The sequence below is a fragment of the Pseudomonas sp. HS6-2 genome (assembly GCF_049325675.2).
Lineage (GTDB): Bacteria > Pseudomonadota > Gammaproteobacteria > Pseudomonadales > Pseudomonadaceae > Aquipseudomonas > Aquipseudomonas putida_N.
This window is the reverse complement of the sequence record NZ_CM143906.1, coordinates 4,398,789-4,455,452: the sequence shown is the minus strand read 5'-3', so window position 1 is coordinate 4,455,452 and position 56,664 is coordinate 4,398,789. Positions and strand designations below refer to the sequence as shown.

Sequence of the window (56,664 nt, the reverse complement as noted above, 5' to 3'; positions counted from 1 at the left end):
TGCTGGCTCGAACAGACCGAGGCCCTGGAGCAGCTGCGTGCGCTGTGGCATGGCGTGCGTATTCACGTCGAGGACGCCATCGAGGCGCCAGCCGTGGGTGTCGATACCCCTGAAGACCTGGAGCGCGTACGGCGCTTGCTGGAGGCCTGATGCGCGTCCTGTTCGTCTGCCTTGGCAACATCTGCCGCTCGCCCACCGCCGAAGGCGTGCTGCGCCATCAGTTGCAGGTGGCCGGGCTGGCTGAGCAGGTGCATGTGGCGTCTGCCGGTACTGGCGACTGGCATGTCGGCAAGGCCCCTGACAGCCGCACCTGCAAGGCCGCGCTGGCGCGTGGATATGACTTGTCGCAGCAACGTGCCCAGCAGGTCAAACCGGCGCATTTCGCTGAGTACGACCTGATCCTGGCCATGGATGAGAGCAACCTTGGCCACCTGCGCGCCATGCGCCCGCACAACGCCGCTGGCGAACTCGACTTGTTCCTGCGCCGTTACGGTGCGGCTCTGGACGAGGTGCCGGACCCTTACTATGGCGGTACCGAGGGCTTCGAGCAGGTGCTCGACCTGATCGAGGCTGCATGCCGCGAGCTGGTCGTGGAAATCAAGGGGCGGCTATGACAGCGGTTTGGCAGGAGCAGGTTTCGCTCAAACCCTACAACACCTTCGGCATCGATGTGAAAGCCCGCTATTTCACCCAGGCGCACGGTGATGACGACGTGCGCGAGACGTTGGCCCAGGCGCGTCAGCATGGGTTGGTGGTGCAGGTGATCGGTGGTGGCAGCAACCTGCTGCTGACCCGCGACATCGATGCTGTGGTGCTGCACATGGCCAGCTGTGGTCGACGCGTGCTGAGTGATGATGGCGAGCAGGTGGTGGTCGAGGCAGAAGCCGGCGAGCCCTGGCACCCGTTCGTGCAATGGTCGTTGGCGCAAGGCTATTGTGGCCTGGAGAACCTCAGCCTGATCCCAGGCACCGTGGGTGCTGCGCCGATGCAGAACGTCGGCGCCTACGGTGTCGAGATCAAGGATGTATTCGCCGGGTTGACCGCGCTGGACCGGGAGACTGGCGAGCTGCGTGATTTTGACCTGGAGGCATGCGCCTTCGGTTACCGCGACAGCGTGTTCAAGCGCAACCCCGGGCGCTGGTTGATCCTGCGTGTGCGTTTTGCCTTGAGCCGTTCGTTGCATGCCCATCTGGATTACGGGCCAGTACGCCAGCGTCTGCTGGAGCAGGGGGTCGAGCAACCGACCGCACAGGCGATCAGTGACGCCATTTGCAGCATTCGTCGCGAGAAACTGCCGGATCCAGCCGAGCTGGGCAATGCCGGTAGCTTCTTCAAGAACCCGGTGGTGTCGGCTGAGCAGGTGGAGCGCATCCGTGCCCAGTATCCGGGAGTGGTCGCTTATCCCCAGGCTGACGGCCAGGTGAAGCTGGCTGCGGGCTGGTTGATCGAGCAGGCGGGCTGGAAAGGCTACCGTGAAGGCGATGCCGGTGTGCATCGGCTGCAGTCGCTGGTACTGGTCAATTATGGCCTGGCGAGCGGGGCGCAGGTGCATGCGCTGGCACAGCGAATCCAGGCGAATATCCTGGAGCGGTTCGGGGTGGAGTTGGAAATGGAGCCCAACCTTTACTGATTGCAGTGCCTGGGCGGGCCCTTTCGCGGGACAAGCCCGCTCCTACAAGAAATGCGATACCTGTAGGAGCGGGCTTGCCCCGCGAAGAGGCCGGTCCTGCTGAAACAGATAGCCAAGAAAAAGCCCCGCCAGTTCGCACTGGCGGGGCTTTTTCATTCAGCGTCGGCTATCAATGAGGCTTGTGCTCATCGGCGGCTTCCAGTACTGGCTCGGCGGCTTCCTGCGCAGCCTTGGCAGCGGCCTCGGCTTCACGCTTGCGGCGACGCACTTCGCGTGGGTCGTTCGGCGCGCGGCCGTTTGGCAGCATCACGGTGGCGGCTTCGGCGACTGCCTGTACTTCTTCGACAGGGGCCGGCTCGATGGCTACCGGGGCGGCTTCAACGACGGCAGGCGCGGGCTCTGCAATCACTTCCGGCTGGGCTTCGACGACCGCAACGGGCTGCTTGGCAACCGCTGCTTCATCAACTACAACCTGAGCCTTCTCAGCTTCACCGCCCTCGACCACTGGTGCTTCGATCACCTTGGCTTCGACCGCAGGGGCCTCGACCGGCGCTTCAGCAACCACTTGCGGCTCGGCGGCAGGGGCTTCTTCAACCACTGGCTGCGGTGCGACTTCGACCACTGGCTCAGCGCTGGCTTCGACCACGGCGACCGGCTCGCTGACGGGCTGTTCGACCACCGGGGCGATGACAGCTTCCTCGGCTTGAGCGGCCACTTCCACCTGCTCGGTCGGCTGGGCGACTTCGCTGTTTTCGGTCGCTACGGCTTCGGTGCTGGCGCGTTCGGCCTGCTGGTTGGCTTCAGCTTCGGCGCTGGCGCTGATGTGGCTGCTGGCGACAGCTGCGGTGACGGCCAGGCCGGCAGCCAGTTCGGCGCCAAGCTCGGTGGCCTGGTGCTGTTGCGGCTGCTCGTCGCTGCCTTCCTCGTCGCTGCCTTCGATCAGCTCGCCATTGGCATTGCGCTGGCGCTCACGACGGTTGCTGCGGCGGCGCTGGCCACGGGAGCGACGACGCGGACGCTCGTCATCGGTGCCTTCCTGCTCGTCCTGCAGCAGCTCTTCGTTCGGCAGTTGCTCCTCGGCGAGCTCGGCAGCCTGCTCGGCGGCTTGTTCGGCCGGGCGTGGCTGGCGCTCTTCGCGCGGTGGGCGAGGCTGGCGTTCTTCGCGAGGTGCACGCTCCTCACGCGGGGCGCGCTCTTCGCGTGGAGCACGTTCTTCGCGAGATGCGCGCTCTTCGCGTGGGGCACGTTCTTCGCGAGGTGCGCGCTCTTCGCGTGGAGCACGCTCTTCACGTGGGGCGCGTTCGTCACGTGTAGCACGCTCTTCACGGGCTACACGTTCTTCACGCGGCTGACGCTCTTCGCGTTCTGCCGGTGTAGCGTCCAGCGGCTCGCGCAGCTCACGTACGCGTTCTTCACCGCGGTTGCCACGGCGATCTTCGCGTGGTTGACGTGGTGCACGCTCTTCACGTGGAGCACGCTCTTCGCGAGGTGCACGTTCTTCACGTGGGGCACGTTCCTCACGCGGTGCGCGTTCTTCACGCGGTGCGCGTTCTTCACGCGGTGCGCGTTCTTCACGCGGTGCGCGTTCTTCACGCGGTGCGCGCTCGGCACGCTCTTCGCGCGGCTTGCGCTCTTCATCGCGACGGCCGTTGCGGTTGCGGCTCTGCTGGCGGCCGTTGCGGCGCTCTTCGTTGCGCTGGCTGCGCTCGGCAGCGGGCTTCTCGGCGGCAGCAACGACCGGTGCGGCGGCAGGTTCTTCCTTGCCGGCGAACAGGCTGACCAACGACTTCACCAGGCCCTTGAACAGGCTTGGCTCAGGTGCGCTCGGCGCAGGGGCTACCGGTGCAGCAGGCTGAGGCTGCTCTTCGGCGGCGCTCGGTGCCGGGGCGTTGGTGCGGGCCGGGGCGGTCTTCACCGCAGCTTCCTGGCGAACCAGGGTGCGGGTGGCGGTCGGTTGCGGCGCTTCTTCGGCTTCGGAGGCGGCGATTTCGTAGCTGGACTGGTTGTTCAGCACTTCTGGGTTGTCGTCGCGCAGGCGCTGGACTTCGAAGTGCGGGGTTTCCAGGTGGTCGTTCGGCAGGATGATGATGCGTGCGCGAGTACGCAGTTCGATCTTGGTGATCGAGTTGCGCTTCTCGTTGAGCAGGAACGCGGCCACCGGGATCGGCACCTGGGCGCGTACTTCGGCGGTGCGGTCCTTCAGGGCTTCTTCTTCGATCAGGCGCAGGATGGCCAGCGACAGCGATTCGACGTCACGGATGATGCCGGTGCCGGAGCAGCGTGGGCAGACGATGCCGCTGCTTTCGCCGAGCGATGGGCGCAGGCGCTGACGAGACATCTCCAGCAGGCCGAAGCGCGAAATGCGGCCGACCTGGACGCGAGCGCGGTCGGCTTCCAGGCATTCACGCACGCGCTCTTCTACAGCGCGCTGGTTTTTTGCCGGGGTCATGTCGATGAAGTCGATGACGATCAGGCCGCCGATGTCACGCAGGCGCAGCTGGCGGGCGATTTCCTCGGCCGCTTCCAGGTTGGTCTGCAGGGCGGTTTCCTCGATGTCGCTGCCCTTGGTGGCGCGCGCCGAGTTGATGTCGATGGACACCAGGGCTTCGGTCGGGTCGATCACGATCGAGCCACCGGACGGCAGGTCGACGACGCGCTGGAAGGCAGTCTCGATCTGGCTTTCGATCTGGAAGCGGTTGAACAGCGGTACGCTGTCTTCGTAGAGCTTGACCTTGCTGGCGTACTGCGGCATCACCTGGCGGATGAAGGTCAGGGCTTCTTCCTGGGCATCGATGCTGTCGATCAGCACTTCACCGATGTCCTGGCGCAGGTAGTCGCGGATGGCGCGGATGATGACGTTGCTTTCCTGGTAGATCAGGAATGGTGCGGCGCGGTCCTGGGACGCTTCCTTGATGGCGGTCCACAGCTGCAGCAGGTAGTCGAGGTCCCACTGCATTTCTTCGCTGCTGCGGCCAAGGCCGGCAGTGCGCACGATCAGGCCCATGTCGCCCGGCACGGTCAGGCCGTTAAGGGCTTCACGCAGTTCGTTGCGCTCTTCGCCTTCGATGCGGCGGGAAATGCCACCGGCACGTGGGTTGTTGGGCATCAGCACCAGGTAGCGGCCAGCCAGGCTGATGAAGGTGGTCAGGGCGGCGCCTTTGTTGCCGCGCTCTTCCTTCTCGACCTGGACGATGACTTCCTGGCCTTCGCTCAGGACGTCCTTGATGTTGACCCGGCCTTCAGGGGACTTCTTGAAGTATTCGCGGGAGATTTCCTTCAGCGGCAGGAAGCCGTGACGTTCGGAACCGAAGTCGACGAAGGCGGCTTCGAGGCTGGGCTCGATCCGGGTGATCTTGCCTTTGTAGATGTTGGCCTTTTTCTGCTCGCGCGCGCCGGACTCGATGTCCAGGTCGTAGAGACGTTGGCCGTCCACCAGGGCTACACGCAACTCTTCGGGTTGAGTTGCGTTAATCAGCATTCTTTTCATGTTGTACCGTCGGTTTCCGGGCTGCCGGAAACGGCGTTCGGCACACACGACTTCTCATGGTCGGTGCCAAGGTGCGCAAAGGGTGGCCGGGCCACCCCCGTGTCGAGCAACGTTCGGCACCAGCCGGTTGCCCAGCCTGCCGTTGTCGCGACGACGCGTCCTGTTTGCTGCGGTGCCTACCAGGCCCCGGTGGCTTCGAATGGGTATCCGAATCAACCAAGCGGGCCTCGTGCACTCAGTCAGGAGGAGGAATCAACCGTCAGCCGTGGACGCCCGAGGGCATCTGTTCAGGACCTTATCCGCTCGCCGGCCATTCAGTGGGCCGGTGGCCGGACGCGGTGCTACACGGTCCGAGGGCTGTGCATCTCCACCCTGCACGTATCCCTGATAATTCGGGTGCTGCCGCGCGCTGAATCCGCAACGGGTTGCATTTTTCGCCAGCTTCGATTGGGAAGCTGACGCCATTACATATCCAAGGCAGGTATTTCCGAAGTATTCGCCTGGCGTTGCGTGGAAGCGACGGGGGCGGGCAGAGGTGCAGCGAAAAGAATCGGGAAGCAGGTGAAAAACCACACTTGTCGTTTTTTTTCGGTCTTCTCTACACAGCGCTGGTGGCGATTCCAGGCAATTCGGTAAACTGGCGAAAACCCCGTAGGACGGCCTCGCGTCCTGGAGAACTGCGTAGGTCAGGAACCGGCCCAGGGCCTGGTTTCACTGGCCTGCCGCTTTTGGCGGCGTTCGCGACTATAGCATTGATGATTAAGTGCTTCAATTCCATAAATAATTGTTATTATTCCCGCCATGACGACCAATACCCCTCCGACTTCCGGCGTTCAGCTGATCGAAGTCGCGCCGGAACTTGCCGGCCAACGCATCGACAATTTCCTTATCACGGCGCTCAAGGGCGTGCCCAAGACCCTGGTCTACCGCATCCTGCGCAAGGGTGAGGTGCGGGTCAACAAGGGGCGGGTCAAGCCTGAGTACAAGATCCAGGCCGGCGATATCGTGCGCGTGCCGCCTGTCCGGTTGCCTGAGCGTGACGAGCCGGCACCAGTGGCCCAGGGGCTGCTGCAGCGCCTGGAAGCTGCCATCGTCTACGAAGACAAGGCGCTGATCGTGATGAACAAGCCGGCCGGCATCGCCGTGCACGGCGGCAGCGGCCTGAGCTTCGGCGTGATCGAGGCGCTGCGCCAGCTGCGCCCGGACGCCAAGGAGCTGGAGCTGGTGCATCGCCTGGACCGCGACACCTCGGGCCTGCTGATGATTGCCAAGAAGCGCAGCATGCTGCGTCACCTGCACGCTGCCCTGCGTGGTGATGGCGTGGACAAGCGCTACATGGCGCTGGTACGTGGCCACTGGCCGACCTCGAAGAAGCAGGTCAACGCGCCACTGCTCAAGAGCAACCTGCGCTCTGGCGAGCGCATGGTCGAAGTCAACGACGAAGGCAAGGAGGCGCTGACCTTGTTCCGCGTACTGCGCCGCTTCGGCGAGTTCGCCACCATTGTCGAGGCGCGCCCGATCACCGGTCGTACCCACCAGATTCGCGTGCATACCCTGCATGCCGGGCACATGATCGCCGGTGACAGCAAGTATGGCGACGAAGACTTCAGCCGCGAGATCCGCGAGCTGGGTGGCAAGCGCCTGTTCCTGCATGCCTACGCCTTGACCGTGCCGCTGCCGGATGGTGGCGAGCTGAAGCTCGAAGCGCCCGTGGACGAAGTCTGGGCGAAGACCGTGGAGCGTTTGAGTGCGTCGTGATCTGTCGAGCAAACCTTACGAGTTGCTGATCTTCGACTGGGACGGCACCCTGGCCGATTCCATCGGTCGTATCGTCGAGGCGATGAATGCTGCTGCCGAGCGTGCCGGAGAGGCATCAAGCCCCGAGAGCGCCGTCAAGGGCATCATCGGCCTGGCGCTGGGGGAGGCCATCTCGACGCTGTATCCGCACCTTGATCCGCTGCAGGTCGATACCTTCCGTCAGCATTACGCCGACATCTATATGGCTCTGGATCAGCAGCCTTCGCCGCTGTTCGAGGGTGTGGTCGAATCGCTGGATGCCTTTCGTGCCGAAGGTTATCGCCTGGCGGTAGCGACCGGCAAGGCGCGCCGCGGGCTGGATCGCGTGCTCAAGGCCAATGGCTGGGAGCAGTTCTTCGACATTACCCGTGCCGCCGACGAAACCCGTGGCAAGCCCCACCCGCTGATGCTTGAGGAAATCCTCGGGCATTGCGGCGTCGGGCCCGGCCAGGCGCTGATGGTTGGTGATTCGGCATTCGACCTGCAGATGGCCAGCAATGCTGGTATGCATTCGGTGGCGGTGGGCTATGGTGCCATGTCGCTGCAGGCGCTGGCCGAGTTTGGGCCGCAGGTGTGCATCGATCATTTTTCCCAGCTGCGCGAGTGGCTGGCAGGTTCCAGGCAAGTTCAATTCCAAGGTAGGTGAGCATGGCTGACGAGTGGAAAGCGCCGGTTAACGAAACCGAAGAGGAGCGCCTCGCTCGCGAAGCGCGTGAAGCGCAGAACGAAGAGGATCGTGTCGAGCAGAAGAGCTGGAAGTTGCTGGAAAAGACCCTGCTGGCCGGGGTTCAGGAGCAGCGTCGGTCCCGGCGCTGGGGGATCTTCTTCAAGCTGCTGACCTTCGTCTACCTGTTCGGCATCCTGGCCTTGTTCCTGCCGTTCATGGATGTGGACAAGGCTGCGTCGCGCAGTGGCAGTCACACGGCCCTGGTTGAGGTGCGGGGAGTGATTGCCGATCAGGAGGCTGCCAGCGCCGACAATATCGTCAAGAGCCTGCGCGATGCGTTCAAGGACCCCAAGACCAAGGCGGTGGTCCTGCGCATCAACAGTCCGGGCGGCAGCCCGGTGCAGGCGGGCTACGTGTATGACGAGATCCGTCGTCTGCGTGGCGAGCACCCGGATACCAAGCTGTATGCGGTAATCACGGACCTGGGAGCTTCCGGAGCCTACTACATCGCCAGTGCGGCGGATGAGATCTATGCCGACAAGGCCAGCCTGGTCGGTTCCATTGGTGTGACGGCGGCTGGCTACGGCTTTGTCGGTTCAATGGAAAAGCTGGGTGTCGAGCGGCGTACGTACACCGCTGGCGAGCATAAGGCATTCCTTGATCCGTTCTCGCCTGAAAAGCCTGATGAGCGAGCGTTCTGGCAGGGGGTGCTGGATACCACGCACCAGCAGTTCATCGCCATGGTCAAGCAGGGGCGGGGCGACCGCCTGAAGGACAAGGAGCATCCGGAGCTGTTCAGCGGCCTGGTCTGGTCGGGTGAGCAGGCCAAGGCGCTGGGGCTGGTGGATGGGCTGGGCAGTGCCAGTTATGTGGCGCGTGAGATCGTGGGTGAGAAGGACCTGGTTGATTACACTGTGCAGGAATCACCGTTTGATCGCTTCTCCAAGCGCATTGGTGCCAGCGTGGCCGAGCATCTGGCCATGTGGATGGGGTTCCAGGGGCCTCAGTTGCGCTGATTGGAGATTGGCGGGGCGCAAAGCGCCCCAAAAATCTCAAGGTATGACCACGCCTTCCCTGGTCAGCATATCCACTAGCCGAATCAGCGGCAGCCCGATCAGGCTGGTCGCATCGCACCCGTGTGTGCTTTGAAACAAACTGACTCCCAAACCCTCCGCCTTGAAGCTCCCGGCGCAATCCAGCGGCTGCTCCGCTGCCACATAGCGCTCCACCCGCTCCCGATCCAGTTCGCGCATCGTCACCGTAAACGGCACGCAGTCGACCTGGCAGCGCCCTGTCGCGGTATTGAGCAGCGCCAGTCCGGTCAGGAAGGTCACCTGCTGGCCGCTGGTTTCGAGCAATTGCTCGCAGGCACGATCAAAGGTGTGCGGCTTGCCGAGGATCTGCTCGCCCAGCACCGCGACCTGGTCGGAGCCTATGATCAGGTGCCCTGGATGGCTGGCGGCGAGCGCTTCGGCTTTTTGCCTGGCCAGGCGCCGTACCAGCTCCACGGCGGGCTCGTCAGCCAGGCGCCGCTCGTCTAGGTCGGGGCTTGCCCAGGTGAAGGGCAGGCGCAGGCGCGCGAGCAGTTCGCGCCGATAGGAAGAGCTGGAAGCCAGCAACAGAGGCAGCATGATAGACTCCTGGTCAGTTGAACCTGATTCTAACATGCGAGATGTCGCCGAATTTCCTTTGACAGGGGCGGGGGGCATCCCTAGAATGCTGCGCCTATGTTGAATGACCCGATTCCACCTCACGTTGACCCGCGCAAATTAGCCGACCGAGGCGTATCCATCACTGGTACGCTGCAACTCGCTGATTTGGAAAGACTCTGCGACCCGCTTTCCGACGATGTCGGTACGGTGCAGGCGAAGTTCGATTTTGAACGAGATGAACAGCACGTGGTGGTTATCCACAGCGAGCTGGACGTCGAAGTCAAAATGGTTTGCCAGCGTTGTCTTGAGCTGGTCACCCTGCCGATCCACAGCGAATGTACATACGCCGTGGTGAAGGAGGGTGCGAATACCCAGTCGTTGCCGAAAGGCTATGACGTGCTGGAACTGGGCGAAGATCCATTGGATCTGCAGGCCTTGGTCGAGGAGGAGCTGCTGCTCGCCTTGCCTATCGTGCCTGCTCATCATCCGGAAGAATGCCAGCAGCCGGCGGGCGCAGACGAGCCCGAATCGAGCAAGGACGAGGTATCGCGGTCCAACCCGTTCAGTGTTTTGGCGCAGTTAAAGCGTGACCCAAACGTTTAGGAGTTAATCAATTATGGCTGTTCAGCAGAACAAAAAATCCCGCTCTGCCCGTGACATGCGCCGTTCGCACGACGCCCTGTCGGAAAACGCGCTGTCGGTAGAGAAAACCACCGGTGAAGTACACCTGCGCCACCACGTTTCGCCAGAAGGCGTATACCGTGGTCGCAAAGTGGTCGACAAGGGCGCTGACGAGTAATCCTTGTCCGCTCAGATCATCGCGATCGACGCAATGGGCGGGGACTTCGGTCCCCGCAGCATTGTCCAGGCTAGCATTGCCTGCCTTTCGGCTACCCCCTCGCTGCACCTGACCCTCGTCGGTCAACCCTCCCTCCTTGAAGATCTTGTCAGCGGCCTGGCAGCTGCGGATCGCGCGCGCCTGCAAATTGTCGCCGCCAGTGAGGTGATCGGTATGGACGAGCGGCCATCCCAGGCGTTGCGTGGCAAGCCAGACTCGTCGATGCGCATCGCCCTCGAACTGGTGCGTGACGGCAAGGCCCAGGCCTGCGTGAGTGCCGGCAATACCGGGGCGCTGATGGCGTTGTCGCGTTTCGTGCTCAAGACCTTGCCGGGTATCGATCGGCCAGCCATGGTTGCGGCAATCCCGACCCAGGCAGGTTACTGCCAGCTGCTCGACCTTGGTGCCAACGTCGACTGCAGTGCCGAGAACCTCTACCAGTTTGCCGTCATGGGCTCCGTGGCTGCCCAGGCCTTGGGCATTCACCGGCCGCGCGTGGCGCTGCTGAACATCGGTACCGAGGACATCAAGGGCAACCAGCAGGTCAAGCTGGCGGCCACGTTGCTGCAGAACGCCCGCGGCCTCAACTATGTCGGCTTCGTCGAAGGTGACGGCCTGTACCGCGGTGAGGCGGACGTGGTGGTGTGCGACGGCTTTGTCGGCAACATCCTGCTCAAGTCCAGCGAAGGCCTGGCGACCATGATTGGCGAGCGTATCGAAAAGCTGTTCAAGGGCGGTGCGTTGTCGCGGGTCGCTGGGGCGGTGGCGATGCCGCTGCTCAAGCGTCTGCAGGCCGACCTGGCACCGGCGCGGCACAATGGCGCGAGCTTCCTCGGCCTGCAGGGCATCGTCATCAAGAGTCATGGCTCGGCGGGCGTAGAGGGCTTCCAGAGCGCGATCCAGCGGGCGCTGATCGAGATCCAGGAAAACCTCCCGCAGCGGCTGCATGGCCGCCTCGAAGATTTGTTGCCTTAGGCATTTCGCCGATGAAGTGCTTAAATGTGACCGCTTGGTCTGCGTTTCCATCCAAGTTTTCAGATTCCGCGCCTGGCCAAAGGCCTGGTGCACCCTATCCGACGACAAGATCATAAGGGCTTGTTCAATGTCTGCATCCCTCGCATTCGTCTTCCCCGGTCAAGGTTCCCAGTCGCTGGGCATGCTCGCCGAACTCGGCGCTGAAAAGCCTGTGATCATCGAGACCTTCAAGGAGGCTTCCGAGGCTCTGGGCTATGACCTGTGGAAGCTGGTCCAGGAAGGTCCGGAAGAACAACTCAACCAGACCGACAAGACCCAGCCGGCGATCCTCACCGCCTCCATCGCCCTGTGGCGCCTGTGGCTGGAAGAGGGCGGCGCGCAGCCGGCCTTCGTTTCTGGTCACAGCCTGGGTGAATACAGCGCCCTGGTTGCAGCCGGCGCACTGTCGCTGAAAGATGCCGTGCGCCTGGTCGAGCGCCGTGGCCAGCTGATGCAGGAAGCCGTGCCTGCCGGTCATGGCGCCATGGCGGCGATCCTCGGCCTGGATGACGCCGTCGTGGTGGAAATCTGCGCCGAAGCGGCCGAAGACGAAGTGGTCAGCGCCGTGAACTTCAACTCGCCAGGCCAGGTGGTCATCGCCGGTAACAAGGCTGCGGTCGACCGCGCCATGGAGCTGTGCAAGGCCAAGGGCGCCAAGCGCGCCCTGCCGCTGGCGGTCAGCGTGCCATCGCACTGCGCCCTGATGAAGCCGGCTGCCGAGCGCTTTGCCGAATTCGTCAACGCCATCGAATGGAAGGCCCCGCAGATTCCGGTGGTGCAGAACGTCACTGCCGCCGTCGCCGCCGACCTCGATGCCCTGAAGCAGGACCTGCTGGCGCAGCTGTACCAGCCGGTACGCTGGGTTGAATGCGTGCAGACCCTGGCCGCCAACGGTGCGGTCAACCTGGTCGAGTGCGGCCCGGGCAAGGTCCTGGCTGGCCTGAACAAGCGTTGCGCCGACGGCGTGACCACCTACAACCTCAATACCCCTGACGCTGTCGCCGCCACCCGCGCGGCGCTGGCCTGATTTGGAGAAGCTTGCATGAGCCTGCAAGGTAAAGTTGCACTGGTCACCGGCGCCAGCCGTGGTATTGGCCAGGCCATCGCCCTCGAGCTGGGCCGCCAGGGCGCGACCGTGATCGGTACCGCCACTTCGGCTTCCGGTGCCGAGCGCATCGCCGCCACCTTGAAAGAGCACGGCATCACTGGCACCGGCATGGAACTGAATGTCACCAGCGCCGAGTCCGTGGAAGCAGTACTGGGCGCCATCGGCGAGCAGTTCGGCGCCCCCGCCATTCTGGTCAACAACGCCGGTATCACCCGCGACAACCTCATGCTGCGCATGAAGGACGACGAGTGGTTCGACGTGATCGACACCAACCTGAACAGCCTCTACCGTCTGTCCAAGGGCGTGCTGCGTGGCATGACCAAGGCGCGCTGGGGTCGTATCATCAGCATCGGTTCGGTCGTCGGTGCCATGGGCAACGCCGGCCAGGCCAACTACGCGGCGGCCAAGGCCGGCCTCGAAGGCTTCAGCCGCGCCCTGGCGCGTGAAGTGGGCTCGCGTGGCATCACCGTCAACTCGGTGACCCCGGGCTTCATCGACACCGACATGACCCGCGAGCTGCCTGAAGCGCAGCGCGAAGCCCTGCAGACCCAGATTCCGCTGGGCCGCCTGGGCCAGGCTGACGAAATCGCCAAGGTGGTTTCGTTCTTGGCGTCGGACGGCGCTGGCTACGTTACCGGCGCAACCGTGCCGGTCAACGGCGGGATGTACATGTAAAAACTGCAACGCAATGTGACGGATTGCTTCAAAAAAGAGTCATACTGCGAGCCTAAAATCCGTTATAAAGCTGCAACCAGATTCCAGGCAGCGGGTGCGGTGGCTCAAGGGAAGGTGCGTTCCGCTTGAAAAGCGAACGTCTTTCTATAAACTTGGTCACCGGCCAGCTGCCTGACATATGTCCATTAGGAGTGAAAACTAGGTATGAGCACCATCGAAGAACGCGTCAAGAAAATCGTCGCCGAGCAACTGGGCGTCAAGGAAGAGGAAGTGACTGTCGAGAAGTCCTTCGTCGATGACCTGGGTGCCGATTCGCTTGACACCGTTGAGCTGGTGATGGCTCTGGAAGAGGAATTCGAGACCGAAATCCCTGACGAAGAAGCCGAGAAGATCACTACCGTTCAAGCTGCAATCGACTACGTCAAAAACCACCAGGCTTAAGACGTTGTAGTCGACGCTTCTTGTCGAGAAGAACCGCACTGCCTTTGCCGGCGTGCGGTTTTTTCTTTGCAAGCCTTCCGCGTCGCTTCACTTGCGCCGAGAGCTTGTTGCCATTTCATTCCATTGCTTGAATGCAATGGCAAGAAACTCTGTGATTAGAAAAGGAGAGTACTGTGTCGCGTAGACGCGTCGTGGTCACCGGTATGGGTATGCTGTCGCCACTGGGTACCGATGTACCGAGCACCTGGCAGGGCATTCTGGCTGGCCGCAGTGGCATTGGTCCGATCGAACACACGGACCTGTCTGCCTACTCCACCCGTTTTGGCGGCTCGGTGAAAGGCTTCGAAGTTGAGCAGTACCTGTCGGCCAAAGAGGCCCGCAAGCTCGACCTGTTCATTCAGTACGGCCTGGCGGCCGGGTTCCAGGCGGTGCGTAATGCTGGCCTGGAAGTCACCGACGCCAACCGTGAGCGCATTGGCGTGGCCATGGGCTCGGGTATCGGCGGCCTGACCAACATCGAAGAAACCAGCCGCACCTTGCACGAGCAAGGCCCGCGCCGGATCTCGCCGTTCTTCGTGCCGGGTTCGATCATCAACATGATCTCCGGTTTCCTGTCGATCCACCTGGGTCTGCAGGGGCCGAACTACGCCATCGCCACCGCCTGCACCACCGGCACCCACTGCATTGGCATGGCCGCGCGCAACATCGCCTACGGCGAAGCTGACGTGATGATCGCCGGTGGCGCCGAGATGGCCGCTTGCGGCCTGGGCATGGGCGGCTTCGGTGCGTCCCGTGCACTGTCGACCCGTAACGATGAGCCAGCCCGTGCCAGCCGTCCGTGGGACAAGGGCCGTGATGGCTTCGTGCTATCCGACGGTGCCGGTGCGCTGGTGCTCGAAGAGCTCGAACACGCCAAGGCCCGCGGTGCGACCATTTATGCCGAGCTGGTCGGTTTCGGCATGAGCGGTGATGCCTACCACATGACCTCGCCGCCCGACAGCGGCGAAGGTGCTGCCCGTTGCATGGCCAATGCCCTGCGCGATGCTGGCATCCAGCCTGAAGCGGTCAGCTACATCAACGCCCACGGCACCTCGACCCCGGCTGGCGACATCGCCGAAGTTGCAGCGATCAAGCGCGTGTTCGGCGAGCATGCCTACAAGCTCGCGGTCAGCTCGACCAAGTCGATGACCGGCCACCTGCTAGGCGCTGCCGGCGCGGTAGAGGCGATCTTCAGCGTGCTGGCGATCAATAGCCAGATGGCACCGCCGACCATCAACCTCGACGAACCGGACGAAGGCTGCGACCTCGACTTCGTACCGCACGAAGCGCGCAGCATGCCGATCGACGTGGTACTGTCCAACTCGTTCGGCTTTGGCGGCACCAACGGTTCGCTGGTGTTCCGCCGGTTCATCGGTTGATGCACAGCTGGATCGACGGCCAGCCCGCGACTGCAATCAATTTGCAGAACCGCGGCCTGGCCTACGGCGACGGTCTGTTCGAGACCATCGCCGTGCGGGGTGGCCGGCCCAGTCTGCTGGACGGCCATCTGGCTCGCTTGGGTCTGGGTTGCCAGCGGCTGATGATCGACGCCGACCTGGCGCTGGTGCGTGATGAAATCCTGCGCTTCGCCAGTCAGCTCGGCGACGGTGTCGCCAAGCTGGTCCTCACTCGTGGCGACAGCCAGCGTGGCTACGCGCCGGTTGCCGGCGCTGCGCCGCGCCGAATCCTCCAGGGCGGCCCGCTGCCCAGCTATCCTGTCGAACATGCCGAGCACGGCGTGCGGCTGTTCCCCTGCCAGACCCGGCTTGGGGAGCAACCGTTACTGGCCGGCCTCAAACACCTCAATCGCCTGGAGCAGGTGCTGGCCCGTGCCGAATGGCAGGACAGCGAACATGCCGAGGGCCTGATGCGTGACGGGCAGGGCAGGGTGATCGAAAGCGTATACAGCAATCTGTTCCTGGTGCGCGATGGCGTGCTGCTCACGGCTGACCTCAGCCGTTGCGGCGTAGCCGGCGTGATGCGCGGTGCCCTGCTGGAGCAGGCACAACGGCTGGGCATCGCGGTACAGGTGCGTGATATCGCATTCGACGAACTGCAGCAGGCGAATGAAGTGTTCGTCTGCAACAGTGTCTACGGTGTCTGGCCCGTGCGTGGAATTGCCGCGCTGAACTGGTCGCCGGGCCCGCTCACCCGTAAACTGCAGGCCGTTGCCCGTACGTTACTGGATACCTGAATTCGTGAGACGCAAATTCCTGCTGCTGCTGGAAATGGGCTTGATCCTCGCCGGCCTGGCCCTGGGCTGGTCGGCCTGGAAGATCAACTCGGTGCTGGAGCAGCCTCTGCATGTTGCCGAAGAGCGCCTGCTCGACGTGCCCAGCGGCACCAACCCCAACCGCATGTTCTATCGCATGCAGGCCGACGGCTTGCTCGACGATGCCGTCTGGCTGCGCCTGTACTGGCGCTTCAACATGGCCGGCACCCAGTTGCATACCGGCGAGTATCGCCTCACCCCTGGCATGACCGTGGAAGACCTGTTCGACGTCTGGCGCCGTGGCGATGTGGTGCAGTACAACCTGACCCTGGTCGAAGGCTGGACCTTCCGCCAGGTGCGTTCGGCGGTGGCCAAGCATGAAAAGCTCAAACACACCCTGGATGGCCTTTCCGACTCCGAGGTGATGGACAAGCTCGGCCACACCGGTGTGTTCCCTGAAGGCCGCTTCTTCCCTGATACCTACCGCTTCGTGCGCGGCATGAGTGACGTCGAGCTGCTGCAGCAGGCGTACATGCGCCTGGACGAAGTGCTGGCCAAGGAATGGGCCGAGCGCACCACTGACCTGCCTTACCGTGATCCCTACCAGGCCTTGATCATGGCCTCGCTGGTAGAGAAGGAAACCGGTATCCCTCAGGAGCGTGGGCAGATCGCTGGCGTCTTCGTCCGCCGCCTGCGCCTGGGCATGATGCTGCAGACCGACCCGACGGTGATCTACGGCATGGGTGAGCGCTACAACGGCAGGATTTCCCGCGCCGACCTGCGCGAACCGACGCCCTACAACACTTACACCATGGCCGGCCTGCCACCGACACCCATCGCCATGGTCGGGCGCGAGGCGATCCATGCCGCGCTCAACCCGTCCGATGGCACCAGCCTGTACTTCGTCGCCCGTGGCGATGGCAGCCACGTGTTCTCCGATGACCTGGACGATCACAACTCGGCGGTGCGCGAGTTTCAGCTCAAGCGTCGCGCGGATTACCGGTCCAGCCCGGCGCCGCAAAGTGCACCGGCGGACGCAGCCGAGCCCGCTGAGCAGGACCCTGCCAGCGAAACTGCGCCGGCCGACGCACCAACGCCTGACGAACAACATTAAGGACTGCCTGTGAGCGGCTTGTTTATTACCCTTGAAGGCCCCGAAGGCGCGGGCAAGAGCACCAACCGTGATTACCTGGCTGCGCGCTTGCGCGAGCAGGGCCTGGATGTGGTGCTGACTCGCGAGCCTGGCGGCACGCCGCTGGCTGAAAAAGTCCGCGAGCTGTTGCTGGCGCCGAGCGAGGAAGTGATGGCCGCAGACACCGAGCTGCTGCTGGTATTCGCTGCCCGTGCCCAGCACCTGGCCGAAGTGATTCGCCCAGCGCTGGCCCGTGGTGCGGTGGTGCTTTGCGATCGCTTCACCGATGCCACCTACGCCTACCAGGGCGGTGGTCGCGGCCTGTCGGTGGAGCGTATCGCTGCGCTGGAGCAATTCGTCCAGGGGGATCTGCGCCCGGACCTGACCCTGGTCTTCGACTTGCCCGTGGAAGTCGGCCTGGCCCGTGCCGCCGCGCGCGGTCGCCTGGACCGTTTCGAGCAGGAAGGCCAGGCCTTCTTCGAAGCCGTGCGCCAAGCCTATCTGCAACGCGCCCATGGCGCACCGCAGCGCTACAGCCTGCTCGATGCCGCCCAGCCACTAGAGGCCGTACAGCGTGCCATCGATGCGCTGCTGCCTGCCATCGTGGGGCGTTGCCGTGGCTGAGGCCTACCCCTGGCAGCAGGCGCTGTGGCAGCAATTGGCAGGGCGTGCCCGGCACGCCCATGCCTACCTGCTGCATGGGCCGCAGGGCATCGGCAAGCGCGCCTTGGCCGAGCGGCTGATGGCGCGTCTGCTGTGCCAGCAGCCGCAGGGGTTGGATGCCTGCGGGCAGTGCAAGTCGTGCCTGCTGCTCAAGGCCGGTAGCCACCCGGACAACTTCGTGCTGGAGCCAGAAGAGGCCGACAAGCCAATCAAGGTCGACCAGGTGCGCGAGCTGGTGTCGTTCGTGGTGCAGACGGCGCAGCTGGGCGGGCGTAAAGTGGTATTGATCGAGCCGGTCGAGGCGATGAACGTCAATGCCTCCAACGCCTTGCTCAAGAGCCTGGAAGAGCCTTCGGGCGATACCGTGCTGCTGCTGGTCAGTCACCAGCCCAGCCGCCTGTTGCCGACGATCAAGAGCCGCTGCCAGCAAGTTGTCTGCCCGCAGCCGAGCATGGCGCAGAGCCAGGCGTGGCTGGCCACGGCCTTGCCCGACAGCGACGAGGCCGAGCGCGAGGAGCTGCTGACGCTGGCTGCCGGTTCGCCGCTGATGGCGGTCAGCCTGCAAGCGCAAGGTGTGCGTGAGCAGCGGGCCTTGGTGACCGACGGGGTGAAGAAGCTGCTCAAGCAGCAGCAATCGCCCAGCCAGCTGGCCGAGGCCTGGAGCAGTGTGCCGTTGTTGCTGCTGTTCGACTGGTTCTGCGACTGGTCGCACCTGATCCTGCGTTACCAGTTGACCCAGGATGAAGAGGGGTTGGGCTTGGCCGACATGCGCAAGGTGGTGCAGTACCTGGCGCAGAAGGCCCGTCAGGGCAAGGTGCTGGAGGTCCAGGCGTGGATCCTCGAGCAGCGCCAGAAGGTGCTCGGTAAAGCCAACCTCAATCGTGTATTGCTGCTGGAAGCGCTGCTGGCCCATTGGGTACAGCTGCCGGGTTCCCGCTGATTTTCCATCTTTTCATGTGTGCCGCCTGCCATGCTCGTAGATTCCCATTGCCATCTCGACCGTCTTGACCTGAGCGCCCACCAGGGTTCCCTCGATGCTGCCCTGCAGGCGGCGCGTGAGCGCGGGGTCGGGCATTTCCTGTGCATTGGCGTCAGTGCCGAAAATGCCGGGGCGGTGAAGGTGCTGAGCGAGCAGTACGCCGATGTCGACTGTTCGGTGGGGGTGCACCCGCTGGACCTGGCGCCAGGCGAGACGCCGGCGCTGGAGTGGCTGCTGCGTGAGCTGGCGCACCCGCATGTGGTGGCGATTGGCGAAACCGGGCTGGACTACCACTACGAACCGGAGGCTGCCGAGTTGCAGCAGGCATCGTTCCGCCTGCACCTGGAGGCGTCGCGTCAGACTGGCAAGCCGGTGATTGTGCACACCCGTGCGGCGCGGGCCGATACCTTGGCGCTGCTGCGTGAAGCGAATCTGCCTCAGGCGGGCGTGCTGCATTGTTTCACCGAAGACTGGGACATGGCCAAGGCGGCGCTGGACCTGGGCTATTACATCTCGTTGTCCGGCATTGTCACTTTCCGCAATGCCGATGCCCTGCGCGAGGTGGCGCGGCAGGTGCCGGTCGACCGCCTGCTGGTGGAAACCGATTCACCTTACCTGGCACCGATCCCGCATCGTGGCAAGCCGAACCTGCCGCAGTATGTGCGGGAGGTGGCGGAGTATGTGGCATCGTTGCGTGGGGTCAGCTACGAGCAGCTGGCAGAGCAAACCACGTCCAACTTCAAGCGCCTGTTCCCGCTGGCGCGAGTGGCCTGAATCCAGACCAATCGCTTTTGCTCTGCTTTTGCTCTGCTTTTGCTTTTGCTTCTAAGCGCGCGATAGTTCAGGCGACGGTGAGTGCGACTTCAGGAGGCCGAACGCAGGCGTCTGGAGGGCCAGGGTGCGCAGCACCCCTTCGGCGTAGCCGAAGGCGCGAGATGTAGACTTGCGCAGCAAGTCGTAGGCCGCGCGGGCCCGGAAGGCGCCGGAGTGAGGGGACCCCGCAGCGCAGCGCAGGGGCCGGATGATGGGAGCCGGGGTTTTTGGTTACTTTTTGCCCAGTCAAAAAGTGACCCGCCGTAAGGGCGGAAAGGTGACTCAGCGCCACCCTGGCGAATGAATGTAGACCTGATTTGAAAGCCCACTCCCAAAAGCCAAAAGCCAAAAGCCAAAAGCTCGACTGTGGTGGTTTTGACTCAGTCGAGTACATTCATTTGCTATGGCGACGCACAGTCACCTTTCCGCCCTTACGGCGGGTCACTTTTTGTCAAACGCGACAAAAAGTAACCAAAAAACGCTGGCTCCCATCATCCGGCCCCTGCGCTGCGCTCCGGGGTCCCCTCGCTCCGGCGCCTTCCGGGCCCGCGCGGCCTACGACTTGCTGCGCAAGTCTACATCTCGCGCCTTCGGCTACGCCGAAGGGGTGCTGCGCACCCTGGCCCTCCAGACGCCTGCGCTCGGCCTCCTGAAGTCGCATTTCGCGTTGCCTGAACTATCGCGCGCTTAGAAGCAAAATCAAAAGCCAGAGCCAGAGCCAGAGCCAGAGCCAGAGCCAGAGCCTGGCGGCTGGTCCTGGGCAAAAAAAACCCGGGTTCTGGGGGGGGAATCCGGGTTAAGACCATTAGGAGTAAAACAAAGGTACGCGGTCCCTGAGCACCTTTATCGGCGCGCCACTTGGGGGGGATGCGCCGCGCCAACACTTCAAGTATTGGTCAGGTTTGGCACAGTGCCAGTGCTTCTCTGTTCGTTTTTTAAACAGATTTGGAATACGGCCGCCGTCCCTTCCTCCCTCAGCGCATGGCCAGACGCCGTACTTGCTGGACAGTTTCGTCGATCAGCTGATCACTGGTGTAGAAATGTGGCGAAAATCGTATACCTGGCCCTCTTAGTGCACATATTGTCTGCTCCGCCAGCAGGCATCGATAGACAGCCGCACTGTCCTGCCCCAGAAGGCTGAAGGTAACGATACCCGCCCGTTTTTCCGGGGTTGCGGGACTATGCAGGTATACCCCAGGAATACCGGCCAGGCCCTGAAGCAGTTGCTCGACCCGCAGCTGCAATTGCCGGCCGACCTCGTCCATGCCGATTTCCTCCAGCAATGACAGGCTGGCCTCCAGGGCATACGCGCCCAACATGTTCGGGCTGCCACTTTCAAAACGCCTGGCGCTTCCTGCCGGCTGCCACTCGCGGCGATCAAAGTCGCCCAGATGCTCGAGCATATGCCAGCCATAGGCATGCAGCCTAAGCTGTGGGCGCAAAGCAGCGCGGCAATAGAACAAGCCCAGGCCCTCGGGCCCGAGCATCCATTTGTGGCCGTCGGCCATGGCGAAATCGCACTGGTAGCGCTGCACGTCGAAGGGCAGGGCGCCAATCTGCTGGATGGCATCGACGCAGAACAGCACATGGCGGGCCTGGCAGCCCTCACCGAGGCGAGGCAGGTCCAGGCGCAGGCCGCTGGCGAACTGCACGGCACTCACGGCCAGCAGGCGCGTAAGCGGGCCGCAGGCCGCGAGCAGCGCTGCTTCCGGGTCTGGCCCGGCAAGGCTCACCTCGGACACCACCACGCCGCGCTCGCGCAATGCTTCCCACACGATACGGTTGGAGGGAAACTCCTCGTCGCTGATCACCACCTGGTCGCCGGCTTGCCAGTCGAGGCCGAACGCAACCAGTGAAAGCGCCTCGGAGGTGTTCTTCACCAGCGCGATGTCAGCCCAGGTGGGGGCGTTGACCAGGCGCGCGAGCCTTTCCCGCAGCCTGCGTTCGGTGGCCAACCATGTCGGGTATCCGCTCGCGCCCTGACGCACGTTGTCCCGTGCAAAGCGCGCCACGGCCTCGCTGGCCCGACGCGGCCAGGGAGCGATGGCCGCATGGTTCAGGTATCGCAGCCCCGGTGCCTGTTCGAACTCATCGTGAAACATAGACATGGTTGGATGATCCGTGCAATTTGCTGCAAGTTAGGCATAATAAACCGCTTCAATGTCATCCAGTCCTTCCTATGCAGAAAGAACCTCGTAAGGTCCGTGAGTTTCGCCGTCGCGAACAGGAAATCCTCGATACAGCGCTAAAGCTGTTCCTCGAACAGGGTGAAGACAGCGTCACCGTCGAGATGATCGCCGACGCCGTGGGTATCGGAAAAGGCACGATCTACAAGCACTTCAAGTCCAAGGCGGAAATCTACCTGCGCCTGATGCTCGATTATGAGCGTGACTTGAACGAGCTGTTGCACTCGGCCGATGTCGACCGCGACAAGGAGGCACTGTCGCGCGCCTACTTCGAGTTCCGTATGCGTGACCCGCAGCGCTACCGGCTGTTCGATCGCCTGGAAGAGAAGGTGGTCAAGGGCAACCAGGTGCCGGAAATGGTCGAGCAGTTGCACAGCATCCGCGCTTCCAACTTCGACCGCCTGACCCAGTTGATCAAGGGACGCATCAGCGAAGGCAAGCTCGAAGACGTGCCACCGTACTTCCACTACTGCGCCGCCTGGGCGTTGGTGCACGGCGCCGTGGCGCTGTACCACTCGCCGTTCTGGAGCAACGTGCTGGAGGATCAGGAAGGCTTCTTCCAGTTCCTCATGGATATCGGCGTGCGCATGGGCAACAAGCGCAAGCGTGATCCGGAAGCCGCCAACTGAAGGCATTCGTCGTCACCGGGTGAGCCTGGCGTGAAATGGGGACTTGCAAAAACTTGAACCATGAGTTAAGTTTTGCCAGCCCCGATTCATCCATGCCGGAGTCATTCATGATCGTCGATCGTCAAGGCAGGCGTTTTCGCAATCTGCGCGTCAGCCTGACGGCTGCCTGCAACTACGCCTGCAGCTACTGCGTGCCAGATGGCAAGCGCCTGGTCGCAGCCCAGGATGAGCTGTCGGCGGAAACCTTGGCGCGTGGGGTGGCCTACCTCATTGAAGTTGCCGGCATCGAGCGTTTGCGCATCACCGGTGGCGAGCCATTGGTCAGCCCTCGGCTGGATGCCTTTCTGGCGGCGGTGGCGAAGCTCGACCTTGATGACATCACGCTGACCACCAACGGGCAATTGCTCGCTCGCAAGCTGCCGCAGCTGCAGGCGGCTGGCATTCGTCGCCTGAACGTCTCCCTCGATACCCTCGATCCCCAAGCATTCCGCCGCATCGCCCGTGGCGGTGATCTGGCCAGCGTGTTGGCAGGCATGGACCAGGCCAGTGCCATGGGCATGCGGATCAAGGTCAACATGGTGCCGATGCGTGGGCAAAACCTCGATCAAGTGCTACCGATGCTCGACTACTGCATGGCGCGTGGTTTCGAGCTGCGCTTTATCGAACTGATGCGCATGGGGCACCTGGCACGGGACAACAATGCGTTCCTGCAACAGTTTGTCGGGCTCGATGCATTGCTTGATGTGATCGGCGGCCGCCATGGCTACCAGCAGGTCGACGCACCGCTGGATGCCACGGCGCTGCGCTACCAGATCCCGGGTCAGGGCTATTTCGGCGTCATCGCCAATGAAAGCGTGCCGTTCTGCCGAACCTGCTCGCGCCTGCGCCTGTCCTCTACCGGCTGGCTGCACGGCTGCCTGTCTTCCGGCAATCGCCACTTTGTCGGCGACCTGCTGGAAAAACCTCGTCATCAGGCGCTGCCTGGTTTGCAGCGGCTGCTGGTAAAAGCCTTGGCAGACAAGCAGGAACTTGCGTTTTCCGGGGGGGTGACGGTGATGAAGGTCATTGGCGGCTGAAGCTGGCGCAAAAGCTGCATCCGCCGGCTATTCGCCGGTTTTTCGTCACCGGCCATTGGAGGAAAGATGCGTAGCCTGGTCTTGCTGCTGACGCTGATGGCGTTGGGCGGTTGCATGAATGTCAGCGATATGGGCGAGGGCGTCCGTTACCACATGAGCGATGCCGGCTTGCTGGACCACAGCGATACCCGTCGTACCTTGTCGATTCGCCTACAGCCGGATTCGTTCATCTTCATCGGCCAGGGCGCGTTCATGCCGCCAGGCAAAGGCCCGGTGCCGAAGCAGAATGCCGTGGCCGATGAGGCCTTCAAGAGTTTCGTCGAGTACTTCCCGCTGGTGCGTCGCGCCCAAGGGCCGCTGGGCCTTGAAGAAGCGATTGCCCAGGCCCGGTCGGTGGGCGCCGACTATGTGCTGTATACGCGCTTCGCCCGCACGGATGACCGTATCGGTAATGGCGACGAATGGTATGACGAGCAGGCCGTCGACCGCTTGGGTTGGGATACCGGCGTGGTGCAGATGATGCTGATCGAGACCAACACTCGTTACCTGATCGACACCGCGCGGATAAAGAGCCGCGGCGGTTTGTTGACGTTCCACGACCAGTCGCCCCAGGATTTGCTTGGCGCACCGATGCGCGAGTACGCTCGTAGCCTTCTGGGCATGAGCGAGTGAGGGTAGGGATATGACGGATTCCGGCAAGGCCAACGATCTATTGGCGCAGATTCCCAAGCACAAGGGGCTGCCGCCGGTGCATCTGTGGAACCCGGATTTCTGCGGCGATATCGACATGCGTATTGCCCGCGATGGTACTTGGTACTACCTGGGTACGCCCATCGGGCGCAAACCGATGGTTCGCCTTTTCTCCACCATCATTCGCCGCGATGGCGATGATTATTTCCTGATCACCCCGGTGGAGAAGGTCGGTATCCGCGTCGATGATGCGCCATTCGTGGCCGTCACGCTTGAGGTGCTGGGCAGTGGTGAGGCGCAGGTGCTGCGCTTTACCAGCAATGTCGAGGATCAGGCCGAAGCGGGGCCGCAGAACCCGTTGCGGGTCGAGATCGATCCGGAGACCCAGGAGCCGGCGCCTTATGTGCTGATGCGTAGCAATCTTGAGGCATTGATCCATCGCAATGTGTTCTACCAGCTGGTCGACCTGGCGGTGCCGCGGGTGATCGATGGCGAGGAATGGCTCGGGGTATGGAGCCATGGTGTGTTTTACCCGATCGGGCGCAATTGTTGAGCGCGCGTTCCCGACTGGCCCCCTGCTTTTTCTCTTGATTGGCCGTTTGTGTCCTGTGCCACTGGGCCTAACCTGCAGGCACTTGCCAATCAGGAGTACGCCCGTGAAATCTGCCAAATTTTCTTTTGCCTTGCTCATTGCCGCTGGCCTGTTCGGTCTTCAGTCCCCTGTCTGGGCGCACGGCGACGCCGCTGACCAGGTGAAAATCCTGCAGCAACAACAGCCCTCGAATGCCCCGGGCAAGAGCGCTGTCATGCTCACGGTCAGCTATGCCCCCGGGCAGGCTTCGCCCGCCCACCAGCACCCGGGGGCGGTCATGGCCTATGTACTGGAAGGTGCGGTGGTATCGAAACTCAACGACGAGCAGGAAAAGACCTACAAGGCCGGTGAGTACTGGTACGAAGCACCCGGCACCGTGCACAGCGTATCGCGCAATGCCAGCAAGTCCCGGCCTGCCAAGTTGCTGGTATGGAGCCTGGTGGATGAAGGCAAGCCAGTCACTTTGCCCTACTCCGGGGCGAAATCAGCGCGCTGAGCGTGACACAGCTTGCTGCATACAGCTCGCACCAGTGCTTTGTCCCATACCTGGCTTGGCGCGAGCTGTACGTTGTGGGTGTAGAAAGGCGGCAGGTTCTGTGCGAGTCGAGCGACCTCTTTGCCCGTCCGGCCCGCTGGCAGCAACACGTACTGCAGGCTGGAAGGGAAGGACGGTGCGGTGTTGCGCTCCACGGTGGATCCATAGGCGCCAAGGGTCATGACCGCTTCGCTGCCAGTCGGGTCTGGAAAGACAAGCATGACGAATGTGCAGTGACGCGGATGTGTCAGGTGCTCCGCCGCTTCGTTGCGGACCAGTGGGTCGACATGGTTCATCAAGGTCCAGCGCAGGGCCGCATAGCTGCGGGTCGTTTCCATGAATGCGCTGCGAATGGGCGAGCGCTTCTCGCTGCCGCCCAGGCATGACAGCAGGTTGCCGAATGGATCGAGCAACGCGACTGCATTGAAGGTGTCCGCCTGGCTGGCCGTCTCTAGCAGGGGTTGGGCCAGCTCTGGTCCGGCAAGGCGGGGATTGTCACTTTTGCTACGTAGGCTCCAAGGGCTGAGGTTGGCCAAGGCTTGGCGCACCTTGCTATGCGGCGGGAGATTGCTCGGGTCCTTTAGTTCAGACGGAGGCAGGCCGGCAGAGCTGCTTTCATCGTGGACCGTATTCACACTGGTTTCGAATAGAGAGCTGGTCAGGCTGGCGGTCGCGGCTTCGATGTGTTCGCCTGCGTAGATCGGGCCTGCGAGGGGGCCCGCATATTCCCGCTCCAAAGGCGCTTCAATCGCGTAGTAGCCCCAGGTGGCTTGCGCGACTTTTGGCAGTGCCGCAGGTAGGCCGGGAAAGTTGAAGCAGGCGTTGTGGTTGATGCCGGCGAAGGTGTCCAGAGCGCTGACCGCGACATTGAAACCGGCTGTTAGCAAGGCCCCCGCGCACATGGCGCAGGGGTCGAGCGTGGTTACCAAGGTCAGCGCGTGAGGGGAGGGCAGGGCCAGGCGCTGCTGATTTTCGTAATACCAGTCGATCAGGCGCCGTTCGCCATGGGCGGTTGGGTCATGGAGCCTGAAGGCAGGCTGCGCCTCGCTGTTCGGGAAAGGCTTGAGCACGCTGTTGTGCAGGGCGACCAAAACCTTGCCGGTGGCGTTTTCGATGATGCATCCACCCACTGCGAATGTTGCTTGTCGGCTTGCCAGTAGCGCCTGCTTGGCGGCAATCGCAACCGCTTGCTGGGCGTTGTGAGTAATATCGTTCACGCTGATCGAGGCTCTGCGGTCGTCGAGTGAACGTGGACGATACAGCAGCGTTGTGCCGACAGGGGTAAAAAGAAGTGCAACAAAAAACCTCCAGTGCTTGCGCAACTGGAGGTTTTTCAGTGTTTGGCTCCGCGACCTGGACTCGAACCAGGGACCCAATGATTAACAGTCATTTGCTCTACCGACTGAGCTATCGCGGAATCTGTGCGTATCTTACCGATTGCCAGGAGGAAGTCAAGCGACCTCCTGACAAATCAATCAGTTACAGCACTTCAACGATGGCCTTGGTGACCACGTGGATGTTGCTCTGGTTCAGCGCGGCGACGGCGATGCGACCGGTGTCCAGGGCGTAGATGCCGAAATCGTTCTTCAGGCGGGCAACCTGCTCAACGGTCAGGCCCGAGTAGGAGAACATGCCCACCTGGCGGCCGACAAAGCTGAAGTCGCGGTTGGCGCCGTATTCGGCCAGCAGCGATACCATCTGCTTGCGCATGCCGTGGATGCGCTCGCGCATCTCGCCCAGCTCGGCCTCCCACATCTGGCGCAGTTCGGCGCTGTTGAGCACGGTGGCGACGATGGTCGCGCCGTGGGTCGGCGGGTTGGAGTAGGTGGTGCGGATCACGCGCTTGACCTGCGACAGCACGCGGGTGCTCTCGTCCTTCGAGGCAGTGACGATCGACAGTGCGCCGACGCGCTCGCCGTACAGCGAGAACGACTTGGAGAACGAGCTGGAAACGAAGAACTCCATGCCTGACTCGGCGAACAGGCGCACGGCGAAGGCGTCTTCGCCGATGCCGTCACCGAAGCCCTGGTAGGCCATGTCGAGGAATGGCACGTGGCCCTTGGCCTTGACCACTTCCAGAACGTTTTTCCAGTCGTCCAGGGTCAGGTCGACGCCGGTCGGGTTGTGGCAGCAGGCGTGCAGTACCACGATCGAGCCGGACGGCAGGGCGTTGAGGTCTTCGAGCATGCCGGCACGGTTGACGTCGTTGCTCGGGGCATCGTAGTAGCGGTAGTTCTGTACCGGGAAGCCGGCGCTTTCGAACAGCGCGCGGTGGTTCTCCCAGCTTGGGTCGCTGATGGCCACCACGGCATTCGGCGAAATGCGCTTGAGGAAGTCGGCACCGATCTTCAGAGCGCCAGTGCCGCCAACGGCCTGCACGGTGACCACGCGGCCAGCGGCCAGCAGTGGCGATTCGGCACCGAACAGCAGTTTCTGCACGGCCTGGTCGTAGGTGGCGATACCATCGATCGGCAGGTAGCCGCGCGAGGCGTGCTGGGCAGCACGCTGGGTCTCGGCTTCGATCACGGCGCGCAGCAGCGGAATGCGGCCTTCCTCATTGCAGTAGACGCCTACGCCCAGGTTGACCTTGTCGGTACGTGGGTCGGCGTTGAATGCTTCGTTGAGGCCCAGGATAGGGTCGCGGGGTGCCAGCTCGACAGCGGAAAACAGGCTCATTGTTACTTCGGCTCTGATTGGAGAGTGATAGGGCGTACACGCTCCAGCCGAATGCACTGAAGCGGTGCACAAACGGGGAGTCAGTATAGTGATACCGACCGGTCACTGCGACAGCTTGGCGCAGGTTTTCCGGTTATTTGCGCAAATATTTTTCGACCATTGGTCGAATTGCCGGGTCCACCGTAATGCGCGCTCACAGCTTGGCCTAGATTGCGGTCCCTGGCGGGCGCAATTGGGTATAGACTACTGGCTAAATTTACAGTTACTGCGTTACCGCGAGGTCCGTCATGTCCGAGTTCCAGCTCGTCACCCGTTTCCAGCCGGCCGGCGACCAGCCCGAAGCCATTCGCCAGATGGTCGAGGGCATTGAGGCAGGCCTGTCGCACCAGACCCTGCTTGGGGTGACCGGTTCGGGCAAGACCTTCAGCATCGCCAACGTCATTCAGCAGGTGCAGCGGCCGACTCTGGTGCTGGCGCCGAACAAGACCCTGGCGGCGCAGCTGTATGGCGAGTTCAAGGCGTTCTTCCCGAGCAACGCGGTGGAATATTTCGTTTCCTACTACGACTACTACCAGCCAGAGGCCTACGTGCCGTCGTCGGACACCTTCATCGAGAAAGACGCCTCGATCAACGACCACATCGAACAGATGCGCCTGTCGGCGACCAAGGCGCTGCTGGAACGGCGCGATGCGATCATCGTCACCACCGTGTCCTGCATCTATGGCCTGGGCAGCCCAGAGACCTACCTGAAGATGGTCCTGCATGTCGACCGCGGCGACAAACTCGACCAGCGCGCCTTGTTGCGCCGTCTGGCCGACCTGCAGTACACCCGCAACGAGATGGACTTCGCCCGCGCCACGTTCCGTGTGCGTGGCGACGTGATTGACATCTTTCCAGCGGAATCCGACCTGGAGGCCATCCGCATCGAGCTGTTCGACGACGAGGTCGAGAATATCGCCGCCTTCGACCCGCTGACCGGCGAGGTCTTCCGCAAGCTGCCACGCTTCACCTTCTACCCCAAGAGCCACTACGTGACCCCGCGGGAAACCCTGCTGGAGGCGGTAGAGGGCATCAAGGAAGAGCTGAAGGACCGGCTCGAATATCTGCACAAGGCCAACAAGCTGGTCGAAGCCCAGCGTCTGGAGCAACGCACCCGTTTCGACCTGGAGATGATTCTCGAACTGGGTTACTGCAACGGCATCGAAAACTACTCGCGTTACCTGTCCGGGCGCCCGGCCGGGGCGCCGCCGCCCACGCTCTATGACTACCTGCCGCCCGATGCGCTGCTGGTAATCGATGAGTCCCACGTCAGCGTTCCGCAGGTCGGCGCCATGTACAAGGGCGACCGCTCGCGCAAGGAAACCCTGGTCGAATACGGCTTCCGCCTCCCGTCGGCGCTGGACAACCGGCCGATGCGCTTCGACGAGTGGGAGGATGTCAGCCCGCAGACCATCTTCGTCTCGGCCACCCCGGGCCCCTACGAAGCAGAGCACGCAGGTCGCGTGGTCGAGCAGGTGGTGCGCCCGACTGGCCTGGTCGATCCTCAGGTGGAAGTGCGCCCGGCGCTGACCCAGGTCGACGACCTGCTGTCGGAGATCCGCAAGCGCGTCGCTCAGGGCGATCGGGTACTGGCCACCACGCTTACCAAGCGCATGGCCGAAGACCTCACCGACTACCTGGCCGACCACGACGTGCGGGTACGCTACCTGCACTCGGACATCGACACGGTGGAGCGCGTCGAGATCATCCGCGACCTGCGCCTGGGCACCTTCGATGTGCTGGTGGGTATCAACCTGCTGCGCGAGGGCCTGGACATGCCAGAGGTATCGCTGGTGGCGATTCTCGATGCCGACAAGGAGGGCTTCCTGCGTTCCGAGCGCTCGCTGATCCAGACCATCGGCCGTGCCGCGCGTAACCTCAATGGTCGGGCGATCCTATATGCCGACAACATCACCGGTTCCATGCAGCGCGCCATCGACGAGACCGAACGGCGCCGCGAGAAGCAGATCGCCTTCAACCAGGCCAACGGCATCGTGCCTAAGGGTGTGGTCAAGGACATCACCGACATCATGGAGGGCGCCACCGTGCCCGGCGCGCGCAGCAAGAAGCGCAAGGGCATGGCCAAGGCAGCGGAGGAGAGCGCTCGTTACGAGGCCGAGCTGCGTACGCCGGGCGAGATCACCAAGCGCATCAAGCAGTTGGAAGAGAAAATGATGCAGTTTGCCCGCGACCTGGAGTTCGAAGCCGCCGCCCAGCTGCGTGACGAGATTACCCAGCTGCGCGAGCGCCTGATCACCAGCTGATTACTTGACTGTCTGTACTGGCCCCTTCGCGGGGCAAGCCCGCTCCTACAGGTAGCGCACCGTTCTTGAGGTAGGTGAAGTCCTGTAGGAGCGGGCTTGTCCCGCGAAGAGGCCGGTACGGGCAATACAAAACTCAGTGGGCTTCACCAGCCTTCAACCCCTCCGGCAGCTTGCGGGTCAACAGCACCGCCACCATGCTCACCGCCAGCCCGATCCCGACAAAGTGAAATGCATCGTTGTAGGCCATGATCAGCGCCTGCTGGTGGGCAATCTCGCTCAACTTGCCCAGCGCCGCATTGTCATTGCCCAGCCGCTCCGCCAGCTGCGCCAACCGTTCGGCCACCTGGGGGTTGCTCGGCACCACCGACTCCCGCAGGTAATCGAAATACACCTTGGTCCGCGCATCCAGCAGGGTCGCCAGCAAGGCAATACCGATCGCACCGCCCAGGTTACGCAGGATGTTGAACAGGCTCGAAGCCGACCCGGCATCCTGAGGCTGGATATACGCCGTGGCGATCAGCGAAATGGTCACCATGATCATCGGCTGGCCTAGGGCGCGGATGATCTGGATATGGTTGAACTGCGGCCCGGCAAAGTCCGGGTTAAGCACCCCCGAACCGAAGCTGGCGGCACCGAACAGGCAGAAGCCGAGGGCGCACAACAGCTTGGGCGGTATCACCTTCATCAGCTGTGGCACCAGCGGAATCAGGAACAGCTGCGGAATGCCCATCCACATGATCACCTCGCCGATCTGCAGGGCGTTGTAGCCCTGGATCTGTGCCAGGTACAGCGGTAGCAGGTAGATCGACCCATAAAGCCCCACGCCCATGCCCAGGCTGGCAATGCTCGAAAGGCCGAAATTGCGGTTGCCGAGGATGCGCAGGTTGATCAACGGGTGCGGCTTGGAAAGCTGCAGGATGACGAAGGTGATCAGGCTGATCAGGGCAATAGTCGCCAGGCCGACGATCAGGTTGGACTCCAGCCAGTCCTTGCGGTGGCCTTCCTCAAGAAAAACCTGCAGGCAGCCCAGGCCCACGCCGAGGGTGACAATGCCGGCATAGTCGGTGCTTTTCAGCAGTTCCCAGTGCGCTTCCTTCTTCTCCAATCCGTAGAGCAGGCCGGCGATCATCACCAGCCCAGGCGGGATGTTGATGTAGAAAATGTATTCCCAGCCCCAGTTCTCGGTCAGCCAGCCGCCAAGGGTCGGGCCGATCGAGGGGGCGAAAGTGGCGGTCATGGCGAACATGGCCATGCCTTTGGCGCGGTGGTGCTCGGGCAACTTGATCAGGGTCAGGGTGAACGCCAGCGGGATCAGTGCGCCGCCGGTGAAGCCCTGCAGGGCGCGGAACAGGATCATGCTCTCGAGGTTCCAGGCCATTGAGCACAGCAGCGAGGACAGCAGGAAGCCCCCGGATACCCACACCGCCAGGCGCCGTGCCGACAGCAGCTGCACCAGCCACGCGGTCAGCGGAATCATGATGATCTCCGCCACCAGGTACGAGGTTGAAATCCACGAGCCTTCCTCCAGGGTCGCCGACAGCGCGCCCTGGATGTCCTTAAGCGAAGAGTTGGTGATCTGGATGTCCAGCACCGCCATGAAGGCGCCGAGCATCACGCTCATCACCGCGATCCAGTCGCGCCGGCTTGGCTCCGCAGTCGGGCGCAGCAGTTGATCACCGGCCATCGTGGCCTTCGTCTTCGCGGCGCAGGTCGACGGTAGCGGTGACCGACATGCCCGGGCGAATGCGCCCGTGCAGCGGATTGTCGGCGGCGAAGGTCAGTTTCACCGGAATACGCTGCACCACCTTGGTGAAGTTGCCGGTGGCATTGTCCGGCGGCAGCAGGCTGAACTGCGCGCCGGAAGCGGCGAACAGGCTCTCGACGCGGCCTTCGATCGGCGTGTCGGGGTAGCTGTCGAACAGCAGCTCGGCGCGCTGGCCGGGCTGCATCTTGCCAATCTGGGTTTCCTTGAAATTGGCCTGCACCCAGATGTTTTCATCGGGCACGATCGACAACAGGTAGGCGCCGGCCTGCACCACCTGGCCATTGCGGGCATTGCGCTGGCCGATGGTGCCGTTGAGCGGTGCGCGGATCTCGCAGCGGGTCAGGTTCAGTTCGGCCTGGGCCAGGTCGGCGCGGGCATTGGCGATCTGCGCGTCGAGGCGCTTGAGGTCGGCATTCAGGGCATTGATTTGCTGGCGCTGGCTTTGCAAGTCGGCGCGGGCTTTGTCGACCTGAGAGCCGGCCACGTGGCTGTCTGCCGACAGGGTGGTCACCCGTTCTTCGGAGACGAAACCAGGCTTGCGCAGCTTTTCGGCGCGGCTCAGGTCCAGGCGCGAGCGGTCGAAGGTGGCCTGATTGGCCGCCACCTGGGCCTGGCTGGAAGCGATCAGGCTGCCTTGCTGGGTCAGGCGGCTCTGCGCCTGGGCATATTCGGCCTCGCGGGTGGCCAGGGCGGCCCGGGCGCGCTCCACGGCCAGTTCGAAGTCGGCAGCCTCCAGGCGCACCAGCAGGTCACCCTTGTTCACGTGCTGGTTGTCGTCGACCCGCACCTCGTCGATGCGTGCGCCAAGCTGGCTGGATATGCGGGTGATTTCGCCCTGCACGTAGGCGTTGTCGGTGCTCTCAAAGAAGCGGCCTTTGAAATACCACTCGGCCAGGAAGGCGAGGCCAATGATGGCCACCAGGGTGAAGAAGATCGCCAGGCGGCGTTTGAGTTGGGCAGGCATGAGGACTATCGTTCCAGAAATGTAAGTAATTTTAACAGCGGCAGATGGCCAGCCGACAAGTGACGTTCGCGCCATTGCTGGAGCCCGGTGCCTGCTCCCTGCTAACATCCCGCCTTTGTTTCATCTTTCGTTCGAGACTCTCCATGACCACCGTTCGCACGCGTATCGCGCCATCGCCCACTGGCGACCCCCATGTCGGCACCGCCTACATCGCCCTGTTCAACTACTGCTTTGCCAAGCAGCACGGCGGTGAGTTCATCCTGCGTATCGAAGACACCGACCAGCTGCGCTCCACGCGCGAGTCGGAACAGCAGATCTTCGACGCCTTGCGCTGGCTCGGCATCGAATGGAACGAAGGCCCGGATGTCGGTGGCCCGCACGGCCCGTACCGGCAGAGCGAGCGTGGCGAGATCTACGCCAAGTACGCCAAGGAATTGGTCGATGCCGGCCACGCCTTCTACTGTTTCTGCACCGCCGAAGAGCTGGAGCAGATGCGCGCCGAGCAGATGGCCCGTGGTGAAACCCCGCGCTACGACGGCCGTGCCCTGCTGCTGAGCGAAGAAGAAGTCCAGCGCCGTCTGGCTGCTGGCGAGCCGCACGTGATCCGCATGAAGGTGCCGAGCGAAGGCATCTGCGTGGTGCCGGACATGCTCCGTGGCGACGTCGAAATCCCATGGGACCGCATGGACATGCAGGTGCTGATGAAGAACGACGGCCTGCCGACCTACTTCCTGGCCAACGTGGTCGACGACCACCTGATGGGTATCACCCACGTCCTGCGTGGCGAAGAGTGGCTGCCGTCGGCGCCGAAGCTGATCAAGCTGTACGAGTACTTCGGTTGGGAACAGCCGAAGCTGTGCTACATGCCTCTGCTGCGTAACCCGGACAAGTCCAAGCTGTCCAAGCGCAAGAACCCGACGTCGGTGACCTTCTACGAGCGCATGGGCTTCATGCCCGAGGCCATGCTCAACTACCTGGGCCGCATGGGCTGGTCGATGCCGGACGAGCGCGAGAAGTTCTCCCTGGCCGAGATGGTCGAGCACTTCGACCTGTCGCGCATTTCCCTGGGTGGCCCGATCTTCGACATCGAGAAGCTGTCCTGGCTCAACGGCCAGTGGCTGCGTGAGCTGCCGGTGGAAGAGTTCGCCGCTCGCGTGCAGCAGTGGGCGTTCAACAGCGACTACATGATGAAGATTGCCCCGCATGTACAGGGCCGGGTCGAGACCTTCAGCCAGATCGCCCCGCTGGGTGGTTTTTTCTTCGAAGGCGCGCTCAAGCTCGATGCCAAGCTGTTCGAAAGCAAGAAGCTGTCCGCCGACCAGGTGCGCCAGGTGATGCAGCTGATCCTGTGGAAACTGGAAAGCCTGCGTCAGTGGGAGAAAGAGCGCATCACCGGCTGCATCCAGGCCGTGGTCGAAGCGCTGGAGCTCAAGCTGCGTGACGCCATGCCGCTGATGTTCGCCGCCATTACCGGCCAGGCCAGCTCGGTGTCGGTGCTCGACGCCATGGAAATCCTCGGCCCTGACCTGACTCGCTACCGCCTGCGCCAGGCCCTGGACCTGCTCGGTGGTGTGTCGAAGAAAGAAAACAAGGAATGGGAAAAGCTGCTGGCCAACATCGCCTGAGGCTTTTCCATGTCTGCTGCCGGAGCGGGCTTGCCTGCTCCGGCAGCAGCGAATACCCCGCGATAGCGGGGCAGGGCGGTAAGTGATTGTTATCTGTGAAAAAAATTTTGAATATTTTCAAAATTTAGTTTGACAGCCCTGCAATCCGATCTTAATATGCGCCCCGTCCACAGCGATGAACGAAAACGAAACGCCAGGCACCCAGCCAGCGCTTCTGTTCAAAGCGACATTGTGGGGCTATAGCTCAGCTGGGAGAGCGCCTGCATGGCATGCAGGAGGTCAGCGGTTCGATCCCGCTTAGCTCCACCAAATTCCGCTTGGCAGCCAAGGCTGTCGAGCAAGACCGGGTCCAGCAACCGGGTCTTGAAGGTAAGAAGGTTCGTCCCCTTCGTCTAGTGGCCTAGGACACCGCCCTTTCACGGCGGTAACAGGGGTTCGAGTCCCCTAGGGGACGCCAGCTTTGCACAAGCGATGTTTCACGATGTCGCTGGGCCGAGAGGCTAGAAATCCGGGGCTATAGCTCAGCTGGGAGAGCGCCTGCATGGCATGCAGGAGGTCAGCGGTTCGATCCCGCTTAGCTCCACCAATTCTGCCAGGGTTCGATTGATCGGATCTTCGCGAAGGTTACGTCCCCTTCGTCTAGTGGCCTAGGACACCGCCCTTTCACGGCGGTAACAGGGGTTCGAGTCCCCTAGGGGACGCCACTTTTACCCGCGTTTTGCGGGACTTAAAAGGCTCGTTCGCATATTGAATGGGTCTTTGTTTCGGGGCTATAGCTCAGCTGGGAGAGCGCCTGCATGGCATGCAGGAGGTCAGCGGTTCGATCCCGCTTAGCTCCACCAATTCTGCCAGGGTTCGATTGATCGGATCTTCGCGAAGGTTACGTCCCCTTCGTCTAGTGGCCTAGGACACCGCCCTTTCACGGCGGTAACAGGGGTTCGAGTCCCCTAGGGGACGCCATTTTTACCCGCGTTTTGCGGGACTTTAAAGGCTCATTCGCTTATTGAATGAGCCTTTTGTTTTTCTCCCTTCCCAAAAATTTCGGCGCCGACAAGTGGTGGCAAATTCTGCTTGCCAAAAAATATTATGAGAATAATATTTCGATCATCATATTTCTCAAGGTGAGCCGCCGAATGAGCGACAAGAAGAGCAAGACCCGCGAGCGTATTCTCGAAGCGGCCCGCAGTGCGCTGATCCAGCACGGCCCGGCCGAGCCGAGTGTCAGCCAGGTGATGGGTGCCGCAGGCCTGACCGTTGGCGGTTTTTATGCGCACTTCGAGAGCAAGGATGAGCTCATGCTCGAGGCCTTCCGCCAGCTGTTGAATGAGCGCCGTGCCTTGCTTGCCCAGGTCGATCCGAACCTGGATGGGGAAGGGCGTCGGGCCCTGGTGAGCGCCTTCTACCTGTCGCGCAAGCACCGTGACGCTGAAGTGCGTGCCTGCCCGCTGCCCAACTCGCTTGGCGAGATGCAGCGCTTGCCCGAAGCCTTCCGTGAGGTGCTGGCCGAGCATATCGAGCTGATGGCGGCGGCCATGGTCGACCGCCCGGAAGACGCCGACAAAGCCTTGGCTGACCTGGCGCTGATGATCGGCGGCCTGGCCCTGGCGCGGGCCTTGGGCCCGGGCGAATTGTCTGATCGCATTTTGCGTGCCGCCAAGTCGGCAGTTCTCTGATACCCCTGATCCTGGAGCAAGGCGATGACTACCCTGAGCTGGATTCGTGGCGTAAATGGCACCCTGGGCCGACTGGCCCCCGAACACATCGCCGGCAAGATGCGCCGTGCCTTCATGACCCCGCGCAACCTGCCGCCACGGCAATGGGAGCTGCCGCTGCTGGCCAGTGCCGAGCGCATCACCTTGCGCTTCGGATTGTCGGCCTTGCGTTGGGGCAGTGGGCCGACAGTGTTGCTGATGCATGGTTGGGAAGGGCGCCCAACCCAGTTTGCGGCGCTGATCGAAACCCTGGTGCAGGCAGGGCACACGGTGGTGGCGCTGGAGGGCCCGGCCCATGGACGCTCGCCCGGCCAGCAGGCGCATGTGGTGCTGTTTGCCCGGGCGTTGCTGGAAGCGGCCGCCGAGCTGCCGCCGCTGCGCGCCGTGATCGGTCATTCCATGGGCGGCGCCAGTGTCATGCTGGCCCTGCAGATGGGGCTGCGTGCCGAGGCTGCAGTCAGCATTGCCGCGCCAGCGCAGCTGCTGGGCGTGTTGCGCGGCTTTGCTCACCATCTGGGCATGCCGGCGCGGGCAAGGGCGGCATTCATACGCCAGGTAGAACGGGATGTCGGCATGCAGATTGCTCGCCTTGATGTCAGTGGCTACCAGCTGGAGCTGCCGGGGCTGGTGGTGCATGCCGCGGACGACGCGCTGGTGCCAGCTAGTGAGGCGCAGGTCATCCACAAGGCCTGGTTCGACAGCCGACTGATGCTGCTGCAGGAGGGGGGGCACCAACGCGTGCTGGCTGATCCGCGCCTGGGTGAGGCGGTGCTGGAGCTGTTGGCCCGTGAACCTTCGCGGCAGAGTGCCTGAACATCCGTTACACTCGGCCCGTTCACTGATATTGGGAGCGGGCATGAGCTGGGACCTGGCAACGCCATTCATCATCGACCTGCGCGTCGGTAGCGAGGACATCGACGGCCTCGGCCACGCCAACAACGCGGTCTACGTCACCTGGCTGGAGCGCTGCGCCTGGCGCCACTCCCAGCGCCTGGGCCTGGACCTGGCCGAATACCGGCGCCTGGACCGGGCCATGGCGGTGGTGCGCCACGAAATCGACTACCTCGCTGCGGGCTACGAGGATGATGAGCTGCAACTGGCCACCTGGATCATCGACTGGGACCAGCGCCTGCGCATGACTCGTCGCTTCCAGCTCAAGCGCCCACGCGATGGCGTGACCTTGCTGCGTGCGCAGACCACCTTCGCCTGCATCGAACTGTCCAGCGGCAAGCCCAAGCGCATGCCGGCGGAGTTCCTCGACGGTTACGGGCCGGCGCTGATCGGCAGCTGAAGCGGCAGCATTTTTTGCTAGACTGCCGCCTTTTCCGCCGAGACCCAGACATGCAAATTGCCCTGGCCCCCATGGAGGGGCTGGTCGACAACATCCTGCGCGACGTCCTGACCCGAGTGGGCGGCATCGATTGGTGCGTCACCGAGTTCATCCGCGTGTGCGACCGCCTGCTGCCAGCGTCCTCGTTCGACAAGCTCGCCCCTGAGCTTCGCCAGGGTGCCCGCACGGCCGCTGGCGTGCCGATGCGCGTGCAGTTGTTGGGCTCGGACCCGGTATGCCTGGCGGAGAACGCCGCGTTGGCCTGCGAACTGGGCGCGCCGGTAATCGACCTGAACTTTGGCTGCCCGGCCAAGACCGTGAACAAGTCGCGTGGCGGCGCGGTGCTGCTCAAGGAGCCGGAGCTGTTGCATGCCATCGTCCGTGAAGTGCGCCGCGCGGTGCCGGCGCATATCCCGGTCACGTCCAAGATGCGCCTGGGCTTCGACAGCCCGGATGGAGCGCTGGACTGTGCCACGGCCTTGGCCGAAGGCGGCTCGGCGCACCTGGTGGTGCATGCGCGGACCAAGGTTGAAGGTTACAAGCCACCCGCTCACTGGGAGTGGGTGGCGCGGGTGCAGGATGTGGTACGTGTGCCGGTGTTCGCCAACGGTGAAATCTGGACCGTCGACGACTGGCGGCGTTGCCGCGAGGTCAGCGGTGCTGAAGACATCATGCTGGGGCGCGGGCTGGTGTCACGCCCGGACCTGGCCTTGCAGATCGCTGCCGCGCGCGACGGGCACGAATACCAGCCGATGAGCTGGGATGACTTGCTGCCGCTGCTGCGGGAGTTTTGGCGCCAGGCCCAGGCCAAGCTGTCGCCGCGCTATGCGCCGGGGCGGATGAAGCAGTGGCTGGCGATGCTGACCCGCAGTTATCCCGAGGCGGTGGTGCTGTTTGCCGAGTTGCGGCGTGAGGATGATTGCGCGCGGATTAGTCGGTTGCTTGGGGTCGACGCGATCTCCTTCGAGTCTTGTGTCGCCTGATCCGGCCCTTTCGCGGGACAAGCACGCTCCTACAGGATCACCGTAAACCTGAGGATTGTGCGCATCCTGCAGGAGCGGCGGTGCGGCGATCCGACTTGCCCCGCGAAAGGGCCATCAGCTCCGAACAGATTTTTTCAGCTCTACCCTTGAAAGCTTTCCCGCCGACCCTATCTCTTGAGTGCGCGATGCCGAAGTCGGGTCGCGTAGTGACTTTACTTGCTGAATCTCAGGAGTTTATGACCATGACTACCGCTTTCTCTCTCGCTCCACTGTTCCGTCATTCCGTTGGCTTCGATCGTTTCAATGACCTGTTCGAGTCCGCGGCACGCAACGAGGCGGGTAGCAGCTACCCTCCCTACAACGTGGAAAAACATGGCGAGGACCACTATCGCATCGTAGTTGCCGCAGCCGGTTTCCAGGAGCAGGACCTCGACCTGCAAGTCGAAAAAGGTGTTCTGACCGTCATCGGTGGCAAGCGCGAAAATGGCGCCGCTGAAGTGACCTACCTGCACCAGGGGATTGCCCAGCGCGCCTTCAAGCTGTCGTTCCGCCTGGCTGACCATATCGAGGTCAAGGCGGCGGGCCTGGCCAACGGCCTGCTCAGCATCGACCTGCTGCGCATCGTCCCGGAAGAGGCCAAGGCCAAACGCATCCCGATCAATGGCGACAAGCCTGCACTGAACTGATTCCGACGAACCCAGTTCAGCGGGATCAAAGAAAGGGCACCCTCGGGTGCCCTTTCTTCGTTTCAGTAATCCGCCGGTGCTTCCAGCAACATCTGCCTGAATTCCGGCAGCGGCAGTGGTCGGCTGTGCAGGTAGCCTTGGTACAGGTGGCAGCCCAGGCGTTCGAGAAACGCCAGTTGCTCGGTCAGTTCCACCCCTTCGGCAATCACCGCCAGGTCCAGGCTGCGGGCCATGGCCACGATGGCGCGGACAATCTCGGCATCGTTGGGGTCTTCTGGCGCGTCGCGGACGAACGTCTGGTCGATCTTGAGCGCGTCCACCGGCAGGCGCTTGAGGTAGGTCAGCGAGGAATAGCCCGTGCCGAAGTCATCCATGGCAAAGCTCACGCCATAGCGCTTGAGTTCACGCATCTTGCTGATGGTGTCTTCCAGGTTCTGTATGACGATGCCCTCGGTGATCTCCAGCTTCAGGATCTGCCGCGGTAATCGGTAGTCGTCCAGGCTGCGCAGCACCCGTTCGACGAAATCGTTCTGGCGGAACTGCCGCGGGCTGATGTTCACGCACAGGCTGAAGTCATTGGCGTCGATCAGGCCGTCTTCGAGCATGTGCGCGCAAGCGTCGCAGGCTTCGTCGAGGATCCAGCTGCCAACTTCGAGAATCAGGCCGCTTTCTTCCAGTACCTGGATGAACTGCGCGGGGGGTTGCTGGCCCAGCTGTGGATGGTGCCAGCGCAGCAGTACTTCGGCACCGACGATGCGATTGTCGCGGGCATCGACCTGGGGTTGGAAATGCAAGGCCAGCTCGCCGCGGGCCAGGGCCAGGCGCAGGTCGCTTTCCATGCGCAGGCGCTCGCTGGCGGCCTTTTGCATGGTGGTGTGGAACAGCTCGGTGGTGTTGCGCCCGGAATCCTTAGCTCGGTAAAGGGCGATGTCGGCGCGCTTGAGCAAGTCGGCCGGCGTGGTGCCGTGGTCGGGGATCAGTGCCACGCCGATGCTCGGTGTCACTTGCAGGCGCTGGCCGTCCAGCGACATCGGTTCGGCCAGCAGTTCGCGCAGCGTGTCGGCCAGTTCGCGGACCTTGCTTTCCACGGCTTCGCGGCTGCCTTCCAGGCCGCTGAGCAGCACCACGAACTCATCGCCACCCAGGCGCGCCACGGTGTCTTCCAGGCGCACGCTGGCCTCCAGGCGTGCGGTGATGATCTTCAGCACGGTGTCGCCCACCGGGTGGCCGAGCGAGTCGTTGATGTGCTTGAAGTGGTCGAGGTCGAGGAACAGCAGCGCGCCGCGCAGATTGTGGCGGCGCAGCAGGGCGATCTGCTGGCTCAGGCGGTCCATCAGCAAGGCGCGGTTGGGCAGGTTGGTCAGCGGGTCGTGGTAGGCGAGGTGGCGGATCTGCGCCTGGGCGTTCTTCAGCTGGCTGACATCGCGGGCAGTCAGCAGCAGGCAGTCGACCTCATTGAGGCTGATCGGCTCCACGGACACCTCCACGGTGAGGATGTCGCCGCGCTTGTTGCGCCCGAGCATCTCCCGGTGGTGCACACGGCCGCGCTCCTTGAGCTCGCTGAGTAGGGCGCCGCGCTGCTTGTCGTCGGCCCAGATGCCGATTTCGTAGACGCTGCGGCCGATCACTTCGTCAGCGCTGTAGCCGGTCAGCCGGCAGAAGCCGTCGTTGACTTCCAGGTAGCGGCCACTGCGGCGTTCGGTGATGGTGATGGCGTCGGGGCTGGAGTGGAAGGCTTTGGCGAACTTCTCTTCGCTGGATTTGAGGGCCGCCTCGGCGCGTTGCTGCTGGGTGATGTCGCGCAGGGTGGTGACGCTGCACGGCTGGTCATCGACGCTGATCAGGCGGCTGGCGATGACACAGGTCAGCGGCGAGCCGTTGCGGTGGTTGACCACCACCGCGACATTGCTCAGTGCCTGTTCGCGGATCACCCGCTCGATGCGCTGGGCGCGTTCGATCGATTCGGCCCACAGGCCGATCTCTTCGGCGGTGCGGCCGATTACCTGTTCGGCATTCCAGCCGAAGGTCTGGGTGAAGGCCGGGTTGATCTCGATGAACTGGCCCGTGTCCTGGCGGGTCACGCAGATCGGGTCGGGGCTGACCTGGAACAGGCTGGCGAATTTCTCTTCCGAGGCGCTCAGGCGCTGTTCGCGTTCTACCTGCTCGGTGATATCGAGCAAGGTGCCTGCCATGCGCAACGGGTTGCCTTGGTCGTCGCGATACAGGCGGGCACGGCTTTCGATGTAGCGCGAGGTGCCGTTTTCCAGCTGTACGCGGTAGGTGATCTGGTAGTTTCCGGCCGGGCCTTCGCGCAGGCTGCGGTAGGCTTGGCGCATGCTGGCGCGTTCGTGTTCCGGTACGCCTTCGAAGAACGAATCGAACGACTCATGGAACGGCACCGGGTCCAGCCCGTGCAGTTGCGCAGCGCGGGCCGAGCCGTAGAGCATGCCGCTGGGGATATGCCAGTCCCAGGTGCCAAGTTGCGCCGAGTCCAGCGCCAGGTCGAGGCGCTCCTGGCTGTCCTTGAGGGCTTGCTCTGCGCGTTTGCGTTCGGTGGTATCGACGAAGGTGCTGATCAGGTAGGTGACGCCTTCCATCTCGATGCTCTGGGTGCACAGAATGCCGTCGTGGAGCTTGCCGGTGCTGGCACGGAACTGCACTTCCATGATTGCCGGGCCGTGGTTGCTGCGGGTGGCCTCGATCACCTGATGGCGCTGCTCGGGGTTGACCCACAAGCCCAGTTCGATGCTGGTCTTGCCGATCACCTGGCCGCCGGGCCAGCCGAACATGTCCTCGAAGTGCTGGTTGACCTCGATGATCATGCCGTCCTGGCGGCGGCTCAGCAAAATGGCGTTGGGGCTCAGGTGGAACAGCGTGGCGAAGCGCTTTTCCGAGTTGATCAGCGCGGTTTCCCGTTCGCGCTGGCGGGTGATTTCGCGGATTACCCCAATCATCTGCCGTCGGCCATGGCGGTCGTGGGTCAGGCTGCCGTTGATTTCCAGCCAGTGCAGGCTGCCGTCAGGCCAGCGGATGCGATGGCGCATGGCCTGTTCCACCGGTTCGCCATTGACGACTGCATGAAACAGCTGGCGGGTGCGGGCGCGGTCTTCTTCCGGCAGCAGGTCGAGGTAGTCGATGTCGTTGGGCAGCGGGCGTTGCGGATCGAAGCCGAACAGCGCCTGGGTACCCCGTGACCAGCTGATCCGGCCGGTATCGATATCCCACAGCCAGGCACCCAGGCGTGCGCCATTGAGTGCCGCCAGCAGCTGCGGGGCGTTCTGCCAGGCCTGTTCCGATTCCTGTGGGTCGGCCGCAGGGATACGCGGCAGGCGCGGAAAACGATTTGCTGATTTGGGCATTGGTACCAAACCTTTGGCGTGTGACGCGTCCATGAGTTGGAAATGCCGAGCTGACGACCGGTCAGGCGGACCCTGCGTGGCTGTCGAGCAGGGCCATGAAGGCCCTTGCAGCGTTCGATAGCGTGCGCTCCGTGTGCAGAATGTAGCCTAGCTGGCGCGACAGCTGTATGCCGGGCAAAGCGATAGGTGCAACCTGATCATCCAGCATAGTCCGGGGCAGCACGCTCCACGCCAGGCCGATCGACACCATCATCTTGATGGTTTCCAGGTAGTTGGTGCTCATGGCGATGTTCGGCGTCAGTCCCTGGCTTTCGAACAGGCGCTGGACGATGTGGTGGGTGAAGGTGTTGCCGCCGGGGAATACCGCCGGGTTGCGGGCGACATCGGCCAGGCTGACCGCCTGGTTGCTGGCCAGTGGATGCTCGGGCGCCGCCACGAAATCCAGGGCGTCGTCCCAGACCGGTACGGCCCTGACCAGGTGATGAGGCTCAGGGGCAAGGGTAATGACGGCAATTTCAGCGCGGCCATGGAGGATTTCATCGTAGGCCTGTTCCGAATCCATGAACTGGATATCCAATGCCACAGCCGGGTACTGCCGGGTGAAAGCCCGTAAAAGCGGGGGCAGGCGGTGCAAACCGATGTGGTGGCTGGTGGCCAGGGTGAGACGACCGCTCACTTCCCCCGTCAAATTGGTCAGCGCCCGTCGGGTATCATCGAGGACGTTGAGGATCTGGTAGGCGCGGGGCAGCAGTGCGCGGCCGGCTTCGGTCAAGGTCACTTCGCGACCCAGGCGATCGAACAGGCGCACGTCCAGTTGCTGTTCCAGGCCAGCGATGCGTTTGCTGATCGCCGGCTGGGTGAGGAACAGGCGTTCGCCGGCGCCAGAGAAGCTGCCGGTCTCGGCAATGGCAATGAACGCGCTCAGGTTGGCCAGGTCCACGATTTAGGATTCCTTTTGGTTATCCAAAGCATAAAAATTATGAATTTGAGTTATTCAATCTAACCCCATAGCATCGTCCGTACAAGCCAAGGGGTCTTTGGCATAGAAAGACGCTGATGAGGAACAGTCTGATGGCTGGTAAAACGCTCTACGACAAACTCTGGGAAGCCCATGAGGTCAAGCGCCGTGATGACGGCTCGTCCTTGATCTACATCGACCGCCATATCATTCACGAAGTGACGTCGCCCCAGGCCTTCGAAGGCCTGCGCCTGGCCAACCGCAAGCCGTGGCGCATCGATGCCAACATCGCCACCCCGGACCACAACGTGCCGACCACGCCAGAGCGCAAGGGCGGCATCGAAGCCATCGTCGACCAGGTGTCGCGCCTGCAGGTGCAGACCCTCGATGAGAACTGTGACGAATATGGCATCGTCGAATTCAAGATGAACGACGAACGCCAAGGCATCGTCCACGTCATCAGCCCGGAGCAGGGTGCAACCTTGCCAGGCATGACCGTAGTCTGCGGCGACTCGCACACCTCCACCCACGGCGCTTTCGGTGCCTTGGCCCATGGCATCGGCACGTCCGAGGTCGAGCACGTGCTCGCCACCCAGTGTCTGGTCGCCAAGAAGATGAAGAACATGCTGGTGCGTGTCGAAGGCCAGTTGCCGGCTGGTGTCACCGCCAAGGACATCGTCCTTGCCGTGATCGGCAAGATCGGCACCGCCGGTGGCAACGGCCACGCCATGGAATTCGCTGGCAGCGCCATCCGCGAATTGTCGATGGAAGGCCGCATGACCATCTGCAACATGTCCATCGAGGCCGGTGCCCGTGTTGGCCTGGTAGCGACCGATGCCACCACCGTCGCCTACGTCGAAGGCCGCCCGTACGCGCCGAAGGGCGAGGACTGGAAGCGTGCCGTTGAAGCGTGGAAAGACCTGGTTTCCGACGACGACGCCGTGTTCGACACCGTGGTCGAGCTCGATGCCGCGCAGATCAAGCCGCAAGTCAGCTGGGGCACTTCGCCGGAAATGGTGTTGGCCGTGGATCAGCGTGTTCCGGACCCGGCCGCTGAGCCAGACCTGATCAAGCGTGGTTCTATCGAGCGTGCCCTCAAGTACATGGGCCTCGCCGCCAACCAGGCGATCACCGACATCAAGCTCGACCGCGTGTTCATCGGTTCGTGCACCAACTCGCGCATCGAAGACCTGCGCGCCGCTGCCGAAATCGCCAAGGGCCGCAAGGTCGCCGCGACAGTCAAGCAGGCGCTGGTCGTACCGGGCTCGGGCCTGGTCAAGGCCCAGGCCGAGCGTGAAGGCTTGGACAAGATTTTCCTCGAAGCCGGCTTCGAATGGCGTGAACCCGGCTGCTCGATGTGCCTGGCGATGAACCCGGACCGCCTGGAAAGTGGCGAGCATTGCGCGTCCACCTCCAACCGCAACTTCGAAGGCCGTCAGGGCGCCGGTGGCCGTACCCACCTGGTCAGCCCGGCCATGGCTGCCGCCGCCGCAGTGACCGGCCACTTCATCGATGTCCGCGAGTTGATCCAAGGGAGCGCAGCATGAAAGCCTTTACCCAGCACACTGGCCTCGTCGCGCCGTTGGATCGTGCCAACGTCGACACCGACCAGATCATCCCCAAGCAGTTCCTCAAGTCGATCAAGCGCACCGGTTTCGGCCCCAACCTGTTCGACGAGTGGCGCTACCTGGATGTCGGCCAGCCGTACCAGGACAACAGCAAGCGCCCGCTGAACCAGGAATTCGTGCTCAACCACGCACGTTACCAAGGTGCCAGCGTGCTGCTGGCGCGGGAGAACTTCGGCTGCGGTTCGAGCCGTGAGCACGCGCCGTGGGCACTGGACGAGTACGGCTTCCGCAGCGTGATCGCACCGAGCTTCGCCGATATCTTCTTCAACAACAGCTTCAAGAACGGCTTGCTGCCGATCATTCTCAGCGACGAGGAAGTCGACGAGCTGTTCAAGCAGGTTGAAGCCACCCCAGGCTACCAGCTGACCATCGACCTGCAGGCGCAGGCGGTGACCCGCCCGGATGGCAAGGTGCTGCACTTCGAGATCGATGCGTTCCGCAAGCACTGCCTGCTCAATGGCCTGGACGACATCGGCCTGACCTTGCAGGACAGCGACGCGATCAAGGCATTCGAAGGCAAGCACCGCGTCGGCCAGCCTTGGCTGTTCCGTGATGCCTGAAGTGCGTAGCTAGCAGTGCTGGCCTCTTCGCGGGTAAACCCGCTCCCTGCAGGAGCGGGCTTGCCCCGCGAAGAGGCCCGTACAGGCAACAAAAAAACCATAGGATTCAGCCATGACCAGCACCTCCCACACCGATGTGGTCCAACGCCAGTTCGGCGAACAGGCCAGCGCCTACCTCAGTAGCGCCGTGCACGCCCAGGGCAGCGAATTCGCCCTGCTGCAGGCAGCACTGGCGGGGCAGGGCAATGCCCGCGTGCTGGACCTGGGGTGCGGTGCCGGCCATGTCAGTTTTCACGTCGCGCCCCTGGTTGCCGAAGTGGTCGCCTACGACCTCTCGCAATCGATGCTCGACGTGGTCGCCAGCGCCGCCAGCGAGCGCGGCCTGGGCAATATCACTACCGAGCGCGGTGCCGCCGAACGCCTGCCGTTCGCCGACGCTTCGTTCGATTTCGTCTTCAGCCGCTATTCGGCGCACCACTGGAGCGACCTCGGCCTGGCCCTGCGCGAAGTGCGCCGGGTGCTCAAGCCGGGTGGCGTGGCAGCGTTCATCGACGTGATGTCGCCGGGCAGCCCGTTGCTCGACACCTACCTGCAAACCGTGGAAGTGCTGCGTGACACCAGTCACGTGCGCGACTACTCCGCTGCCGAATGGCAGCGCCAGGTCAGCGAAGCCGGCCTGCATGTGCGCAGCCACACGCGCCAACCGTTGCGCCTGGAGTTTGCCAGCTGGGTGGAGCGCATGCGCACCCCGGAGTCGATGCGCGTTGCCATCCTCCAATTGCAGCAAGCCATGGGCGAAGAAGTACGGCAGTATTACCAGATCGAGGCCGATGGCTCGTTCAGCACTGATGTACTGGTGTTGTGGGCCGAGCGATAAGCACTTTTCGGTGGGGCCCGCTTGGCCGCACCGCGTGAATGGATAGAGGAAAGCATGAGCAAGCAGATTCTGATTCTCCCAGGTGATGGCATTGGTCCGGAAATCATGGCCGAGGCGGTCAAGGTGCTGGAATTGGCCAACGACAAGTTCCAGCTCGGCTTCAGCCTCGAGCACGACGTGATCGGCGGCGCCGCCATCGACAAGCACGGCGTACCGCTGGCCGATGAGACCCTGGAGCGTGCACGCAAGGCCGACGCCGTGCTGCTGGGCGCCGTGGGCGGCCCGAAATGGGACAAGATCGAGCGTGACATCCGCCCGGAACGCGGCCTGCTGAAAATCCGTTCACAACTGGGCCTGTTCGCCAACCTGCGCCCGGCCATCCTCTACCCGCAGCTGGCCGACGCTTCCTCGCTGAAGCCGGAAATCGTCGCGGGCCTGGATATTCTCATCGTCCGTGAGCTGACCGGCGGCATCTACTTCGGTGCTCCACGTGGCCAGCGCGAGCTGGAAGGCGGCGAGCGTCAGGCCTACGACACCCTGCCGTACAGCGAAAGCGAAGTGCGCCGGATCGCCCGCGTTGGCTTCGACATGGCCCGCGTGCGCGGCAAGAAGCTGTGCTCGGTGGACAAGGCGAACGTCCTGGCTTCCAGCCAGCTGTGGCGTGAAGTGGTCGAAGACGTGGCCAAGGATTACCCGGACGTCGAACTGAGCCACATGTACGTCGACAACGCTGCCATGCAGCTGGTCCGCGCACCGAAACAATTCGACGTGGTAGTGACCGACAACATGTTCGGTGACATCCTGTCGGATGAGGCTTCCATGCTGACCGGTTCCATCGGCATGCTGCCTTCGGCCTCCCTGGATGCCAACAACAAGGGCATGTACGAGCCTTGTCACGGTTCGGCTCCAGACATCGCCGGGCAGGGCATCGCCAACCCGCTGGCGACCATTTTGTCGGTGTCGATGATGTTGCGTTACAGCTTCAATCAGCAGGTGGCAGCCGAGGCAATCGAGAAGGCCGTCAGCATCGTCCTGGACCAGGGCCTGCGTACCGGCGACATCTGGTCGGCAGGCTGCGATAAAGTAGGCACGCAGGAAATGGGCGACGCAGTAGTCGCAGCGCTGCGGAATCTGTAATCTCTCTGGCCCGCCACCAAAAACTCAAGGTGGCGGCCCACTTTTAGCAAAGGTGTAGTTGCGATGAAACGTGTAGGTCTGATCGGTTGGCGCGGTATGGTCGGTTCCGTGCTCATGCAGCGGATGCTGGAGGAGCAGGATTTCGACCTTATCGAGCCGGTGTTCTTCACCACGTCCAACGTGGGTGGCCAAGGCCCGAACGTGGGCAAGGATATTGCTCCGCTCAAGGACGCTTATTCGATTGAAGAACTCAAGACCCTCGACGTGATCCTGACCTGCCAGGGCGGCGACTACACCAACGAGGTGTTCCCCAAGCTGCGTGAAGCAGGTTGGCAGGGTTACTGGATCGATGCCGCTTCGTCGCTGCGCATGCAGGACGACGCGGTCATCGTGCTCGACCCGGTCAACCGCAAGGTCATCGACCAGCAGCTCGACGCCGGTACCAAGAACTACATCGGCGGCAACTGCACCGTCAGCCTGATGCTGATGGGCCTGGGTGGCCTGTTCGAAGCCGGCCTGGTCGAGTGGATGAGTGCCATGACCTACCAGGCGGCCTCCGGTGCCGGCGCACAGAACATGCGCGAGCTGATCAAGCAGATGGGCGCTACCCATGCGGCCGTTGCCGATGACCTGGCCAACCCGGCCAGCGCCATCCTCGACATCGACCGCAAGGTGGCTGAAGCCATGCGCAGCGAAGCGTTCCCGACCGAAAACTTCGGCGTGCCGCTGGCCGGCAGCTTGATCCCGTGGATCGACAAGGAACTGCCGAACGGGCAGAGCCGTGAAGAGTGGAAGGCCCAGGCCGAGACCAACAAAATCCTCGGCCGCTTCAAGAACCCGGTCCCGGTCGACGGTATCTGCGTGCGCATCGGCGCCATGCGCTGCCACAGCCAGGCACTGACCATCAAGCTGAACAAGGACGTGCCATTGGCCGACATCGAAGGCATGATCAGCCAGCACAACCCATGGGTGAAACTGGTACCGAACCAGCGCGAGATCAGCATGCAAGAGCTGACCCCGACCAAGGTCACCGGTACCCTGAACATCCCGGTTGGCCGCCTGCGCAAGCTGAACATGGGCTCCCAGTACCTGGGCGCTTTCACCGTGGGTGACCAGCTGCTGTGGGGCGCTGCCGAACCGCTGCGCCGCATGCTGCGGATCCTGCTGGAGCGTTGATCGCTTCTGCTGCACAGAAAACCCGCGCTGGTGACAGTGCGGGTTTTTTTATGCCTGTGCCGCGAAGAGGCCAGCAAAGACAAAACACTACAATCCAAGTAAAGTGCCGCCCCCCGCCGTTTCAGCAAAAGGATCTCTACCATGACCACCCCCCTGGACATCGCCGTCGTCGGCGCCACTGGCAGCGTCGGTGAAACCCTCGTGCAGATCCTCGAAGAACTGGCCTTTCCGGTCGGCACCCTGCACCTGCTGGCCAGCATGGAATCGGCGGGCAGCAGCGTGATGTTCGCCGGCAAGAAGCTCAAGGTGCGTGAGGTCGACAGCTTCGACTTCGCTCAGGTCAAGCTGGCCTTCTTCGCCGCCAGCCCGGCCGTCAGTCGTAGCTTTGCCAGCAAGGCTGAGCAGGCCGGCTGCACGGTCATCGACCTTTCCGGTGGCCTGGAAGATGCCCTGGCCGTGGTCCCGGAGGCTAATGGCGACAGCCTTGCCACATTGAACCTGCCAGCCCGCATTACCAGCCCCAGCTGCGCAGCCGTTGCCGTGGCGGTTGCCCTGGCACCGCTCAAGGGTCAGCTGGATATCGAACGGGTGCAGGTCATGGCTGCCCTGGCGGTGTCCGCGCAAGGTCGCGAAGCGGTCAGCGAACTGGCCCGGCAAACCGCCGAGCTGCTCAACGCCCGCCCGCTGGAGCCACGTTTCTTCGATCGGCAGATGGCCTTCAACCTGCTGGCCCAGGTCGGTGCGGTCGACGAGCACGGGCATACAGCCGTGGAGCGCCGTCTGGTTGGCGAACTGCGTGTGCTGCTGGGCCTGCCGGAACTGAAGATTTCCGTGAGCTGCATTCAAGTCCCGGTGTTTTTCGGCGATAGCTTCAGTGTGGCGGTGCAGAGTGGTCGCGCGGTCGATCTGGTGCAGGTCAACCAGGCATTGGAACAGGCCGAAAGTGTCGAACTGGTGGAAAACGATGATTATCCGACTCCGGTCGGTGACGCAGTCGGCCAAGACGTGGTCTATGTTGGTCGTGTACGCCATGGAATTGACGAAAACCAGCAGCTCAATCTCTGGTTGACTACCGACAATGTGCGCAAGGGCGCTGCTTTGAACGCCGTGCAGGTGGCGCAATTGTTGATTAAACACATGGCGTAAAAGATACTGGCGAGCACTTTTGTCCCGCGCCGCACGCAGGTTTTTGGGACGATTCATACAAGGGAAGAGGTCATGCTTCGAATTCGCAAACTGGTTCTGGCCATGGCGGCAGCGTCTGCGCTGACGTCGGGCATGGCGAATGCCCTGGGGTTGGGTGAACTGACGTTGAAGTCGGCACAGAACCAGCCTCTGGACGCCGAGATCGAACTGCTCGATGTGCGCGACCTCACCGCAGCCGAAGTGGCGCCGAGCCTGGCGCCACCGGAAGAGTTCAGCAAGGCCGGGGTGGAGTTTCCGAGCTACCTCGAAGACCTGACCTTCACCCCGGTGATCAACCCCAACGGCAAGAGCGTGCTGCGGGTCACCTCCAGCCAGCCACTGCCAGGCACGGTGGTCAAGTTCCTGGTCCAGGTAATGTGGCCCCAGGGTCGCCTGCTGCGCGACTACAGCGTGCTGCTTGACCAGGCCAAGGCCCAGGGCCAGCAGCCCGCTGCGGCCAATGTCAACCCGGCGACCAGCAGCGCAGGCAGCTACACCACCAAGCGCCGCGACACCCTGTGGCAAATCGCCGCCCGCAATACCCAGGGCGGTGGCTCGGTACAGCAGACCATGATCGCCATCCAGGCGCTCAATCCGGATGCCTTCATCGGCAACAACATCAACCAGCTGAAGGTTGGCCAGGTCCTGCGTCTGCCCGACCCGCAGCAGGCCCAGAGCATTCCCCAGCGCGAAGCCAATCGCGAAGTGGCCGAGCAGTACGCGGCCTGGCGTGAAGGCCGGCGCCTGGGGCCGCGTGCGCGGCAGCTGGATGCCACCCGCCGCGGTGCCGCCGACGCCGCGCCCGAGCGTATCGCCCAGGGCGACAACTTGCGCCTGGTCAGCCCTGGCAAGCAGACTGGCGGCAACAGCGCCAAGGCCATCAGCGACAAGTTGGCGGTGGCCCAGGAAAGCCTGGATACCAGCCGTCGTGACAACGACGAACTGAAGAGTCGGGTGAGCGACCTGCAGAGTCAGATGGACAAGCTGCAGAAGCTGATCCAGCTGAAGAATGACCAGTTGGCGCGACTGGAAGCCCAGGGCGCGGCACCTGAAGCACCGCCTGCGGGCGCCTTGCCGGGCGAGCCGGCCCCTGCTCAGCCCGCTGCGGCAGAGGCGGCCCCGGCCGAGCCTGTGGTCGCACCGGCACCGGCCGCTGTCGATACGGCCCCGGCTGCAGCCCCCGCCGATGGGGCTGAACCTGCGCAGCCAGGCGCAATCGACAAGATGCTGGCCAATCCTATGGTGCTCGGCCTGATCGCCGGCTCCGCGTTCCTGGTGCTGTTGCTCCTGCTGTTGCTGTTGGCACGCAAGCGCAAGGCCCAGCAGGAAGCGGAAAAACACCTGCGCATGGCCCGTGCGCTGGCCGAGGAGGGCGAGCGCAGCCCTGATCTCGACCTGCCACCTAGCAGCTTCGACGAGCTGGAAGTGTCCGCGCCGAGCGTCACCCTGTCGCCTGCCGTGGTGGCGGCTTCTGCTGCCGCTGCTGTGGCTGCGGAAAAACCGGCTGCTGCTGCGCCTGTTGCCCCGGTTGCCTCGCCCGAGCCGGCACAGGAGCCGAACGCAGAACTGCTGGCTGAGGTGGATCTGAGCCTGTCACGTGGTCGCCTGAATCATGCGGCCGACCTGCTGGAAACGGCAGTGGCGGCGCAGCCGGAAAATGATGCCCTGCGCCTCAAGCTGATGGACGTCTATGCCCGCCAGGGCGACCACAGCGCCTTCGTCGAGCAGGAGCGCAAGCTGCCTGGTAGCGAAGCGAACACCGCGCAGGTCAACAGCCTCAAGGAGCGCTACCCGGCCATGCTGGGGCTCGCTGCTGCTGCCGCCGTCGGTGTGGGTGCTGCGGCACTGGCCGCCGAAATGGACGAGCAGTATGTGCAGGAGTTGCTTCAGGAAGAGCCGCAAGCAGAAGCAGAGCCTGAAGCGGCACCTGAGCCGCAGGCAGTCGTCGAGCAAGAGCCGGCACCTGAACCAGCATCTGAACCTGAGCTCGAAGCAGCCGCCGAGGCGTTCACCGAGACCTCGGTGCTCGATGATAACGACCTGGATAGCGCCTTCGACCTGAGCCTGGGTGATGATCTGCCAGTTGATGATCAGCTCGAGCCGCCGATGCTGGATGAGGCGCCACTGGCCGAAACGCAGATGGAAGCCGAGCCGCCAGCCGTTGCGCCGGAAACCGATGCCGATGACGATTTCGAAGCCTTGCTGGCCCAGGCTCAGGCCGAGCCGCAGAGCGTCGACGACCTGGCTGATTTCGACCTGGCCGATTTCGATCTGGACAGTGGCGAAACGGCTGCTCCGGCTACCCCGGTTGCGGCGGAAGAAGAGCCGGTGGACGTTGCCGCCGAGCTGGCAGCCTTCGACGCCATCCCGGAATTCGACCCGATTTCCGAGCTGGAACTGCCGGACGACTTCGACCTGTCGCTGTCGCTGGATGACGACTCGCCGGCAGCCAAGAGCTTTGCCTCGGAGCTGAGCGACGTCAACGCCGAGCTCGACAAGCTGTCGCAGAGCCTGGAGTCGCCATCGCTGGAGCCGCACTTCACTGCCGAAGACGCCGCAGCCGAGCCCGAGCCACTGGACGACCTCGACTTCGACTTCTTCTCCGGTGCCGACGAAGTAGCGACCAAGCTCGACCTGGCACGCGCCTACATCGATATGGGCGACCACCAGGGTGCCCGCGACATCCTCGACGAAGTGGTCAAGGATGGTGATGACGGCCAGCGTCAGGAAGCCGAAGAGATGCTCTCGCGCCTGGTCTGATTCCGCTTCAGGCAGTAACAACCACGACGGCAGCCCTACACGGCTGCCGTTGTCGTTATAATCCCCGCCATTCCGTATCACCCACAGGTTTCACGCTCTTGGACATCATCGACACCGCCGCCACCGAATCGGCCGCCGAAGGCTTCACCCGCATTGCCCTGGGTGTGGAATACAAGGGCTCGCGCTACCGCGGCTGGCAGCGCCAGGCCAGCGGTGTGCCCAGCGTCCAGCAGGCCCTCGAGCAGGCGCTTTCGAAGGTGGCCGACGAGCCGATCAGCGTCATCTGCGCCGGGCGCACCGATGCCGGCGTGCACGGCTGTGGGCAGATCGTGCATTTCGACACCCGCGCCGTGCGTGACGAGCGTGCCTGGACCCTGGGCACCAATTTCAACCTGCCCCACGACATCAGTGTGGTCTGGTCGCGGCCGATGCCGGCGGACTTCCATGCGCGCTTCAAGGCCTGTGCCCGGCGCTACCGCTACGTGATCTACAACGACCCGATCCGCCCCGCGCACCTGGCCGAGGAAGTGACCTGGAACCACCGCCCGCTGGACGTCGAGCGCATGGCCCAGGCTGCCCAGTACCTGCTCGGTACCCATGACTTCAGCGCCTTCCGTGCCAGCCAGTGCCAGGCCAAGTCGCCGATCAAGCACATCCATCACCTGCGCGTGACCCGCCATGGCCAGATGATCGTGCTGGACGTGCGCGCCACGGCCTTCCTGCACCACATGGTGCGCAACATTGCCGGCGTACTGATGACCATCGGTGCCGGTGAGCGCCCGGTCGAATGGGCGCGCGAGGTGCTGGAAGGGCGCAACCGCCGCGAGGGCGGGGTTACCGCGCACCCTTACGGCTTGTACCTGGTGCAAGTGGAGTACCCGGAAGAGTTCCAGTTGCCGCAGCGTTACATTGGCCCACACTTTTTGACCGGTTACGAGGCGTTGGCCGACTGACGCGTCAAAAGTCATTTGCTAACATCGGGCCCTTCACAAGTTCACTCAGGGTTTGCAGTCCATGAGCAACGTTCGCAGCAAGATCTGCGGGATCACCCGCATCGAGGACGCGCTGGCCGCCGCTGAGGCGGGGGCCGATGCCATCGGTTTCGTCTTCTATGCCAAAAGTCCGCGTGCCGTGGACGTTCGCCAGGCGCGGGCGATCATTGCCGAGTTGCCGCCGTTCGTGACCACGGTCGGGCTGTTCGTCAACGCCTCGCGTTGCGAGCTGAACGAGATTCTCGAAGTGGTGCCGCTGGACCTGCTACAGTTCCACGGCGACGAAACCCCGGCCGATTGCGAAGGTTATCATCGGCCCTGGATCAAGGCCCTGCGCGTGCGCCCGGGCGATGACCTGGAAGCCGCCTGCCAGCACTATGCTGGCGCTCGCGGCATTCTTCTCGACACGTACGTTGCCGGTGTGCCTGGCGGTACCGGCGAGGCCTTCGACTGGTCGCTGGTGCCGGCGCGGCTGAGCAAGCCGATCATCCTCGCGGGCGGGTTGTCGGCCGACAACGTTGGCCAGGCGATCTCCCAGGTGCGGCCGTATGCGGTGGATGTCAGTGGCGGTGTGGAGCAGGCCAAGGGCATCAAGGATGCGGCGAAGATCGAAGCCTTCATGCGCGCTGTGAAACAGGCGTGACGGCAGATGTGACGGCTGGCGGCGCGCCATCGTCCATAGGTTTCGCAGCCCTGCGGGGCGGCCAGCAGCATGCTGCATGGCCACAACACAGATTGAAGACGGCGCGGTGCGCAGGCAGCCCCTGCGGCCGGGCCGTCATCGTTTCATAGAAGAATTTGAGCTCAAGGGCAGGGCATGGCCGGCCAGTCCGGTCCCCGTCCGCCAATACTGGAGAAAGAAAGCATGAGCAACTGGTTAGTCGACAAACTGATCCCTTCGATCATGCGTTCCGAGGTGAAGAAGAGCTCGGTGCCGGAAGGCCTGTGGCACAAGTGCCCGGCCTGCGAGGCCGTGCTGTATCGTCCGGAGCTGGAAAAGACCCTGGATGTCTGCCCCAAGTGCAACCACCACATGCGCATCGGCGCACGTGCCCGCATCGACATCTTCCTTGACCCGGAAGGCCGCGCCGAACTGGGCGCCGAGCTGGAGCCAGTCGACCGCCTGAAGTTCCGTGACGGCAAGAAGTACAAGGACCGCCTGGCCGGTGCGCAAAAGCAGACCGGCGAAAAAGACGCCCTGATCTCCATGAGCGGTACCCTGATGGGCATGCCGATCGTGGTCAGCGCCTTCGAATTCTCGTTCATGGGTGGCTCCATGGGTGCCATCGTCGGTGAGCGTTTCGTGCGTGCCGCCAACTATGCCCTGGAAAACCGCTGCCCAATGGTCTGCTTCTCCGCCTCCGGCGGTGCGCGCATGCAGGAAGCGCTGATCTCGCTGATGCAGATGGCCAAGACTTCGGCCGTGCTGGCACGCCTGCGCGAAGAAGGCATCCCGTTCATCTCGGTACTGACCGACCCGGTCTACGGCGGTGTTTCCGCCAGCCTGGCGATGCTCGGCGACGTCATCGTCGGTGAGCCGAAGGCCCTGATCGGCTTCGCCGGCCCACGCGTGATCGAGCAGACCGTGCGCGAAAAACTGCCGGAAGGCTTCCAGCGCAGCGAGTTCCTGCTGGAGCACGGCGCCATCGACCTGATCATCTCCCGTGGCGACCTGCGTCCGCGTCTGGCTCGCCTGCTGGCGCAGATGACCGGCCAGGAAACGCCGGAGCAGGCCCGCGAGGTCGCTGCGGTCGCGTGATGAAACAACGATCCCTGGGCGAGTGGCTCGCCTACCTCGAGCAGTTGCACCCCTCGGCTATCGACATGGGCCTGGAGCGGTCGCAGAAGGTGCTTGCCCGGCTGGCGCTGGGCAAGCTGGCGCCACGGGTGGTCACGGTGACCGGTACCAATGGCAAGGGCTCGACTTGCGCCTTTGTGGCCTCGCTGCTGAGGGCTCAGGGGTTGAAGGTAGGGGTGTACAGTTCGCCCCACCTGTTGCGCTACAACGAGCGGGTGCTGATCGATGGCCAGGAAGCCAGCGATGAGCGCCTGTGCGAGGCCTTCGCCGCCGTCGAGGCGGCGCGGGGCGAGATTTCCCTGACCTACTTCGAGATGGGCACGCTGGCGGCGTTCTGGTTGTTCTACCAGTCGCAGCTGGATGCCGTAGTGCTCGAAGTGGGCCTTGGTGGTCGTCTGGACACCGTGAACGTGGTGGATGCCGACCTGGCGCTGGTGACCAGCATCGGCGTCGACCATGTCGACTACCTGGGCGATACCCGCGAGCTGGTGGCCTTCGAGAAGGCCGGCATCTTCCGCCAGGGTAAGCCGGCGCTGTGCGGCGACCTCGATCCGCCGCAGCCGTTGCTGGACAGGGCCGCCGAATTGGCAACGCCACTGTTCCTGCGCGGTCGCGACTTCGATCTGGCAAGCCACGAAAGTGGCTGGGACTGGCGCGGGGTCACTGCAGACGGCACGCCGGTAGCCTTGCACGGTCTGCCGCTGCTCGACCTGCCCATGGAGAACGCCACCCTGGCCCTGCAGGCCTATCTGCTGATGGGCTTGCCGTGGGATGCCGGGCGGGTCCGTCAGGCCTTGCTCGACACCCGCATCACCGGCCGTCTCGATCGTCGCCAGTTGACCTGGCAGGGCAGGGCGGTGGAACTGCTGCTGGATGTTGGGCATAACCCGCACGCTGCGGAGTATCTGGCCCGGCGGCTGGCTGCGCGCCCACTGAAGGGGCGGCGCCTGGCAGTGTTCGGCCTGCTCGCCGACAAGGACTTGCAGGGCGTCATCGCGCCGCTGCACGGCTTGGTCGACGACTGGGCGGTAGCGCCTCTGCACACCCCACGCAGCCGTCCGGCTGCCGAATTGGCCGCTGCCTTGACGAACCATGGTGCTGCGGTGAAGTCTTACGCCAGCGTCGACGCCGCCCTGGAAGGGCAATGTGCGCAGGCGACGGCGGATGATCAGATTCTGCTGTTCGGTTCGTTTTTCTGTGTCGCCGAGGCCCTGGAATGGCTGGAGCGGCAGGCCCTGGAGGGGTGACTAGATGGCAGTGCTGGACAAAGGGATGAAGCAGCGCATGGTGGGTGCGTTGGTGCTGGTGGCGCTGGCGGTGATTTTCCTGCCGATG

The 56,664-nt window shown here is 63.1% G+C and carries 51 protein-coding genes and 7 tRNA genes (2 of these 58 running past the window's edge); 48 read left to right on the top strand and 10 right to left on the bottom strand.

Going from position 1 to position 56,664, the window contains the following annotated elements; translation table 11 throughout:
* The 3 genes in view from kdsB to murB are tightly spaced (each overlapping or abutting the next) and all read left to right on the top strand, a layout consistent with a single transcriptional unit that may run on beyond the window.
* Window positions 1–150, top strand: the end of a protein-coding gene (gene kdsB, locus ACOKS3_RS20775; RefSeq protein WP_103449700.1) for a 3-deoxy-manno-octulosonate cytidylyltransferase. It extends 615 nt beyond the left edge of the window; 150 of the gene's 765 nt are visible here — the last part of the coding sequence; the start codon falls outside the window, past its left edge; the stop codon is at window positions 148–150.
* The gene (locus ACOKS3_RS20770) at window positions 150–614 is read left to right on the top strand and encodes a low molecular weight protein-tyrosine-phosphatase (protein WP_103449701.1); all 465 of its coding nucleotides are present in this window, start codon (window positions 150–152) and stop codon (window positions 612–614) included. The genes kdsB and ACOKS3_RS20770 overlap by 1 nt, the downstream gene beginning before the upstream one ends.
* Entirely contained in the window at window positions 611–1,630 is a 1,020-nt protein-coding gene (murB, locus tag ACOKS3_RS20765; protein ID WP_422763032.1) for a UDP-N-acetylmuramate dehydrogenase, read from the top strand. Before ACOKS3_RS20770 ends, murB begins: the two co-directional genes overlap by 4 nt.
* A gap of 169 nt (window positions 1,631–1,799) precedes the next feature.
* Here the strand turns inward: murB and rne are convergent, their stop codons facing one another.
* Window positions 1,800–5,117, bottom strand: a complete 3,318-nt coding sequence (rne, locus tag ACOKS3_RS20760; protein ID WP_422763033.1) for a ribonuclease E — start codon at window positions 5,115–5,117, stop codon at window positions 1,800–1,802.
* 801 nt (window positions 5,118–5,918) lie between these two features.
* Here rne and rluC point away from each other — a divergent pair.
* Genes rluC through ACOKS3_RS20745 form a run of 3 tightly spaced genes read left to right on the top strand, consistent with a single transcriptional unit; the run spans window position 5,919 to window position 8,597 of the window.
* On the top strand, window positions 5,919–6,875 hold the full coding sequence (rluC, locus tag ACOKS3_RS20755; RefSeq protein ID WP_103449704.1) for a 23S rRNA pseudouridine(955/2504/2580) synthase RluC: 957 nt from the start codon (window positions 5,919–5,921) through the stop codon (window positions 6,873–6,875).
* On the top strand, window positions 6,865–7,560 hold the full coding sequence (locus tag ACOKS3_RS20750) for an HAD family hydrolase (RefSeq protein ID WP_258035903.1): 696 nt from the start codon (window positions 6,865–6,867) through the stop codon (window positions 7,558–7,560). Before rluC ends, ACOKS3_RS20750 begins: the two co-directional genes overlap by 11 nt.
* Before the next feature lie 2 nt (window positions 7,561–7,562).
* Entirely contained in the window at window positions 7,563–8,597 is a 1,035-nt protein-coding gene (locus tag ACOKS3_RS20745; protein ID WP_103449705.1) for a S49 family peptidase, read from the top strand.
* Window positions 8,598–8,633: 36 nt separating this feature from the next.
* Here ACOKS3_RS20745 and ACOKS3_RS20740 read toward each other — a convergent pair whose 3' ends face one another.
* The gene (locus ACOKS3_RS20740; protein ID WP_103449706.1) at window positions 8,634–9,212 is read right to left on the bottom strand and encodes a Maf family protein; all 579 of its coding nucleotides are present in this window, start codon (window positions 9,210–9,212) and stop codon (window positions 8,634–8,636) included.
* A 96-nt stretch (window positions 9,213–9,308) separates the two neighbouring features.
* Here ACOKS3_RS20740 and ACOKS3_RS20735 point away from each other — a divergent pair, with 96 nt between their 5' ends.
* From ACOKS3_RS20735 to ACOKS3_RS20680, 12 genes are all read left to right on the top strand, one after another.
* Window positions 9,309–9,836 carry a YceD family protein gene (locus ACOKS3_RS20735; RefSeq protein WP_027919446.1) on the top strand — a complete coding sequence of 176 codons (528 nt, stop codon included), beginning with the start codon at window positions 9,309–9,311 and terminating at the stop codon, window positions 9,834–9,836.
* A 13-nt stretch (window positions 9,837–9,849) separates the two neighbouring features.
* Complete coding sequence (gene rpmF / locus ACOKS3_RS20730) at window positions 9,850–10,032, top strand: 50S ribosomal protein L32 (RefSeq protein ID WP_003247154.1); 183 nt, start codon at window positions 9,850–9,852, stop codon at window positions 10,030–10,032.
* A 3-nt stretch (window positions 10,033–10,035) separates the two neighbouring features.
* A complete protein-coding gene (gene plsX, locus ACOKS3_RS20725) occupies window positions 10,036–11,046 on the top strand; it encodes a phosphate acyltransferase PlsX (protein ID WP_103449707.1) in 1,011 nt (336 codons plus the stop codon).
* 127 nt (window positions 11,047–11,173) lie between these two features.
* The gene (fabD, locus tag ACOKS3_RS20720; RefSeq protein WP_103449708.1) at window positions 11,174–12,112 is read left to right on the top strand and encodes an ACP S-malonyltransferase; all 939 of its coding nucleotides are present in this window, start codon (window positions 11,174–11,176) and stop codon (window positions 12,110–12,112) included.
* 15 nt (window positions 12,113–12,127) lie between these two features.
* Entirely contained in the window at window positions 12,128–12,868 is a 741-nt protein-coding gene (fabG, locus tag ACOKS3_RS20715) for a 3-oxoacyl-ACP reductase FabG (RefSeq protein ID WP_103449709.1), read from the top strand.
* Window positions 12,869–13,072: 204 nt separating this feature from the next.
* Complete coding sequence (acpP, locus tag ACOKS3_RS20710; RefSeq protein WP_060513099.1) at window positions 13,073–13,309, top strand: acyl carrier protein; 237 nt, start codon at window positions 13,073–13,075, stop codon at window positions 13,307–13,309.
* 173 nt (window positions 13,310–13,482) lie between these two features.
* Complete coding sequence (gene fabF, locus ACOKS3_RS20705; RefSeq protein WP_103449710.1) at window positions 13,483–14,727, top strand: beta-ketoacyl-ACP synthase II; 1,245 nt, start codon at window positions 13,483–13,485, stop codon at window positions 14,725–14,727.
* The gene (gene pabC / locus ACOKS3_RS20700; RefSeq protein WP_103449711.1) at window positions 14,727–15,542 is read left to right on the top strand and encodes an aminodeoxychorismate lyase; all 816 of its coding nucleotides are present in this window, start codon (window positions 14,727–14,729) and stop codon (window positions 15,540–15,542) included. Before fabF ends, pabC begins: the two co-directional genes overlap by 1 nt.
* A 4-nt stretch (window positions 15,543–15,546) precedes the next feature.
* Window positions 15,547–16,674: an endolytic transglycosylase MltG gene (gene mltG / locus ACOKS3_RS20695; protein WP_422763034.1), complete on the top strand. Its 1,128-nt coding sequence runs from the start codon at window positions 15,547–15,549 to the stop codon at window positions 16,672–16,674.
* A 9-nt stretch (window positions 16,675–16,683) separates the two neighbouring features.
* Entirely contained in the window at window positions 16,684–17,316 is a 633-nt protein-coding gene (tmk, locus tag ACOKS3_RS20690; RefSeq protein WP_103449713.1) for a dTMP kinase, read from the top strand.
* On the top strand, window positions 17,309–18,295 hold the full coding sequence (locus tag ACOKS3_RS20685; RefSeq protein ID WP_103449900.1) for a DNA polymerase III subunit delta': 987 nt from the start codon (window positions 17,309–17,311) through the stop codon (window positions 18,293–18,295). Before tmk ends, ACOKS3_RS20685 begins: the two co-directional genes overlap by 8 nt.
* A 30-nt stretch (window positions 18,296–18,325) precedes the next feature.
* The gene (locus ACOKS3_RS20680) at window positions 18,326–19,108 is read left to right on the top strand and encodes a TatD family hydrolase (RefSeq protein ID WP_103449714.1); all 783 of its coding nucleotides are present in this window, start codon (window positions 18,326–18,328) and stop codon (window positions 19,106–19,108) included.
* 1,013 nt (window positions 19,109–20,121) lie between these two features.
* Here the strand turns inward: ACOKS3_RS20680 and ACOKS3_RS20675 are convergent.
* Window positions 20,122–21,255, bottom strand: a complete 1,134-nt coding sequence (locus ACOKS3_RS20675; protein WP_103449716.1) for an aminotransferase class V-fold PLP-dependent enzyme — start codon at window positions 21,253–21,255, stop codon at window positions 20,122–20,124.
* A 71-nt stretch (window positions 21,256–21,326) separates the two neighbouring features.
* Here ACOKS3_RS20675 and ACOKS3_RS20670 point away from each other — a divergent pair, with 71 nt between their 5' ends.
* From ACOKS3_RS20670 to ACOKS3_RS20650, 5 genes are all read left to right on the top strand, one after another.
* Window positions 21,327–21,962, top strand: a complete 636-nt coding sequence (locus ACOKS3_RS20670; protein ID WP_011532895.1) for a TetR/AcrR family transcriptional regulator — start codon at window positions 21,327–21,329, stop codon at window positions 21,960–21,962.
* A 107-nt stretch (window positions 21,963–22,069) separates the two neighbouring features.
* Entirely contained in the window at window positions 22,070–23,038 is a 969-nt protein-coding gene (locus ACOKS3_RS20665; RefSeq protein ID WP_103449717.1) for a GTP 3',8-cyclase MoaA, read from the top strand.
* A gap of 66 nt (window positions 23,039–23,104) precedes the next feature.
* Window positions 23,105–23,710 carry a DUF4823 domain-containing protein gene (locus ACOKS3_RS20660; protein WP_085675552.1) on the top strand — a complete coding sequence of 202 codons (606 nt, stop codon included), beginning with the start codon at window positions 23,105–23,107 and terminating at the stop codon, window positions 23,708–23,710.
* Window positions 23,711–23,720: 10 nt separating this feature from the next.
* Entirely contained in the window at window positions 23,721–24,281 is a 561-nt protein-coding gene (locus ACOKS3_RS20655; RefSeq protein ID WP_103449718.1) for a DUF1285 domain-containing protein, read from the top strand.
* Between the two features lie 103 nt (window positions 24,282–24,384).
* Complete coding sequence (locus tag ACOKS3_RS20650) at window positions 24,385–24,816, top strand: cupin domain-containing protein (protein WP_181004547.1); 432 nt, start codon at window positions 24,385–24,387, stop codon at window positions 24,814–24,816.
* Here the strand turns inward: ACOKS3_RS20650 and ACOKS3_RS20645 are convergent.
* The 3 genes from ACOKS3_RS20645 to ACOKS3_RS20635 all read right to left on the bottom strand — a co-directional run bounded on the left by ACOKS3_RS20645 (window position 24,789) and on the right by ACOKS3_RS20635 (window position 27,531).
* Window positions 24,789–26,072: a nucleoside deaminase gene (locus ACOKS3_RS20645; RefSeq protein WP_374755334.1), complete on the bottom strand. Its 1,284-nt coding sequence runs from the start codon at window positions 26,070–26,072 to the stop codon at window positions 24,789–24,791. The genes ACOKS3_RS20650 and ACOKS3_RS20645 overlap by 28 nt on opposite strands.
* A 124-nt stretch (window positions 26,073–26,196) precedes the next feature.
* Window positions 26,197–26,272 (bottom strand) — tRNA-Asn (locus ACOKS3_RS20640).
* Between the two features lie 62 nt (window positions 26,273–26,334).
* On the bottom strand, window positions 26,335–27,531 hold the full coding sequence (locus ACOKS3_RS20635; RefSeq protein ID WP_103449719.1) for an amino acid aminotransferase: 1,197 nt from the start codon (window positions 27,529–27,531) through the stop codon (window positions 26,335–26,337).
* Between the two features lie 287 nt (window positions 27,532–27,818).
* Here ACOKS3_RS20635 and uvrB point away from each other — a divergent pair, with 287 nt between their 5' ends.
* Window positions 27,819–29,834, top strand: coding sequence for an excinuclease ABC subunit UvrB (gene uvrB / locus ACOKS3_RS20630; protein WP_103449720.1), 2,016 nt, complete (start codon window positions 27,819–27,821; stop codon window positions 29,832–29,834).
* A gap of 133 nt (window positions 29,835–29,967) precedes the next feature.
* On the opposite strand, the gene ACOKS3_RS20625 is transcribed toward uvrB, so the two are convergent.
* Together ACOKS3_RS20625 and ACOKS3_RS20620 are read right to left on the bottom strand one after the other, a co-directional pair.
* Window positions 29,968–31,518, bottom strand: a complete 1,551-nt coding sequence (locus ACOKS3_RS20625; protein ID WP_463581454.1) for an MDR family MFS transporter — start codon at window positions 31,516–31,518, stop codon at window positions 29,968–29,970.
* Entirely contained in the window at window positions 31,508–32,563 is a 1,056-nt protein-coding gene (locus tag ACOKS3_RS20620; protein ID WP_103449722.1) for an HlyD family secretion protein, read from the bottom strand. Before ACOKS3_RS20620 ends, ACOKS3_RS20625 begins: the two co-directional genes overlap by 11 nt.
* 143 nt (window positions 32,564–32,706) lie before the next feature.
* Between ACOKS3_RS20620 and gltX the strand changes: the two genes are divergently transcribed.
* From gltX to ACOKS3_RS20560, 12 genes are all read left to right on the top strand, one after another.
* Window positions 32,707–34,188, top strand: coding sequence for a glutamate--tRNA ligase (gltX, locus tag ACOKS3_RS20615; RefSeq protein ID WP_103449723.1), 1,482 nt, complete (start codon window positions 32,707–32,709; stop codon window positions 34,186–34,188).
* Window positions 34,189–34,421: 233 nt separating this feature from the next.
* Window positions 34,422–34,497 (top strand) — tRNA-Ala (locus tag ACOKS3_RS20610).
* Window positions 34,498–34,569: 72 nt separating this feature from the next.
* Window positions 34,570–34,645 (top strand) — tRNA-Glu (locus ACOKS3_RS20605).
* A gap of 53 nt (window positions 34,646–34,698) precedes the next feature.
* Window positions 34,699–34,774, top strand: a tRNA-Ala gene (locus ACOKS3_RS20600).
* 42 nt (window positions 34,775–34,816) lie between these two features.
* Window positions 34,817–34,892 (top strand) — tRNA-Glu (locus ACOKS3_RS20595).
* A 62-nt stretch (window positions 34,893–34,954) separates the two neighbouring features.
* Window positions 34,955–35,030, top strand: a tRNA-Ala gene (locus ACOKS3_RS20590).
* A gap of 42 nt (window positions 35,031–35,072) precedes the next feature.
* Window positions 35,073–35,148, top strand: a tRNA-Glu gene (locus ACOKS3_RS20585).
* A gap of 173 nt (window positions 35,149–35,321) precedes the next feature.
* The gene (locus tag ACOKS3_RS20580) at window positions 35,322–35,861 is read left to right on the top strand and encodes a TetR/AcrR family transcriptional regulator (RefSeq protein WP_103466515.1); all 540 of its coding nucleotides are present in this window, start codon (window positions 35,322–35,324) and stop codon (window positions 35,859–35,861) included.
* Window positions 35,862–35,885: 24 nt separating this feature from the next.
* Window positions 35,886–36,713, top strand: a complete 828-nt coding sequence (locus ACOKS3_RS20575; protein WP_103466517.1) for an alpha/beta fold hydrolase — start codon at window positions 35,886–35,888, stop codon at window positions 36,711–36,713.
* Between the two features lie 43 nt (window positions 36,714–36,756).
* Window positions 36,757–37,191: an acyl-CoA thioesterase gene (locus ACOKS3_RS20570; RefSeq protein WP_085675562.1), complete on the top strand. Its 435-nt coding sequence runs from the start codon at window positions 36,757–36,759 to the stop codon at window positions 37,189–37,191.
* 50 nt (window positions 37,192–37,241) lie between these two features.
* The gene (locus ACOKS3_RS20565) at window positions 37,242–38,213 is read left to right on the top strand and encodes a tRNA dihydrouridine synthase (protein WP_422763035.1); all 972 of its coding nucleotides are present in this window, start codon (window positions 37,242–37,244) and stop codon (window positions 38,211–38,213) included.
* 242 nt (window positions 38,214–38,455) lie between these two features.
* The gene (locus ACOKS3_RS20560; protein WP_103449725.1) at window positions 38,456–38,899 is read left to right on the top strand and encodes an Hsp20 family protein; all 444 of its coding nucleotides are present in this window, start codon (window positions 38,456–38,458) and stop codon (window positions 38,897–38,899) included.
* 62 nt (window positions 38,900–38,961) lie between these two features.
* Here ACOKS3_RS20560 and ACOKS3_RS20555 read toward each other — a convergent pair whose 3' ends face one another.
* Window positions 38,962–42,258 carry a PAS domain S-box protein gene (locus tag ACOKS3_RS20555; protein ID WP_103449726.1) on the bottom strand — a complete coding sequence of 1,099 codons (3,297 nt, stop codon included), beginning with the start codon at window positions 42,256–42,258 and terminating at the stop codon, window positions 38,962–38,964.
* 61 nt (window positions 42,259–42,319) lie between these two features.
* Complete coding sequence (locus ACOKS3_RS20550) at window positions 42,320–43,198, bottom strand: LysR family transcriptional regulator (protein WP_103449727.1); 879 nt, start codon at window positions 43,196–43,198, stop codon at window positions 42,320–42,322.
* 131 nt (window positions 43,199–43,329) lie between these two features.
* On the opposite strand from ACOKS3_RS20550, the gene leuC reads away from it, so the two are divergent.
* The 12 genes from leuC to ACOKS3_RS20490 all read left to right on the top strand — a co-directional run.
* Window positions 43,330–44,763 (top strand): 3-isopropylmalate dehydratase large subunit, encoded by a 1,434-nt coding sequence (gene leuC, locus ACOKS3_RS20545; RefSeq protein ID WP_103449728.1) that lies wholly within the window; start codon window positions 43,330–43,332, stop codon window positions 44,761–44,763.
* Entirely contained in the window at window positions 44,760–45,404 is a 645-nt protein-coding gene (gene leuD, locus ACOKS3_RS20540) for a 3-isopropylmalate dehydratase small subunit (RefSeq protein WP_422763036.1), read from the top strand. The genes leuC and leuD overlap by 4 nt, the downstream gene beginning before the upstream one ends.
* A gap of 112 nt (window positions 45,405–45,516) precedes the next feature.
* On the top strand, window positions 45,517–46,281 hold the full coding sequence (locus ACOKS3_RS20535) for a class I SAM-dependent methyltransferase (RefSeq protein WP_422763037.1): 765 nt from the start codon (window positions 45,517–45,519) through the stop codon (window positions 46,279–46,281).
* Between the two features lie 54 nt (window positions 46,282–46,335).
* Window positions 46,336–47,418, top strand: coding sequence for a 3-isopropylmalate dehydrogenase (gene leuB / locus ACOKS3_RS20530; protein ID WP_103449731.1), 1,083 nt, complete (start codon window positions 46,336–46,338; stop codon window positions 47,416–47,418).
* Between the two features lie 63 nt (window positions 47,419–47,481).
* A complete protein-coding gene (asd, locus tag ACOKS3_RS20525; protein WP_103449732.1) occupies window positions 47,482–48,594 on the top strand; it encodes an aspartate-semialdehyde dehydrogenase in 1,113 nt (370 codons plus the stop codon).
* Between the two features lie 141 nt (window positions 48,595–48,735).
* Complete coding sequence (locus ACOKS3_RS20520) at window positions 48,736–49,740, top strand: aspartate-semialdehyde dehydrogenase (protein WP_103449733.1); 1,005 nt, start codon at window positions 48,736–48,738, stop codon at window positions 49,738–49,740.
* A gap of 72 nt (window positions 49,741–49,812) precedes the next feature.
* Complete coding sequence (locus ACOKS3_RS20515) at window positions 49,813–52,539, top strand: motility hub landmark protein FimV (RefSeq protein ID WP_422763038.1); 2,727 nt, start codon at window positions 49,813–49,815, stop codon at window positions 52,537–52,539.
* Between the two features lie 98 nt (window positions 52,540–52,637).
* Window positions 52,638–53,492, top strand: coding sequence for a tRNA pseudouridine(38-40) synthase TruA (truA, locus tag ACOKS3_RS20510; RefSeq protein WP_027919148.1), 855 nt, complete (start codon window positions 52,638–52,640; stop codon window positions 53,490–53,492).
* 61 nt (window positions 53,493–53,553) lie between these two features.
* On the top strand, window positions 53,554–54,174 hold the full coding sequence (locus ACOKS3_RS20505; RefSeq protein WP_103449735.1) for a phosphoribosylanthranilate isomerase: 621 nt from the start codon (window positions 53,554–53,556) through the stop codon (window positions 54,172–54,174).
* 222 nt (window positions 54,175–54,396) lie between these two features.
* Window positions 54,397–55,290, top strand: a complete 894-nt coding sequence (gene accD / locus ACOKS3_RS20500) for an acetyl-CoA carboxylase, carboxyltransferase subunit beta (RefSeq protein WP_103449736.1) — start codon at window positions 54,397–54,399, stop codon at window positions 55,288–55,290.
* On the top strand, window positions 55,290–56,576 hold the full coding sequence (gene folC / locus ACOKS3_RS20495) for a bifunctional tetrahydrofolate synthase/dihydrofolate synthase (protein ID WP_422763039.1): 1,287 nt from the start codon (window positions 55,290–55,292) through the stop codon (window positions 56,574–56,576). Before accD ends, folC begins: the two co-directional genes overlap by 1 nt.
* 4 nt (window positions 56,577–56,580) lie before the next feature.
* Window positions 56,581–56,664 carry the start of an SPOR domain-containing protein gene (locus tag ACOKS3_RS20490; RefSeq protein WP_103449738.1) on the top strand. It continues 579 nt past the right edge of the window, so the window shows 84 of its 663 coding nt (coding positions 1–84); its start codon is at window positions 56,581–56,583; its stop codon lies off the right edge, out of view.

Bases quoted from the DNA above. Each gene is read 5' to 3' on its own strand.
- leuB (WP_103449731.1), top strand. From the start codon at position 46,336: ATGAGCAAGCAGATTCTGATTCTCCCAGGTGATGGCATTGGTCCGGAA.
- ACOKS3_RS20655 (WP_103449718.1), top strand. From the start codon at position 23,721: ATGACGGATTCCGGCAAGGCCAACGATCTATTGGCGCAGATTCCCAAG.
- ACOKS3_RS20560 (WP_103449725.1), top strand. From the start codon at position 38,456: ATGACTACCGCTTTCTCTCTCGCTCCACTGTTCCGTCATTCCGTTGGC.
- ACOKS3_RS20665 (WP_103449717.1), top strand. From the start codon at position 22,070: ATGATCGTCGATCGTCAAGGCAGGCGTTTTCGCAATCTGCGCGTCAGC.
- ACOKS3_RS20680 (WP_103449714.1), top strand. From the start codon at position 18,326: ATGCTCGTAGATTCCCATTGCCATCTCGACCGTCTTGACCTGAGCGCC.
- rpmF (WP_003247154.1), top strand. From the start codon at position 9,850: ATGGCTGTTCAGCAGAACAAAAAATCCCGCTCTGCCCGTGACATGCGC.
- ACOKS3_RS20660 (WP_085675552.1), top strand. From the start codon at position 23,105: ATGCGTAGCCTGGTCTTGCTGCTGACGCTGATGGCGTTGGGCGGTTGC.
- ACOKS3_RS20570 (WP_085675562.1), top strand. From the start codon at position 36,757: ATGAGCTGGGACCTGGCAACGCCATTCATCATCGACCTGCGCGTCGGT.
- murB (WP_422763032.1), top strand. From the start codon at position 611: ATGACAGCGGTTTGGCAGGAGCAGGTTTCGCTCAAACCCTACAACACC.
- ACOKS3_RS20535 (WP_422763037.1), top strand. From the start codon at position 45,517: ATGACCAGCACCTCCCACACCGATGTGGTCCAACGCCAGTTCGGCGAA.
- ACOKS3_RS20505 (WP_103449735.1), top strand. From the start codon at position 53,554: ATGAGCAACGTTCGCAGCAAGATCTGCGGGATCACCCGCATCGAGGAC.
- ACOKS3_RS20515 (WP_422763038.1), top strand. From the start codon at position 49,813: ATGCTTCGAATTCGCAAACTGGTTCTGGCCATGGCGGCAGCGTCTGCG.
- leuD (WP_422763036.1), top strand. From the start codon at position 44,760: ATGAAAGCCTTTACCCAGCACACTGGCCTCGTCGCGCCGTTGGATCGT.
- fabG (WP_103449709.1), top strand. From the start codon at position 12,128: ATGAGCCTGCAAGGTAAAGTTGCACTGGTCACCGGCGCCAGCCGTGGT.
- ACOKS3_RS20745 (WP_103449705.1), top strand. From the start codon at position 7,563: ATGGCTGACGAGTGGAAAGCGCCGGTTAACGAAACCGAAGAGGAGCGC.
- asd (WP_103449732.1), top strand. From the start codon at position 47,482: ATGAAACGTGTAGGTCTGATCGGTTGGCGCGGTATGGTCGGTTCCGTG.
- rluC (WP_103449704.1), top strand. From the start codon at position 5,919: ATGACGACCAATACCCCTCCGACTTCCGGCGTTCAGCTGATCGAAGTC.
- uvrB (WP_103449720.1), top strand. From the start codon at position 27,819: ATGTCCGAGTTCCAGCTCGTCACCCGTTTCCAGCCGGCCGGCGACCAG.
- ACOKS3_RS20565 (WP_422763035.1), top strand. From the start codon at position 37,242: ATGCAAATTGCCCTGGCCCCCATGGAGGGGCTGGTCGACAACATCCTG.
- ACOKS3_RS20670 (WP_011532895.1), top strand. From the start codon at position 21,327: ATGCAGAAAGAACCTCGTAAGGTCCGTGAGTTTCGCCGTCGCGAACAG.
- ACOKS3_RS20675 (WP_103449716.1), bottom strand. From the start codon at position 21,255: ATGTCTATGTTTCACGATGAGTTCGAACAGGCACCGGGGCTGCGATAC.
- fabD (WP_103449708.1), top strand. From the start codon at position 11,174: ATGTCTGCATCCCTCGCATTCGTCTTCCCCGGTCAAGGTTCCCAGTCG.
- ACOKS3_RS20620 (WP_103449722.1), bottom strand. From the start codon at position 32,563: ATGCCTGCCCAACTCAAACGCCGCCTGGCGATCTTCTTCACCCTGGTG.
- ACOKS3_RS20740 (WP_103449706.1), bottom strand. From the start codon at position 9,212: ATGCTGCCTCTGTTGCTGGCTTCCAGCTCTTCCTATCGGCGCGAACTG.
- acpP (WP_060513099.1), top strand. From the start codon at position 13,073: ATGAGCACCATCGAAGAACGCGTCAAGAAAATCGTCGCCGAGCAACTG.
- ACOKS3_RS20770 (WP_103449701.1), top strand. From the start codon at position 150: ATGCGCGTCCTGTTCGTCTGCCTTGGCAACATCTGCCGCTCGCCCACC.
- accD (WP_103449736.1), top strand. From the start codon at position 54,397: ATGAGCAACTGGTTAGTCGACAAACTGATCCCTTCGATCATGCGTTCC.
- rne (WP_422763033.1), bottom strand. From the start codon at position 5,117: ATGAAAAGAATGCTGATTAACGCAACTCAACCCGAAGAGTTGCGTGTA.
- ACOKS3_RS20635 (WP_103449719.1), bottom strand. From the start codon at position 27,531: ATGAGCCTGTTTTCCGCTGTCGAGCTGGCACCCCGCGACCCTATCCTG.
- ACOKS3_RS20555 (WP_103449726.1), bottom strand. From the start codon at position 42,258: ATGCCCAAATCAGCAAATCGTTTTCCGCGCCTGCCGCGTATCCCTGCG.
- pabC (WP_103449711.1), top strand. From the start codon at position 14,727: ATGCACAGCTGGATCGACGGCCAGCCCGCGACTGCAATCAATTTGCAG.
- ACOKS3_RS20625 (WP_463581454.1), bottom strand. From the start codon at position 31,518: ATGGCCGGTGATCAACTGCTGCGCCCGACTGCGGAGCCAAGCCGGCGC.
- folC (WP_422763039.1), top strand. From the start codon at position 55,290: ATGAAACAACGATCCCTGGGCGAGTGGCTCGCCTACCTCGAGCAGTTG.
- leuC (WP_103449728.1), top strand. From the start codon at position 43,330: ATGGCTGGTAAAACGCTCTACGACAAACTCTGGGAAGCCCATGAGGTC.
- ACOKS3_RS20575 (WP_103466517.1), top strand. From the start codon at position 35,886: ATGACTACCCTGAGCTGGATTCGTGGCGTAAATGGCACCCTGGGCCGA.
- ACOKS3_RS20580 (WP_103466515.1), top strand. From the start codon at position 35,322: ATGAGCGACAAGAAGAGCAAGACCCGCGAGCGTATTCTCGAAGCGGCC.
- ACOKS3_RS20735 (WP_027919446.1), top strand. From the start codon at position 9,309: ATGTTGAATGACCCGATTCCACCTCACGTTGACCCGCGCAAATTAGCC.
- ACOKS3_RS20520 (WP_103449733.1), top strand. From the start codon at position 48,736: ATGACCACCCCCCTGGACATCGCCGTCGTCGGCGCCACTGGCAGCGTC.
- gltX (WP_103449723.1), top strand. From the start codon at position 32,707: ATGACCACCGTTCGCACGCGTATCGCGCCATCGCCCACTGGCGACCCC.